A 57,671-nucleotide genomic window follows, 5' to 3' on the forward strand; every position below is an offset into this window, starting at 1 on the left:
CCATCGTCGTCTCCTTCTGAATACTCAGAACGAAACTCGCCGTTGGCTCAGTGCAACGGAACCGCAGAAATCAATGGGACGGGGACGGCGCATACGTTGCAGCAGCTCGAAGCCCCTTAGCTCGAGGCAAGAGCGGGTGTTCAGGCGCGCAGACTAATCTGACAGCCAAGCCGCATATGCTTGAATGTCGATCATCGGGACGGTGCCGCTAAACTGAAGTTGCGAAAGCAGCTTGAACAGAAAGGCGGTTGCCGGTTTTCCACCTGATTGAAAGCTATAATTTCCTGCTGCGTTCTCTGCGTGAAAATACCCGTGACCTGCGACGCAACCGAAGTCGAGCTTACCTTCGTCCTGATCCTCGCCCAGTGCGGCAAGTAGGCTATCGCCGAGGGCAGGTTTCCAGTCGCTCTCAAACGTCAAAAGACCACCATAGATGGGAATTGGTGGCTTCGCTGGATAGGTTCCGCCCGCATGGGGAATCGGCAAACTCGTCCGCCGCAATCGCCTTACGCTCCGGACTTTTTCCTGAGCGTATCGCACGTGGTCGAGGTTGGCGGATTGCTTTGCCTCGAAAACGGCGTAAACGCTTTCCGCCGGAATGACGATCTGCCCTTCGTAGTGAAAAATGAAGGGCGAATACTGGCGGTCGTAAATGACAACATCGATTTGTTGGCTAAATGTGCCTTCGCTGTCGACGACATGTGCGTTATCCGCCCGATACCGCTCTGGAAGATACTTGTTGAAGAGCTCGTTCCAAACACCTTCGCTGGCATCACCCTTGGTTCCGGGGTGCGTCATTGTTCGGCGGATGATTTCGAGGCGCTGCTGAATATCGTCGTGCAGACCCGACAGGACGTTTTTCAGGGACCAGTCACTCATTTTTCTTCCTCTTCTTCGTCGAAAGCCACGTCCATCGCATCGTGGTCAGCACCTTCGATTTCAACTCCGCAACTCAGTTTGTGGCCCGATCCCAAATAGGTTTGCGCTCCGACACGGACTTGCCCTTCCTCGTCGAGCCTCACAATAACCAGAAGCAGAAAGTTGACCGCCCCGGCCTGATCGGCAAGTAATTCGTACATGGTGGTTTCATCCCGACAACTTGGTACGGTCGGGGCCATTGGGTGTGAATGCCACTCTCCCAAGTAATTGAACCGTTCCGGATTGCCGCCTGTTCTTTCGTGCAGGCGCAGGATTTCCTTTCGTGCGGCGCCACCGCGGCGTTTGAATGTCGTCACCGTCCCGCCCCAAAAGCGCTGGCGCGTCGCCTCGACGATGCGGAAGTCTCCTTCTGCGATCTGTTCGCCAAAAAGCACGCCCCCGATTTCTCTGAGTCCAGCTCGCTTGAGATCGGAAGCCCATCTTTCAACTATTGCGTTCGGTATCCGCAGTCTCATCGTGCTAACCGGAGAATAGGGATGTGATGAAATCTGCCTCTCCAGCGCTTCCAGCTTCCGTGGACAATGTGCCGCGAACTGGCGCTTCGACGGTTATAGGTCGTGCGTCAAATGGCCCATTGAACAACCACCCTCGTTTAAGTCCCACGAGATAAGCTTGTGCGTCGTAGTTTGACGGTTCTGCGTCGCTCAGCGTGTCGAGAGCGAAAGCGGTAATATGGGCAGCGAACGCGGACACATCCGCATCGGTCGCCTGCATTGGGGTCTCCTCGCCGACCGAGCCATCGTAGCCGCGCCCCGCCGCGACCGGTGGAGTCTCATCGCTGGTTTCGTAATACTGGTTGATCACCGTTCGAACGTCATATGGCGAGGGATCCCTGTTGATCCGCGCCCGGGCCATTTCGCCGCCTACACCGCCAGCATAAACCGCGCCCCAAATCAGTGAGCGATTGTGCCGCAGGCTTAGGCCTGCGACATAATTGAACACGTCTGCATTGGCCGTCGCGTCGATGATGAGATCGCAGGAAGCGAGCGCCTGGCTCACATTGGCTGCTTCCTGGGACGAGACCTGTGCGCCGATTGCGCTCCTCCAGACGCCGATCTCTACGTCGCGTCGAACGAGCTGCAGCCGGTGCGCTGTCAGCTCCGCCTTGTGACGTCCGACATCCCGCCAATCCCCGTCATGGCGCTCCAGATTTCCCGCATGAAGGATGTCGCCATCCACGAGCTCAAAGTGGCATACGCCCGATCTGGCAAGTGACAGAGCGATTTTGGAACCAAGTGAACCGAGGCCGACAATTCCAACCTTCTTCTTGCGGATCTGGAGCGAGGGCAGGCCCGAGCGATCACCATCAAAGGGAGCCAGGACTGTCGTGAAGCTCATGAGGTCGTCATCATTCGCGAAATGGCAAAGCAACCTGAGACTGCCTTCTGATCCACGTAGTATTACCGCCCAGCGTGCGTCCGGCTTCAGGGGAAACCGATCACCCAAGAATTGCTCCAGATCCCCAAATGTCCTGATCTTTTCCAGTGTTTTCGCCGATGCGCCGGTACTCACGACGACACCGTCAATTTCGACGCACGTTCTTCGCAGAGGTTCCGGCGCGACGTGTGTTTTATTATCGTCCCCATCACCGTCCATGGACAGGATGTGCGCCATAAACGTCCGACCACTGCAATAGTCTATCCCGATTTCAATCGGCAGGCCGTCAGCATCATCATCGGCCAAAATGACCCGCGCCAGCGGGCTAACATAGAATCGTGTCACCTCAGATCGTAACGACAAGATTGCGGGAAAATCGTGTGCGGATGGCGCATGGATCGCTGCGCCGTCTTCCCCTGGTGTTTCGGTTTCGAGAAGATGCCTTGCGCTCCCGATCATCATCGCGCCGGTCACATCCGGCGACCAGTTGTCATTACGAATTTCGAGGCACAGATCGCCGCCTGCACCATATTGATGACCAGACATCCGGGACTCACCATCCACCGGGAAGATGCTTGGTGGTGAGGCTGGAAATGTATTGTGATAGATCAGCCGAAGCGTGTGGCGGCTGCGCGCGATGGCGATGTCAAAAGCAAGCGTCAGGCGAAGCTGATCGTCCACGGACCATGAGGGGTTCTGAAACCAGTCCGCATCCAAGGCCTCAATGGCCTCTCTTTCAGTTCGCAACCGCGCCTGATCAGTCACCCACCACATAGGCGGCTCACGCGAATTTAGCCGGCCGAGCCGACGGCGCGGCTTTGGCGGAGGTGAAACTCAATGGCGACATCGCAGCAGCGGCGCTTTTTGTCGATTGACCTGACTGTTTTGCCTTCGGGAAACGGTCACCGAATATTCGCCGCCAATAATCGGTCGCCTTGTCCTGGTCACCTTCTTCCAGCGCCTTGGCCGAATCGTCGCGGTGTTTTTTGATCTTGTCATAGTAGGCGCAGAATTCGTCGCCAGTCACGCCCTCGAGGATATTGCCGCCTGGCACAGCGGGATCTTGCAGGGACGGGCAGATACCGAGCATCCGTTCGAAGCTGTAGGCATTGACGAATGCGTCGCACCAATCATGAAAGAGCTGTCCGTAATGGGTTTCCATTTCACTGATGTGCGGCGCGATCAGCGCTTCAAGCCCGAAACTCTTCGGATGGCGGGATACGGTCTTGTTCTGACGCCGCGCCCATTTCACCATCCGTGTCATTGGATTGAACCGACCGGAACAACGTGCGTTCTGTGCAGCTGACCAATCCGTATGTTCTTCCGGATCCGTCTCGTACCATTCGCCTGTGTTGCGGTTCCCGATGCGAAAGAGATCGTCCTCCTGCCGGTCGAGCAGAACCGACACGTCGAGATCAGCCTTGTTCATTGACAGCGCGATCGAGCAGCGATTGCGCTTGATCTTCGTGACTCCGAGCTCATCTCGCGCCCGGTTCAAAGCCGCAAAAAGTTCATCCATCAACTCCGCTGGGTCTGCAAACCAAGGATGTCCTTCGATCACGACATAGAGGTCAACATCGGGTCGTTCCGTCGTTTCCCCTTTTTTCGTCGGTCGGATCGCAGTGAACCTTTTGTAGGACCCGCCAAGAAAGACCCGCTTTACCCGCCCCTTGAACGTATCATCGTTCAAGAGCGCCATGCGGACAGACGTATGGGCGCGCTGACAATTCGCAACCGTCGTATCGCTCGGAGTGATGTCCTTGATGAATTCGGTAAATCTGGCGTTCGGTGTCATGGATGGCTCGATGTTCAACTAATGTTCTATCGGGTGTAGCATGTTAAGATATCGAGTGCCAAGTCCTACTACCACAGCTTTTAGTGGCCACCTGCACTATTGGGTGCCACATATGGTGCATCTTTGAACGGGAGGGTGGGAGTTCAACCCTCTAAATGAAGCTCAGGAACGTCTGAAAAACATCCCACCTTTGGAGTGATCTGGTAGGCTTGGGCAATCGTCCAAGGAGCCGTTCCGATGCTAAAGCAGCCCGCCTTTCCCGGTCATCGCTAAGCGCAGACGCGTATGACCGACAGTGGTGCCTACTCGTCAGTAAGAGCGGCGAGGCACGGCTCGATCTTGTCATTAAGCAACGCCGCCAGTTCCGTGTCGCCACGCGAATAACCGCCCGATGCGCTTACGTCATCATCGGATGCCGCGCCTGACACGAAGGTCGTGAAAGAACTGGGAGCGAACGGTGCGAATGATGGGATCCAGCTGGACCAGATCCAGAAACGCTTCAGCCGTTTGGTGTTCGATCGGGCCAATGATCCGAATCGTAGATGTGTTTGCAAGGGTGCCGGATGGCGATCGGACGTTAGTTCGCGCGTTTCAGCATAACTCATTGTATTTCCGCTAAGAAAAAATTCTCCGCGACAAAAAACATGTGAACGAGCCGTTCTGGCTAATATCCCGTCTGTCATGATCAAACACGCCTGCTCCTCAAAAAAAACCATAAAAATGCTTCGTCTATGGGGAAAGTGACTAACATCATCTTGTGATAGGCCACAAAATGCTGTGGCTCCAAGGGCGTGACGCCAACGCGCCCTTCTTGACGAAACTGATCGGGTTTCTCCGAGCGAAACGCTCGCACTTCCCGCCATTCCGGAAATCTGTCTGCTCGCTGATGGCTTGCAGGAAGCATTGCGTGATGCCGGGATGGCCCCAGCGGAGGCGCATTGGGAACTATGACGCTCAGCCAGTACCGCCGCCCCCATCAAGCGGCGGTGCTGGATCTTGTCGAGCGGAAATTCCGAACCCAGCGCGCATTTTATCTTCGCGCTCGCGGCTTCAAATACAACGTCTTTCCCCGGCCACAATGCTCGTTCGATGGTCCAACTCAAGGGAGCCTTACAACCGGACAAATATTCTTAACGCATGCAGCAAACCTGACGCCGACTGATCCGGCAAATCCATCAATCCCAGGCATGCAAAGGAGTAGAACATGCTTAAAGCCACCGACCTGACCCTCGACCCAAAGCTCAATGGGGGAATTTCTGCAGCGGGAGAACACCTCCGCGAATATGGGAACAGCCTGTGTCATCTTCTCGACGAACTCGATGAACCACTTGGGCTCGACGCGCTCTGTGATCTGCACGGCGAGTTCGAAAAACCTTTCCCTAAAATGGACGTAATCGAAAGCGCTTTACGTGACATCGAGAGGGTGCTGGCCCGGCAAACCACTTCGTCACTCGATCGTCTCGGGCGAGAACGGAATTTCTACGCCTCCGACGCTACCCGCTGGCATGGCGCTCGGGTGAGTGAACTTCTCGTTCGCTTCTCTACCGAAGACTGAAACTCGAAAATGGTTGCGCCCAGTGCTTGGGCGCAGCTTTTTTTACTTGAGCTGCCAACTCAGAGATACTGAGAGTAAGTCGGGTTGAACTGCTGGATATAGCGTCAAACCCTCGAAATCCTCGTGATGAGCTTTGGTGTTGCCCCAAGATGAGGTGTAGTTCGTTCTCCGGTTGGGTATCGAGGCATTTTTACAGGGCGGTGATTTTCGCCGGGACCATGGTTTTATCCGCACAGATGTCGGCGACGGTTTCCAGTGTCTTGCAGCGGCCTGCGAACTCCCAATCATCGTTGTGCTCTTCCAGAGAACGTCGATGGCCGCCCAGCATTCCGCGCGGGCTTCGCCTGAGCTACGCATGGCTCCACTCAGCCCGCGCTACCGTCGGAATAACATCAGGTCCGGTGGCATCACTTGAGCTTTCTCTAACAGGGAATTGGGATGTCGATTGCGTCCAAGCGGGAAATGCTGGATCGTCCTGAAAACCGCATTTCGGAGGCGGGCAACCCGCGTTGATTCTGAATGTCGATTTTCAAACAAGAAGCGCGCGAAACTATGCTATGCACAAAGAAATCTTTGTCCCGCAGATTTCAGAAAAACAAGAATGTATACTTTTCAATTGCTTACATGTTCTTGCAACTTTGCTTGCACAATGCTCGCAAGTTCTGGAAATGTACAAAGAAGCGCTGGGCATGAACTGATTTTAACATAAGCACATGTTATTAATATACAATCTCGGCATCTTGTGATGCCGGGATCTTGCTTTGTGACGACCTGCCTCAGATTGACGTTAAGGTTGAACAACTCTGTCTGCTGATCGGCAGCGCATCCGCAATGAGCGATTATCCAGTTTCCGGTCGCGTTCGCGCGGGCGGCGCAGAGCGCGGCCGACCCCAGCACGCTGAAAGCTCTCGCTTCAGCGCGCTGCGCCTCTTCGCTGGAGAAGCCTGCTGCGATGCCCTGCCAGAAACGACACAAATTCTCACGTTGCCAGGCTGGCAACTCATGTCGGATCGCATCTGCTGAAAATATGCTGCGGTTCGGTTGCGGGGTTGCTCGGTGAACTGGATGCCGTTGTCCATGGCTCGGCATTTGTTTTCCTCCCGCCAGTCTTCAAGCATTTTTCGAGCGTTGCGCAATGTGGCAAATAGCGTTTCATTAAGGCATTCGTCTCTCGGTTTGCCGCTGAAACTTTTGATGAAACCGCGGCGGAAAAGCAAAGCCATAATGGAACAGGGGCGGAACAGAAACGTGATGACCGGACTGATAACTGGTTGACGGGCAGATTTAAAAAATCTAATGACGCCAGTACACAGGGGTATAGCTCAGCTGGAAGAGCGACGGTCTCCAAAACCGTAGGTCGTGGGTTCGAGCCCCTCTGCCCCTGCCACTGAAATCATTGAAGAATTACGAAAAATCCTAGTTGACGCCGCGAGCCAGTTTTCAGGCCCGCTGTCAAGGTATGACCCGTAATAGGGACGCTTTGGACAGTTCGACCATGAGCCTGTTGGCCGAATCGGTCGACATGGCAACGTATGTTTCGATGGTTTTTGGGTGTGCTGGATCGACCACCCCATCTGCGTGGCGATTTCACTTAAGGTTGCGTGCCGCGCGTGTCAGGCAGGTGCAGGGCGACGCGGTCCTCAGGCGGCTAATATCGCACATCCTTTTCGACGGCATAGAGTCTGGCGATGCGTTCTATGGCTACCTTGGTGATGGTCGATCCATCGCGTTCGAAGACATAGCAATTGTCACGTGTGTCATTCCATGTGTTACATCACGCCGGAGAGAACAGCCATCAACCTACTGAAAATATCTGACTTTCATGTCAATGATTGGTGCCGAGGAGCGGATGAAGTGGCAGATAAAACCCCTTGTTTTTCAGGGCGTTGGTTAGCACGATCGGGGTCGTTTATGTAGTGAATGTGTAGTGGTCTTCGACCGTTGTCGGGAGGGGAGCGTGCTTCAAGGCAATAGGCGTTTGCATCACAGGCTATTCCTACGCTTCCGGGCCGAAACCAGCCCAGAGCGGACCCATATCATGTGACCAGCCAGCCGAGGGCGCACATGAAGGGGGCAGTGCGAAGCCGTCATTCGCCGCAACTGCAAGCCGAGCATACCTCGAACGTTGAAGCCGACATTCAGTCTGCCGCCAAAGTTCTCATCCCGCTGCGACGCCGCAGGTCGGCTTCGGCGCTCCCCATTTCGTCATTCAGTCGTTTTTCATGGTGCCGGGGTGAATGCGGCCGCGACGTTCCATCGACAAAATTTCCAGTTCTCCAGAAACCAGAGAGTTGTATGTGAAGACGCTTTTCGGCTTCTGGGGGCAGGGCGGATTTTAAGGTAGAGAATTGGCCATATCCTCAAATCAGCACACTGTGTGAAAGATATCATCGGTTTCCTGAGGTTCTGAAAAACCAAAGCCGCCACGAAAAGGTGCGCCTCTTTAGCATTGCCGTCCTGGCCAATACACACGCTTGATCTGCACGTCCTTGAAGGCCGATTTTGATGTAATGATCCGTATCGATCGAACCATCCGGGCGGCGTTTGATTTCGGGCGTTTCATATTGTTGCATGGCGTGAACTCCTCAATTGTCCTGACACCAATGGACTGCAAACGCCTCGTCATCGCTTGAAGGCGCTCTTTAGAATTCCTTGTCATTTCAATATTTCTGCTTGTCAGAGCCCAAAGTTCTTGAGTGTCACCGCCGTATGGCCGTTGAATGGTCTATGGCGTATGAATTTTCAAATTGCTTGATCGACCCTGATAAGCACCTGTTCGTGTGCGGTGGGCTGCCAGTTCACCTCGAACCGCAGGTCTTCGACCTGTTATTGCTACTAGTAGATCGGAAGGGTCGGTTAGTGACCAAGGACGACCTTGTAGAAATCGTTTGGCACGGGCTAAGTGTGTCTGACGCCACGATCAGCGCACGGATCAACGCCGCCCGAAGGGCCGTTGGTGACACTGGTCGGGCGCAGGCTATTATCAAGACGGTCCACGGCAGAGGCTTTCAACTGAATGTCGACGTGAGGGTAGTCGCAGCCCCCGCGCAAACGCCTAACCTTGCGCGCTCTGATACGCAGAACATTCAATTCGCCTGTTCCTCGCACGGTACAAGAATTGCGTTCTCCAAAAGCGGGAATGGCCCGCCGCTGGTCCGGGTCGCCCATTGGCTTTCGCACTTGGAACTTGATTGGCAAAGCCCCGTCTGGAGGCCATTGATCGAAACGCTTGATGGCAAAAATACGCTTTACCGCTACGATCAAAGGGGCACTGGACTGTCCTCACGCGACCTTGAAGGCGCGGATATTGATGCCTTTGCCGACGACCTAAAGGCTGTTGCCGACGCCAACAATTTGGAGCGATTCCCGATCTTTGCAGCATCGCAAGCCGTCCCGGTCGCTATCCGCTTTGCTCAAAGATATCCCAGACGGGTCAGCGGATTGGTCTTGTATGGCGGGTATGCGAAGGGACGCGCATTGCGCGAAGCGACACAGAGCGACATTGATGAAGTAACTGTTTTGGGCCTCATCAGGGCGGGTTGGGGAAAGGAGGACAGCCCATTCGTGAATGCGTTCTCGACCCTGTTCATGCCGGGTGCCACACCGACGCAATTGGCCAGCTTTGTGAAGATGCAAACCGAAACGATATCGCCAGAAAATGCAGCCCGTTTGAGACAAATAGTTGACCGGTTTGATGTCTCGGAGGTATTGGCGTCCATTCGCACGCCGACGCTGGTCATTCATGCGATCTCAGACGCGGTGCAGCCTGTCGAGCAGGGGCGAATACTTGCAAGTGAAATCGAGGGCGCAAGATACGTTTCGCTTGAGAGCAGGAACCATGTCCCACTCCCTCAGGAGGAAACCTGGACCAAGATGATGCATGAAGTTCAGTTGTTTCTGGACTGCTTGCAGCGTTGATCATGCCGGTCTTATGTCATCAAGAAACTCACAGAATAACTGTAAGCAGACCTTCGGACCTGCGGCCCGTTCAGCAGCTTTGTCCCGCGTTTCTGCCGTTCGATAGCCTGAGATAATGCAAGATAAATCAACGTCCGCTTCGGGAAAGCTGCACCGCAGCGTTGTCGATCTTTGAGGGCGGCAGCTTCTCTAATTGGGCGTTTGGGTCAAGCTCGTCTTCCTTCTTTCTCATGGATCATTGTCACTCCTCCGGGTCACGCTTCTCTTCGCAGTCTAAGTGATGACCTGATGTCATCGCTGCAAGCATGTGTCGGATTGGCGATGGAGAGCCTCGCTCTGGGACGCGCTTCTCGTTGCGCAGCAGCCATATTCAGCTTCTTCCACAGACCTCGTCCGGTGAGGGACGACCCCGTTCAGGTTGGGTGTCGGGTGCTTACATCATGCCGCACCCTCCACCTTCTATGGACGGAATTCAGTGCCATCAGTCCACATGCGATGCAGGAGAACAGCAAGCTTTCGTGCGACGGCGACGACCGCACGGCGTCTGAGAGAGGTATTTCACCGCCACCATCCACATAGCCTTGACCGCCTTTGTGTAGGCAAGCGCGTATGCAGATACAACGCCAGTGACCTAATTACTATTACTTATCAGCAACTTAGGGTTGGATTTTTGGTGCCCAGGAGAGGACTCGAACCTCCACGGCCTTGCGGCCACTGGCACCTGAAGCCAGCGCGTCTACCATTCCGCCACCTGGGCAGGTGTCGTGGAGCAGGCGTTTAAGCCTGAGAGCGGGCCGTGTCAACGAGGTTTCTGAAGATATTTGCACGCGGTGCCTTGGCACCTTGTCTGCGACCTTGTGCATCGCTATTCAGGCAAGAGAATTGCTGTGCAAGGAGCCTACAGATATGACCAAGCTCGTGACCATCTATGGCGGATCCGGCTTTGTTGGCCGCTACATTGCTCTGCGCATGGCCAAGCTGGGCTGGCGCGTCCGGGTCGCGGTGCGGCGTCCGAACGACGCGATCTTCGTAAAGCCTTTCGGTGTGGTCGGACAGGTTGAGCCAGTTCTTTGCAACATCCGCGACGATGCGAGCGTTGCGGCGGTCATGCAGGGGGCTGATGCGGTGGTCAATTGCGTCGGGGTTCTGGCCGAGCGCGGCAAGAACAGCTTTGATGCGGTGCAGCATGAGGGCGCTGCGCGCGTTGCCCGGCTTGCGGCTCAGAACAGCGTGAAGTCACTGGTGCAGATCTCCGCCATTGGTGCGGATTCGGAAGCCAGCAGCGCGTATGGGCGTACGAAAGCCTTGGGCGAAGCGGCCGTGCTGGAGCATTTTCCAAATGCCGTGATCCTGCGCCCGTCTATCATTTTCGGACGCGAGGACGAGTTCTTCAACCGTTTCGCAGCCATGTCGCGCTTTGGTCCGGTGTTGCCGGTGATCGGCGGCGACACGAAATTTCAGCCGGTCTATGTCGATGACGTTGCTCGGGCCGCGGTGATGGGTGTGCAGGGCGAGGCGGCACCGGGCATCTACGAACTGGGAGGTCCCGATGTGATGAGCTTTCGGGCGCTGATGCAGGAGATGCTGAGTGTGATCCGCAAGCGTCGCCTAGTCCTGAATATCCCGTTTTTCTTCGCTAAAATCATCGCATGGGCTTTTGATCTGCTGGAAAGGGTGACTTTGGGCTTGATCCCCAACCCGGTTGCCACACGCGATCAGGTCAGAAATCTTGCACATGACAATGTTGTTGCCGAGGGTGCCAAAGGGTTTGCCGAACTTGGGATAGAACCCATCGATATGGAGGCTGTGTTGCCCGACTACCTGTGGCGGTTCCGTCCATCCGGCCAGTATGACGCGATCAAGGAATCTGCGCGCAATCTTAAGGTTTGATCCACCGCGCCGCGCTACGGTTGTTCAGCATGAGTTCTGACATTGGTGCAGCAGATCGGCTTTATGTGCGACCATGGCCTTGGTCGCGGTGACGGGCTTCTGGAATGTCGCGCCGGTGGCCGCTTGCAGCGACCCATTCGGATATGGCATTTGCTGTCGCTATCAATGCGGGAAAGCCGCTTATTCTAGCAATAGCGTTCCGGCCCGATCCATTGTGCCTCTGTGTAGCGATCGCCATGCGCCCATCCGACCGGCAATGCGGCTTCGATACGCGCAAGTTCGGTGTCGGACAGTTCCATGCACGCTCCTGCGGCCAGTTCGCGCAAATGTGCCGGGTTGCGGGTGCCGGGTATCGGGATGACAGTCGGCGACTTTGCGATCAGCCAGGCGATGGCCAATGCGGCCGCACTGGTGCCACTTTCGGCGGCCAGGCTGCGCAAGGGCGCGCTTGCCGCGATGTTTGCGGAGAAATGCGGCTCGGTAAAGCGTGGGTTGCCGGCCAGAAAGGCCGAGGCCGCGACGCGATCAGCCGTGGGCGGCCGGTCGGTCAGCAACGCCCGGCCCACGGGAGAGAACGCCACCAACGCCGTGCCTTGACGTTCGCATTCCTGCACCAGGCCAAGTTCCGGCGCGCGTGTCGACAGCGAATATTCCGACTGCACCGCCGCAATTGGATGCACTGCCGCAGCGCGGCGCAGCGTGGCGGGGGCGACTTCGGACAGGCCGATGGCGCGGGTTTTGCCCTTGCGGACCAGTGCTGCCATCGTGTCCGTCACTTCCTCGATCGGACGGGCGGCTTCGCGGCGATGGACATAGAAAAGGTCCACGCAGTCCACACCCAGACGTGTCAGGCTTTTGTCCAGTTCGGCTTCGAGATGTTCGGCGGAATTATCGAAATATCGCGCGCCAGAGCCCGGATCACGCGTGATTCCGGCTTTTGTCGCGATCAGAAAGGGGTTGCGGCCGCGACTGGCGATATAGCTGCCGATTATGGATTCTGATTTGCCCATCCCATAGATGTTGGACGTATCAAGATGGGTGACGCCAAGCTCGACCGCGGTATCCAGCAACGCGTGTGCCTCGGCCTCGGTGGTATCGCCGTAAAAGCCCGCGAAGGACATCGCGCCGATGCCGATGGCTGAAACCTGGGGCCCATGGCGTCCCAATCGTCGTGTCTGCATAAAGATCCCTCATGTTTCATGGGCACGGATGTTTCTGGCGCAGCGGCAAGCCAAATCGGCACCGAGCTATGGACAGTCTGGCTTGCTGATATATTACTATGTCAACAATAGCATGGCGGCAACCGAGCCCTGCAAGCACGGTGTGGCTCGGGCCATGTCGCCGTTTGGCCAAAACGGTCAGGGACAGGACGCGCCGGGTCTGGGTGTTGCCATGAACAGAAAGCACGAACATGTGTTCAGCATATTTTTCCTGCACGCAGGTCAGCAATGCTCGGCTGTTTAGAGGTGGCGTATGAGCCAGTCGCGCAGTCTGCTTTCTGCGGCCATCGTCGCCATCATGGCGTTCGAGATCTGCGCGCGGCTCACAGGGCTGGATCCGCTGCGCTGGACGGCCTGGGCCGCTATGGGGGGCGTGATTGTCTTGTCGTTCCGGCACCTGAGCGGACGGGAATATTACCTGCTGGGCGCGAGCGTCTTGGCGACGGTCGTGGCGTTTTGGACCCCGTTCAACAAGCCGGGTGTGATAGAGGGCGCGCTGGATCAGGCGAGCTTTCTGATGGCCTTCATCCTGCTGCTGGGCTTGTTGCACGAAGCGGCTGCAACGTCGCCGTCGGTCAGCGAATTGGGCGGCTATCTGACGCGCCAGCCGCCGCGACGGCGCTACTATGCGTTGAACGGTGGCACGGCAATCATGTCGATCCTGTTCAACGTGGGGGTCGTCAGCTTTCTGGTGCCGTTGATCCAGCGCGGCATCCATCATGCGTCGCCCGGCGATTCGCTGAACCCGATCCGCGAGCGGCGTCAGCTAAGCGCCTTGCTGCGCGGTTTCGCCTGGAGCGTGATCTGGTCGCCTACCGCGATCGCGCCGCTGGTGTTGATGGAATTGATGCACGGCGTTGATCGCGGACGCTGGATTTTGTTGGGGCTTGGGACATTCTTTTGCGTGATGGCCTTGGGCGGCATCGAGGATCAGCTACGCTACAGGCGAAGGCATGCGGCCCGACCGATGGTGCCACCCCCGTTCCCACGGCATGCCGCGGTGATGTTTCTGGCTGCCTGCTGCTGGTTGTTGGGCATGTCCGGAACGATAGCGTGGCTGACCGGCGATACCATCGTTTTTGGTCTGGTCGTGTCCTGTCCGGTGATGCTGGTGGGCTGGTTATGGGCGCAAAACCGGGGCGACGAAGGTTGGCCGTTCGTACGATCGCGACTGGGCGGGATCTACCGCGACAGCTTGCCCAAGGCCGCGCCGGTTGCCGTGACGCTGGCCTGTTCGGGTTATATTGGCCGGATGCTGGCCGGGCTGATACCAGCACAAGAATTGGGGCAGGCGCTGGGGATCGACGCGGTGCCGGATTACGTCCTGTTGGGGCTGTTGCCGTCAGTCATTGCTTTGCTCAGCCTCTCCGCCCTCAGCCCGATCATGATGGCGATCTTTTTCGGCAGCCTGTTCGGTGCTCTGCCCGTGATGCCTGCCGATCCCACCCTGATTGCATTGTCGATTTCCTGCGGATGGGCGCTGGCAATGACGTTTTCGCCGTTTTCAACGGTTGTGCTTCTGACCGGCCGGGTCAGCGGGCTTGCGCCAGTGACATTGACTTGGCGCTGGAACTTGACCTTCAGCCTGCTGGCCGCGGTGTTTCTGATTGGGGTGTTCCGCGTCCTGACGTTTCTCTGACTTTGTCGGCCGCCACTTGCGGCCTTGCAAATCCTACAACTGTTCAGCGGTGAAATAATCAGGGAATTCTTCTTGCAGCACGGAAATCCGCAGGATCGTCCCGGTCAGGTGGTTGCGCATCTGCTGCGCCGCGCCGTCGGCGTCACCCGCCTCTATCGCGTCCAGCACCGCCGTATGGCCGCCCAATATGCCGACCATTCTGCCCGCCTTGGGCAGTTCCAGACGCTGGCAACGCGCGAGATGGCCCAGCCTGCCTTCTAGATAATGGTGCAAGCCGATCATGCCGACGCCTGCGAACAGCGTCCGGTGAAATGCCTTGTCGAGATCGCTGAACATGTCGACCTGTTCCGGCCTGTCGCGCAACGCTTCCTGCATGTCCAAAAGCACTCGGGCGCGGTGCAAGGTCGGCGCATCCGGGTCAGTTGCAAGGCGTCGGACTACCTCGATTTCGACGGCGACGCGAAGGAACTGGGTTTCGTGCAACTGTTTGACGTCGATGCGGGCGACAACCGTGCCGGACTGCGGAAAAATTCGCACAAGCCCGTCTTGTTCAAGCTTTTGCATGGCCTCGCGAATCGGAGTCTGGCTGACGTTGTAATGCTTCGCCAATGCGTTGCGCGATAGGGTGCTGTCGGGTTTCAGCTCCAGGTTCACGATGCGCTGACGCAGGTTTGCGTAGACACGCTGGGCCGCAGACGCGCCGGGGCGCGCGCCATCCGCAGCGGCAAAGAGGCCTTGTTCAGTTGTGCTGTGTGTCAGTTTCATGCGCGCCTCTCTACATCTCTGTGTCGCGCTTGTCCCGTGACCTAGGGCGAATGAGTCGTTGCCTAGCCTATCTCACTGATATATTAGTTGCCTAGTCGTTTCTGAAGAAAAGCCTGGAACGGATTGCAGGTGCGACGAGACTTTAGGGAGGAAACCAATGAAATCGTCTATGATTGTTTCGGTCGCTAAGGCCGTTACCCTGATTGCGGGCTTTACGCTTGCGGCCAATGCGGCAATGGCGGCGGATCGCACATTGAAGATCCAGACAAGTTCCAACGCCAGCCACGCATCGCTCGCCTATCTGAACGAGGAATGGGTGCCAAAGCTCGAAGCGATGACCGGCGGGTCCTTGTCGGTCGAATTGCTGCCGGTCGATGCCGTCGTGCCACGCCGCGAAACGGCAGAGGCGATCGGGGTAGGGATCCTCGATGGTGATCTGACCTCGATCAATTATTTTGCCGGGATCGACCCTGCCTTTGCACTGATGGGCGACCTGATCGCGGGCTACGACTCTGCCGACCAGATCCAGGCGTTCTGCGCGCAGGGCGGCGGCAAGGAAATGCTGCAAAAGCTCTACGATGCCCACTTCCCCGGCGTGCATGTCGTGGGCTGCGGTGCCTATGCGAGAGAGGCTTTTGTCTCGAAAGTGCCGGTCAATGGCGTGGCTGACCTGAAGGGTTTGAAAATCCGCTCGCCCGAAGGCCTTGCCGCGGACGTGTTCAAACGCGCGGGCGCCGCTCCCGTGTCGATGTCCGGGTCGGAGACCTACGGCGCGCTTGAAAAAGGCGTGATCGATGCTGCGGATAACTCTGCCTATGCCAACAACGACTCCAACGGGATGCACAAGATCGCAAAGTTCCCGATCTTTCCGGGCATCCACTCCACCCCGATCCTGCAATTCACCGTGTCCGAGATGGTCTGGGAAGAGTTGACGGATGCAGAGAAGGCAGCGCTGGAGACGTGGTATCTGGCGGCCTATAACGGGCTGAGGCAGTATTTCGATCGTCTCGATCGCCAACTGGTCGCGCGCGATAAGGCGGCAGGTGAACTGACGGTCATCGATTGGCCCCAGGCCGAGCGCGACAAGTTTCGCGTGATCGCTCAGGAAGCGTGGAGCGACTTTGCCGCGCAGACCGAACTGGCGCAGGAAGTCTATGATACGCATATCAAATTCATGAAAGATGCCGGGCTGCTATAATCTGACGTTGATGCAGGAAAACACCCGTCCCGGACTTGATCCGGGACCTCCTGTCAGCGAACACCGCCAGCGCGGAGGTCCCGGATCAAGTCCGGGACGGGTGACACGACGGATCGACTCGCCGGAACAGGTGGGCAACGGAGGCATCCGGCATGAGCCGTGAATATGACGAACATCTGGAGACGGCACCGCTGGAGGTGGCAGGAGATGACCCTCTGCACAGCGACGGAGATCTGAACCGCGACAACTACAATGTTGTCGACCATTTCAGTCACACATTGGGCATCGGCATTTCGGTTTTCTATCTGGTGGCAGCTGCCGCCACACTTTATGAGGTGTTCTCCCGCTACGCGCTGAACGCGCCCACCTACTGGGCCTTTGAGACGGTGATGATGCTGTGCGCTAGCGCCTGGATGCTGTCCTCGGGCTATATCACGCTGAAGCGGCGCCATATCGGCATCACCGTTTTTCATGTCATGGCGAGTGACCGGCAGCGCTGGTGGCTGGACCTGTTTGCGATGTTGGTTGGTATCGTGGCGCTTTACATGCTGCTCGCCGATGCGTCGATCCGGGCCTATGTCAGCATTGAGCGCGTCGAAAAGTCCGGTTCGGCCTTCAATTCCCCGCTGCCGATGGTGTTGAAGACGGTGATGGTCGTTGGCGCCTTCCTGTATCTCACCCAGTTGACGGTGAACCTGTATCGGCATGTGACATCCGGTGGGGCGCGACTGGCGGTCAAGCTGCTGGCTGCCTTTATGCTGATCTATTTCGTCTCAGCCTTGCTGGGGCATGTCTTTGATATTTCCTGGGCCGCAGCGATTTCCGACGGTTTCTCCAGCATCGGCAAGGCGCTGGACCCGTCCAAGGCGCTGAACATGCGGTCGATGGATCTGGGCACCGTCTCGATCATCATGGTGGTGCTGTTGGTAGCACTGATGATGACTGGCATGCCGCTGGGCATCGTCACGCTGATCGTCTCTGTCATCATGGCGATCACCTTTTTCGGCCCGCGTGGGTTGTTTCTGGTCAGTTCCAACGCCGCGGGTCTGCTGGAACACTACACGCTGGTCGCGGTGCCGTTTTTCGTGCTGATGGCGTCAATCCTGGAACGCGCAGGGATCGCCGAAGACCTGTTTGACGCGATGTCGATCTTTGCGGGCAACCTGCGTGGCGGTGTCGCGGTGCAGACCACCGTTGTGGCGGTCATTCTTGCGGCCATGTCCGGTGTGATGGGCGGCGAGATCGTGATGCTGGGGCTGGTGGCCCTGCCGCAGATGTTCCGGCTGGGATATGACCGCAAGCTGACCATTGGCCTGATTTGCGCCGCGGGTGCGCTGGCGACTCTGATCCCGCCCTCGATTATCATGATTGTCTACGGGTTGTCGGCAGAGGTGGGCATCGGCGATCTGTTCATGGCAGGCGCGGCACCGGGCATCATGCTGGCGGTGTTCTATGCCGGTTATGTGCTGATCCGGGTCAACCTCAATCATTCGCTGGCACCCACCGCCGCCGAGGTTGCCGCCAAGACCGGCGGCGAGGAGAAACGCCTGTCCAAGGACCGGTTGACCGCGGTGATCCTGTGCATCCTGCTGATCGGCGCGGTGATGGGCTCGATTTATGGGGGCGTTGCATCGGTGACAGAGGCGGCTGCCGTGGGCTGCATCGGGTCGCTTGTCGTTGCGGCTGTTCGCAACCGCTTTAACTGGGAGGTGCTGTCGGCGGCGATGCTGGGCACAATGACCACGGTGGGCACGATCATCTGGCTGGTGCTGGGCGCGGTCAGCTTTGTCGGCATCTTCAATCTTGTCGGCGGGGCGGATTTCATGCGCTCGATGTTCCTTGGCCTCGGGCTTTCGGCGATGGGCACGATCATCGTGATGATGCTGATCCTGATGGTGCTGGGAACATTCATGGAATGGATCGCCATCGTCTTCATCACGGTCCCGGTTTTTGCGCCGGTGGTGATGACACTGGCACCCGAACTTGGTCTGACAGAGGATCAGGCAAAGATCTGGTTCGGCATCCTGTTCGTGATGAACATCCAGATCTATTTCCTGTCGCCGCCCTTCGGACCGGCCTGTTTCTGGCTGAAATCGGTGGCCCCCAAGGATGTCACACTGCAAGAGATCTTCCTGGCCGTTCTGCCATTCATCGCCCTTCAGATCGTCGGTCTGGTGTTGGTGATGAGCTTCCCGCAAATTGCGCTCTGGCTGCCAGAAGCGCTGAACTGAGATGTGAATCAAGAAGGACGTTACACATGATTGGACGCGACTCTCGCGATGATATGGATGGTTATGGCAAGTGGCCGTGGATCGCCGGTGTCGTGCTGGCGGCGGTACTGATCTGGGTGATGTTCACCTTTGCGACACCGATTTCCTGAGGTGATGAAATGACCAAGACCAAAAAACCCGAAGAACTTCGGTCAGCGCGCTGGTTTGCGCCGGATGATCTGCGCTCCATGGGGCATCGCAGCCGTGCAATGCAGATGGGGTGGAACGCCGACGACTGGGAAGGCAAGCCGGTCATTGCCGTGATCAATACATGGTCGGACCTGTCGCCCTGCCATCACCACCTGCGCGATCGCGCCGAATGGGTGAAGCGCGGCATCCTTCAGGCCGGTGGCACGCCGGTCGAAATGCCGGTGCATTCGTTCAGCGAACAGTTCCTGAAACCCACGTCTATGTTATATCGTAACATGGGTGCGTTGGAAGTCGAGGAAACGCTGCGCAGCCATCCGATTGACGGCGTGGTGTTGATGGGCGGCTGTGACAAGTCCACGCCGGCGCTGGTGATGGGGGCGGTCAGCATGGGGCTGCCGTTCATCTTCATGCCCGCAGGGGCTATGCTGCGTGGTAATTATGCGGGCGAAAAGCTGGGTTCCGGCACGGACGTGTGGAAATACTGGGATGAACGCCGCGCCGGCACCATCAACAAGGAACAATGGGACGGTGTGCAGGGCGGCATTGCACGCAGCTACGGCACCTGCATGACCATGGGCACCGCGAGCACGATGATGTCGATTGCCGAAGGCTTTGGCCTGACATTGCCCGGCGCGTCCTCGATCCCTGCGCCGGATGCAGGACATAAACGCATGGCCGCCGCCTGCGGGCGCCGCGCGGTGGACATGGTCTGGGAGGATCTGACACCTGACAAGATCGTCACATGGGAAAGCACGCGCAATGCGGTGACCGTGGCGATGGCGACGGGGTGTTCCACCAATGCGATCATCCACCTGATCGCGATGGCGCGCCGCGCAGGCATCCCCCTGACGCTGGAGCATCTGGACGAGATCGGCCACACCACGCCGGTGCTCGCCAATATCCGTCCGACCGGCAAGGAATACCTGATGGAGGATTTCTTCTATGCCGGGGGGCTCCCTGCGCTGATGAAAGAACTGGGCGACAAGCTGGATCTGGGCGTGACCACAGTCACGGGCAAGACGCTGGGAGAGACCATCGCGGACGCGCAGAACTACAATGATGATGTGATCCGGCCGCTGTCGAACCCGGTCTATCACGAGGGCAGCCTTGCGGTGCTGAAGGGCAATCTTGCGCCTGACGGCGCGGTGATCAAGCCTGCCGCGATGGATCCCAAGTTCCAGACGCATAAAGGTCCGGCCATCGTCGCCGACAGCTATGCCGAGCTCAAGAAGATCATCAATGACGAAGACTACCCGATGACCCCCGATCATGTCATGGTGCTGCGCAATGCAGGTCCGCAGGGCGGGCCAGGGATGCCGGAATGGGGCATGATCCCGATGCCCAAGGCGCTGCTGAAGGACGGGCACCGCGACATGGTCCGCCTGTCTGATGCGCGTATGTCGGGCACGTCCTACGGTGCCTGCGTGTTGCATGTCGCGCCAGAGTCCTATGTCGGCGGGCCGCTGGCCCTGATCGAAACCGGCGACATCATCGAGATGGACATTCCCAACCGCACCCTGAACGTCGTACTCAGCGAAACAGAACTTGCCGAACGTCGTGCGCGGTGGCAGGCACCCGCGCCGCGCTACGAACGTGGCTATGGCAAGATGTTTTCTTCCCATGTCGAACAGGCGGACAAGGGCTGCGATTTCGACTTCCTCCGGACCGACTTTGGCGGCCCTGTGCCAGAGCCAGAGATCAACTGATGGCGGCTGCCCCGGACACGGCGTCTCGCCGTTTTCATGGGACACCGAAAGAGATCGCGGGCGGATGCGCGTCCCTGATGGGCTTGGGTGGCGTTTAGTGTCGTTGACGCAGGCCTCCGACTGGGCAGTAAGCCGCCGGGACAAGGTGCGGCTGTAAGATAATAACGGATGGTAGGACAATGAACACCGACACAATCGAACGGCTGCGCCAGGTTTCCGTCGCGACGTTGGCGACGGCACTGTACAAACGCGGACTTCGCAATCAGGTCATTCAGGACGTGCGCCCCGTGGCGCGCAAGGGCCGCAACATGGTCGGACCGGCGTTCACTCTGCGTTACATGCCCGCGCGTGAGGATCGCAACACTCTGGCAGAGTTCCGCAACCCCGAGCATCCCCAGCGGTTGGCGATCGAACAATGCCCCAAGGGGCATGTCCTGGTGATGGACAGCCGCAAGGATGCACGCGCGGCCAGTGCGGGTGACATTCTCATCACCCGGCTGATGGTGCGCGGCGGCGAGGGCGTCGTGACGGATGGCGGGTTTCGCGACTCCATGGCGATTGGAGAACTGGAGATGCCGGCCTATCACAGCCGCGCGTCCAGCCCCACCAACCTGACCCTCAACGAGGCGATTGACATCAATGTGCCCATCGGTTGTGGCGATGCGGCAGTCTTTCCCGGCGACATCGTGGTGGGCGATGATGACAGCGTCATCATAATTCCGGCTGGTATTGCCGATGAGGTCGCCGTCGAGGCGACAGAGATGACCGCATACGAGGATTTCGTGGTCGAGCGTGTGCGTGACGGTCAGACGATAATCGGTCTCTACCCGGCAACCGACGAGGCCAACCTGGAACTGTTCGACGAATGGCGCAAGGCCAACGGCCGTTAAGTGCTGCTGATCTGAACCCGCAGGGAAACCGGGTTGACTCCGGCAGGTCGGTGGCACAGGTCTTGGGCAGGAAACCGTCACTGCCGCACTCTATCGAAGTATAATAGCCTTGCTCGACCAGTGCGGCGCGGGCATTCGACATGATATGAAAAGGAAGCGACCATGCTGGACAAATCGACATTCACGCCTCACGGCAAACATCTGATCGCAGGTGAGTGGGTTGCGGGCGATGCCACATTCTCTTCGGAACCGGCGCATGGCCCGGCGCATGACTACAGCGTCGGCACGCCTGCTTTGGTCGATGCCGCGTGCATCGCCGCAGAAGAGGCCTTCTGGAGCTATGGTTATTCGACCCGCGAAGAACGCGCAAAGTTCCTGAACGCCATCGCCGACGAGATCGACGCGCGCGGCGATGCCATCACCGAGATAGGCACGCAGGAAACCGGGCTGCCAGAGGCGCGGCTTCAGGGGGAACGTGGCCGGACCGTCGGCCAGTTGCGCCTGTTCGCTGATCACATCGTAAAGGGCGACTATCTCGACCGACGCCATGACAAGGCGCTGCCCGACCGCGAACCTCTGCCACGCCCCGACCTGCAACTGGTGCAGCGTCCGATCGGTCCTATAGCGGTGTTCGGCGCGTCGAACTTTCCGCTCGCGTTTTCGACCGCCGGCGGCGACACGGCCTCGGCGCTGGCGGCGGGCTGCCCGGTGGTGGTCAAGGGCCACTCCGCGCATCCCGGCACCGGCGAGATCGTGGCCGAAGCCATTCACGCCGCCATCCAAAGCTGCGGCATGCATCCTGGTGTCTTCAGCCTCATTCAGGGCGGCAAGCGTGACGTCGGCACAGCTCTTGTGCAGCATCCGCTGATCAAGGCGGTGGGCTTCACCGGGTCGCTGGGCGGTGGACGTGCGCTGTTTGACCTGTGTGCGCAGCGCGACGAGCCGATCCCGTTCTTCGGCGAATTGGGCAGCGTCAACCCGATGTTCCTGTTGCCCGAGGCGCTGAAGGCGCGCGGTGCGGCACTGGCGGAAGGCTGGGCCGGATCACTGACAATGGGCGCGGGCCAGTTCTGCACCAATCCCGGCATTGCCGTGGTGATTGACGGGCCGGACGCCGATGCCTTCATCGAAGCCGCAACCAAGGCGCTGGAGCCGATGGGTGCCCAGACAATGCTGACCGACGGGATTGCGTCTGCCTACCGTCAGGGGCGCGACCGGGTTGCCGGTGTTACGGGTGTGCAGGAGCTTCTGACCTCGACCTGTGACAACCGCAATGCGACGCCCTATCTGTTTGCCACGACCGGCAAGGAGTGGATGGACAATGAGGCACTTGGCGAAGAGGTCTTCGGCCCGCTGGGTCTGGTCGTGCGCGCCGCCGATGTGGACGAGATGGTCACGATTGCCAAGTCTCTGAAAGGTCAGTTGACCTGCACGCTGCATCTTGAGGATGGCGATACCGAGGACGGCAAGAAGCTGATGCCGGTGCTGGAGCGCAAGGCGGGCCGTTTGCTCGCCAACGGCTTCCCCACGGGCGTCGAGGTGTCCGATACGATGGTGCATGGCGGGCCTTATCCTGCGTCCACGAACTTTGGCGCGACCAGCGTCGGCACGATGGCGATCCGGCGGTTCCTGCGTCCGGTCTGTTATCAGAACATGCCTGCCGCGCTGCTGCCCGGCGATCTGGCCTGACCCTTAACGACAATGCGGCCCGGAAATCCGGGCCGCATTCCAACGCACTCCCCGGAGACAGTGCCATGACTGACCTGCCGCGCAATCCTTTCAAACAGGCGTTGAAAGAGGGCCGGGTGCAGCTTGGCCTGTGGTCGATGATGCCCGATCCGTTCATTGCCGAGATGCTGGCCGAAACCGGCTATGACTGGGTCTTGCTGGATACAGAGCATTCGCCCTCGGATCTGCGTCTGGTGGCCAGCCAGTTGCAAGCGGCCCGTGGTGGATCTGCGCATATGGTTGTGCGTCCGCCGGTAAATGACCCGATAGTTATCAAACAATTTTTGGACATTGGGGCACAATCTTTGTTGCTGCCAATGGTCAATACCGCTGAAGAGGCGCGCGCTGCCGTCGCGGCGACGCGTTATCCGCCTGAAGGCATGCGCGGTGTTGCCGGTGTGACGCGTGCGTCGCGCTATGGCAAAGTCAAGGATTACGCCCTCCATGCCGCCGAAGAGATCTGTGTCTTGGTGCAGGCAGAAACCCGTCAGGCGCTGGAACAATTAGAGGATATCGCTGCGGTTGAAGGAGTTGATGGCATCTTCATTGGCCCCGCCGATCTGGCCGCAAGCCTTGGATTCCCCGGCCAGCCAACCCATCCCGAAGTGATGGACGTGATCGAGGACGCCACCGCACGCATCGCTGCTGCGGGCCTGCCTGCGGGCATCCTGACTTTTGATGCCGGTTTAATCCGGCGCGTGACCGCGCGTGGTGCTCGTTTCGTTGCGGTAGGTGTGGATATTTCGCTGTTGCAAGCATCGGCAGAGCAATTGGCGCAGAGTTTTTCTGATTTGAAAACGTGAGCGCATATATTTTGTAGCTCCGCTCCTGCCCGTTTCGGAGGCAAGATACAGAACTTGGCAAAAATCGGGCCAAGCTTGCGGAAATATTATTCCGCGGGTCAAAAATGACGGCTTTGTGCGCTCGCCTTAATGGAGTATTATTGTTTTGAGTTAATTTATTGCGGTTGTATGGGTTATTGACACGTTCACTCCGCATCTGGACGATGATGGTTCGGGTGTATTGCCCGGAAAAATAAGGAATACCTGACATGACCACGCTCTCTGCGGGTGATATTGCATTCATTGGATACACTGGGGAAAGCGTTTTAAGTTCGCTGGATGACAGTTTCGCCTTCGTGCTGTTGCGTGATGTAGATGCATCGACCGTCATCAATATCACCGATAGTGAGTATCAGGCCGGCGTCTTGCGCGGTGACGAAGGCAATATCCGCTGGGTGTCCGGGACTGCGCTGACGGCGGGTACCGTGGTCTCGATTGCTGCAAATGCAAATGCCAACACAATCTCCGCCAGCGTCGGAAGTGCTTCTTTTGATAGCAATGGCGGCTTCTTTCTCAACAGTTTCTCCTCGTCCACTGCGGGTGACCAACTCATTGCCTTCCAGGGCAACGCAGGCGCGGGCGAGACGCCGATCGCGGCGCTCAACACCCGCCCGTCTGGCTGGGATCTGGCCGCGACTGGATCGGATTCGCAGCTTCCTCCGGGTCTGACCGATGGCGTGGATGCGCTGCATTTTATTGATACCGGCGTGGTCGATGAATTCGACAACGGCTATTACAACGGGCCAACCAGCGGCACTGCCGAATTTCTGCTGGCCGCGATCAACACGGCGAGCAACTGGGTCGGTCAGAACACGGCTTACCCGACATCGCCGTTTGTCACGGCATTCTCGATCTCGGCCGATCTGCCGCCGCAGGAAATTGCCATTCTGGGCGGCGCGAACGAGATTGTCGACGGCGATTCCACACCCACCATCGTTGATGGCACAGTCTTTGGCGCGGTAGAGGTGACCGGCGGGAACACAAGCCGCAGCTACTCTGTCGCGAACCAGGGGGGGGATCCGCTGAACGTGTCCTCGATCCAGATTACCGGGGCGCATGCCAGTGACTTCTCGGTCACAACGTCGCCGGTGGGGGCTATCGCGGGGTCTTCCAGCGCGCTGCTGACAGTGCAGTTCAACCCATCGGCCGGCGGCGCACGCACCGCCACGATCACCGTCAGCAGTGATGACGCGGACGAGCCGAGCTACAGCTTCGATGTGTACGCATCCGGTGCCAATCCCGGCTCTGCCACCACGCTTGCTGCGGGCGATATTGCCTTTGTCGGGTATAACGCGGATCAGCCTGACGCATTCGCATTTGTTCTGATGACCGATGTGACGGCGGGTACCACGATCAAGTTCACCGATGGCGGCTGGACCGGAACGACGTTCCGTTCAACGGAAGGGGCGGTGCAATGGACCGCGCCGTCGGATCTGAGTGCAGGCACCGTGATTACCTATGATGATGCTTCCGAAAATGGCGGGTTGGATTTCTCCGAGGCGGATACCGGGTTTTTTACGGGTAGCTTCGATATTGGCACCTCGGGCGACCAGATCATTGCATATCAGGGAACGGCGAATGTGGCGGGCAATGCCAGCACGAACATCGCCGCGATCCACTTCGATTCGGACACGTTCGACAACGTCTATGTAGACGGGACCGGTGCCTCGCTTCTGCCGACCGGATTGGTTGACGGCGATACTGCGATCTCTTTCGGCAATGGTGCGTCAGAGTTTGACAGCGGCGTCTGGACACCCTCTGCCCAGGCGACCGAGGATCTGCTGCGCCAGTCGATCAACAACGACAGCAACTGGACCGGTTCGGATACGCCACAAACGTTGCCTGCGGGGCCTTATGTGCCGACTGGCGGGCCGGTCGCACCGGAGATTGATGTGCTTGGAAATGCCGTTCCGATCGCTTTGGGCGACAGCACGCCGTCATGGGACGATGCCACGATATTTTCTCCCGTCGGCGTCGATGACGGCGGGGTCACGGCGACCTACACGATCCGCAACACCGGTAGCGGAACGCTGAACATCGCCTCCGTTGCTGTAAGCGGTGCCGATGCCGCACAATTTTCCATTACAAGTGCCCCGGCCTCCAGCGTGGCTGCCGGGGCCTCTACCACTGTGACGGTCACCTTCGATCCGTCAGCCGCCGGACGGCAGGATGCAACAATCACGGTCAACTCTGACGACGCCGACGAAAGCGCCTACAGCTTCGACATCAGTGGAACCGGAATCGCCGCAGGTGGTGGAACGGCATTGTCGGCTGGCGGCGCCGCGATCATTGGCTATAACTCTACAGGGGCTGACAATTTCGCCTTTGTTCTGCTGAATGACGTGATTGCGGGGACCGAATTGCGGTTTACCGATGGTGGCTGGACCGGGACGACCTTCCGTTCCGGCGAAGGTGCGGGGCGCTGGATCGCGCCCACGGATCTGTCTGCGGGCACTGTTATCACCTATGACGATCTGCTGACCAATGGCGGCGAGGATTTCTTTCCGGTCCTCAACGCATATTTCTCGGGATCGTTCGGCCCGTCGAGTGCTGGCGACCAGATCATGCTGTATCAAGGTGTCGCAGATATCAGCGGGGCAGCTGTTAGCAATGTATTCGCGCTGCATTTCGATGCCTCCAATTTTGATACAATCTACGCTGATACAACTGGAAATTCCCTTGTGCCGACGGGGCTGATCGACGGGGTCAACGCAATCTCTCTGGGCGAGAATCCAGTCGTCTCGATTCCCGAATATGAAAACGGCGTTTATACAGGTCCCACCAACTTGTCATTTCCTGCATTACTGCTTGCGATCAGTGACGAGACCAACTGGACGCTCTCGCACACTGTTGCACAGACTTTGCCATTAGGCCCACTTGGCGACACCGCGCCGACGGTAGATGTAAACACCGGGCTGGCCGTTTCTGAAGAGGCGAGCGTCACACTGACGACTGCCATGTTGCTGGCCACCGATGCCGAAGGCGACACGCTGACCTATACCGTCACCAGCCTGCCCGCCGCCGGTACGTTGACGCTGTCGGGAACGCCGCTGGCAGCGAATGACACGTTCACGCAACAGGATATCATTGACGGCAACGTGGCTTGGGCCGATGGCGGTGCCGGGATTCTGTCGACCTATGACATTGTGCTGTCCCTGTCGGACGGGAGCAACGTGCAGGCTGTGACGGTGAATGTTGCTGTAACGCTTACAGATGATGCGCCACAACTGGCCGGATTGACCCCGGATCTGAGCGTTGCCGAAGATACCGTCGTAGATCTGGACCTTAGTCAGCTTGACTATTCCGACGAAGAAGATGCGATCAACACCCTGACGATTGACGCCGCGACCGGCACGTTCCAAAGCGTCGCGGACGGGGCCGGGCTGGGCGTTACCGAGGTTCTGGTGGATGCAAATACCGTCACGCTGAGTGGCACGCAGGCCGCGATAAATGACTATCTGAACGTCGCGGGCAACATCCAATATCTTGGTCAGTCTGACTTGTCGGGCGACGATGCCGACGCGCTGAGTTTTGCCGGTTTTGACGGCGTCAACACGACACCGCTGGGAAGCGTCGCGATTGACATCGTGAACGATCCCGAGCTTACGCTTACGATTGATCAATCCTCCATTTCCGAAAATGGCGGCACGGCCACCGGAACGGTGACTCGCGATGGTGCGACCACCGATGCGTTGATTGTCACGCTCGGGACAGATGATCCTAGCGAAACCTCTGTTCCGGCTACAGTGACGATCCTTGCGGGAAACAGTTCTGCAACATTCTCTGTTCAGGGCGTTGATGACGCGGTGTTGGACGGCACGCAGACCGCAACGCTAAGCGTGTCCGCCACTGGCTATACGGGCGACAGCGAAACGCTGGATGTGACCGATGACGACGTTCTGACGGCTGTTGATGACCTGTTCACCTTTGCCGATACGGTGACAGGGGTCGTCGCGGGGCTTGATGTCTTTGCCGCCAATCCCACGCTGATCGACGTGTTCGCGCCGCTTGGCGGGGTGGTGACGCAGGTCAATGGCAGTGCCCTTGGCGTCGGGGCGGATGTTTCGCTGGGTTCGGGGAACACCGTCAATCTGGGGTCCGGCGGACAGCTGACCTACACGATCAATGCGGATAATGAATGGCTGCCCGTCGGCGATGTCCTGACCGAGACCTTTACCTATCAGCTTGGCGGACTCAGCACCGCGACCGTGACATTGCGCATCGAAGGTGTAGACAACGACGACCTGTTCACGCCGACGTCCGGTGCCGATACGTTCGATGGGGGCATCGGCACGAACAGCATTAGCTACGCGGCCGCGACGGCCGGAGTTGTTGTGGACCTTGCCAACTCTGCCAACAATGGCGGCGCAGCGCTGGGTGACGTGCTGGCAAATTTCCAGATCATCACTGGCAGTACCTATGACGACGTGCTTAGCGGTTCGGGCGGTGCGGAAGTGATCAACGCACTGAGTGGAAATGATGTGCTGCAAGGGCGCGGCGCGGGGGATACTCTGAATGGCGGCGATGGGCTTGACTGGCTGTCCTATGCGGATTCCGCCGTCGGCGTAACAGTCGACCTGGGCGCCGGGACCGCCACCGGCGGAGATGCCGCTGGTGACAGTTTCACTGGCATCGAGCGCGTTCTGGGCAGCGCCCAAAGCGACACCCTGACCGGTTCTGCCGAGGGCGATACCTTGCGTGGTGGTGGCGCAGGCGACAGCATCGTCGGCGGTGACGGTCGCGACTGGGCCGATTATCGCGGCGCGGGCGGTGCCGTGCAGATCGATCTCAACGCCGGGACGGCTGCTGGTGCGGCGGGCAACGATACGCTTGCAACCATTGAAAACCTGATCGGTACCGGTTTTGCTGACGATCTGACCGGCAATAGCGACGCGAATGTCTTGCGCGGCGGGCTGGGCGCAGACAGGCTTTTCGGTATGGCAGGTGCCGACTGGGCAGACTATCGCGACTCCGGTGTTGCCGTCTCAGTGAACCTGGCCACCGGCGTGGCGACCGGTGGCACAGCTGCCGGCGACGTGTTTAACAGCATCGAGAACCTTCTGGGTTCTGATGGCGATGACACGCTGACCGGGGACACCCTGGTTAATGTCCTGCGCGGCGGGGCAGGGGCCGATGTCCTGACGGGCACGGGCGAGGATTGGCTGGATTATCGCGGCTCAGATGCCGTGACCGTCAACCTGCTGACTGCGACTTTCCTGGGCGGCGACGCTGTCGGAGATACGGTTTCCGGACTTCCGAACCTGTTGGGAACCGCCGAAGCGGACAGCCTGACAGGCGATTCGAATGACAACATCATTCGCGGCGGCGGCGGCCATGATACGATGGACGGCGGCGCGGGGTTCGATTGGCTTGATTACCGCGATGCATCCGCAGCCGTCATGATCGACACGGGTACGTCGGTCGCAGCGGGTTGGGCGACTGGCGACAGCTTTACCGGTTTCGAGGGCGTCATTGGGTCAGACTTTGCCGATAATTTGACCGGGTCCAACTCTGCCGCCGTCGACGAGGTCTTTCGTGGCGGTTTGGGGGCCGACACGCTGGACGGCGGGCTTGGAATCGATTGGCTGGATTATCGTGGCGGCGCAGGGCCGGTAAGCGTTTCGCTGGATGCCGGGGCCGGCACGGACGGCGATGCCGCCGGAGACGTGGTGTCAGGTTTTGAAAACCTCATCGGCACCGGCTTCGGTGATATGCTTGAAGGCGATGGGAACGCGAACCTTATCCGAGGGGGCGACGGGGCGGACGAGATCAACGGTCTTGGTGGTGATGATACGCTCATGGGCCAAGATGGCGACGACACATTTATCTTCGGGGCAGGCAGTGACGATATTTATGGTGGGGCCGGCACGGACATATTAGATGTGTCGGGCCGTAATTCTGCGGACTTCACGATTGTCACCAACAGCGCTACCCATGTCACGATGACCGACCTTACGTTCGGAGATGTGGACGAGCTTTACTACGTTGAAAGCATCGTATTCGCCGATACCACCCTGCTGATCTGACGAGATGACATTGCGCTTGGAGCATATACCAAAGCGCCAGGCGCAATGTGTCAGTGCGTGTTTCGGAAATCGCCGCTGTCCAACACCGGTGCCACATCCAGTTCTGCCGCATCCAGCATCGCCGCGATACGTTCCAAAGACGAGATCAACTGCGCCTGCTCCCATTCCTGCAATGCCTCGAACTGCCGCACGTAGCGTTGTTGCAGGGCGTCCGGCGCAGTATCCACGGTTTCTACTCCGCGCGGTGTCAGCGTGATATTGATCTGTCGCCGATCCGCTTCGGATTTGGTGCGACACACCATGCCCTGCTTTTCCAGCTTGTCGATCAATGATGTGATGGTCGCTTGCGACACGCCCATCTGCTTGGAAATGTCCTTTGGCGTCATCATGGCATTTTCGGACACGATCTGAAGCACGCGGAACTGCACGGCGGTCAGCCCTGCGGCCGAGGCCAGTTTCCGCCCATAAAGCTCTGTCGCGCGCAAAATCTTGCGCAGCGCGATCAGGCTGATGTCAGTCCGGTTCATCTTCGCCAACTCTCTGCTAACCTGCTCTATCGTGGCAGAAGCAGTAGAATGTTTCAATTCAGCGAAGTGATTTGACAGTCGTTTGTGTTCGTTTTGTTGCATCATGGCCTAAAGCTAAGGAGTTTTGCGATAATTTCAAATAGTTTAAGCATTAAACGCAAAATATACTTTGCTTCTTGAAATTTCAGACCTCACACTATATTTAGCTAATCGAAGGAAATAATGAGAGCGTGAACTTATGACCAAGCAGCTAGAATTCCGTAAGCCGACAGCCAAGGACGGGTCCGACATCTGTGACCTCATTGAGGCGTGCAAGCCGCTCGACGAGAATTCAATGTACTGCAATCTGATCCAGTGCGACCACTTCGCCGACACTTGCATTGTCGCGGAGCAAGACGGTCAAATCTTGGGTTGGATCTCGGGGCATATTCCACCTTCGCAAGAGGACACGCTCTTTGTCTGGCAGGTTGCCGTTCATCCGGATGCGCGCGGGATCGGTCTTGCTGGCCGTATGCTGGCAGATCTGATCGAACGTGACGAATTGGATGATGTAAAGCAAATCCAGACGACGATCACCGGGGACAATGATGCGTCCTGGGGCCTGTTCAAGGGCTTTGCAAAGCGCATCGGTGCGGACGTTTCGGACGAACCGCATTTCACACGCAAGGATCACTTTGACGGACGGCACGCGACCGAGCACATGGTCACCATCGCCTTCCGCGAGGCTCTGCGCAAAGCAGCCTGATCCACCTCTCACCCCCAGTCTTTTCACTCGATTGCACAATCGAAGGATACCCCATGTCTACTGAAAACATCGCCGACACCACAATTTATACCCGCCGCGAATCTGAAGCGCGCAGCTACTGCCGCAGCTTCGATACGGTGTTCACCTCTGCCTCTGGTTCGGAAATGACCGATTCCAAGGGCGAAACCTATATCGATTTTCTCGCCGGCTGCTCGTCGTTGAACTACGGGCATAACGACCCAGATATGAAGGCTGCGCTGATCGACCATATCAGCCGTGACGGGATGAGCCACGCGCTCGACCTGCACACCGATGCCAAATCGCAGTTTCTGGAGGCGTTCGAGCGCCTTATTCTGAAACCGCGCGATATGGACTACAAGGTTATGATGACCGGTCCGACCGGCACCAATGCCGTTGAGGCCGCGATGAAGCTGGCCCGCAAGGTCACTGGTCGCCGGAACATCATCGCCTTCACCAATGCGTTCCACGGCATGACCATGGGCGCGCTTAGCCTGACCGGTAACTCGTCCAAGCGCGGTGGCGCTGGCGGTGGTCTTTTGGCTGACGTTACGCACATGCCCTATGATGGCGCTTTCGGTGAGGGCGTGGATACGCTGGCACAGATCGAAATGATGCTGTCCAACGGATCGAGTGGTATTGATGCCCCGGCCGCGTTTATTGTGGAGCCTGTCCAGGGCGAGGGTGGTCTGAACGCCGCATCGACCGAGTGGATGCAGGGCATCGCGCGTCTCGCCAAGGAACATGGCGCATTGCTGATTGTCGACGACATTCAGGCGGGTTGTGGCCGTACCGGCACGTTCTTCAGCTTCGAGAAAATGGGGATTGAGCCCGATCTTATCCCGATGGCCAAATCCTTTTCCGGAATGGGCCTGCCATTCGCGGCACTGCTGATCAAACCAAAGCATGACATCTGGAAGCCGGCTGAACACAACGGCACCTTCCGTGGCAACACCCATGCCTTCGTGACGGCACGCGTCGCGATCGAGAAATTCTGGGCCGATGACACTTTCCAGCAAATGCTGGGCGAAAAGGCGATGATGCTGACCAGCGGACTGCAGGCCATTGCCGAGGAAGTTCCGGGCGCGTCACTCAAAGGACGCGGTCTGATGCAGGGCATCGACGTCGGCTCTGGCGAGCTGGCCTCTGAAATCTGCGCCCGTGCCTTCGAAATGGGCCTCATCATCGAAACATCGGGTGCCGAAGACGAAGTCGTCAAGGTTCTCGCCCCGCTGACCACGCCGAACCAACTGTTCCGCAAGGGGCTGGATATTCTGCTCGACGCCACCCGCGCCACCGTGGCGGGCCACCGTCTGGCAGCACAGTAAGAAGGAAAGCCGACAATGATTGTTCGTGACTTCAATAAGATTGTAAAAGACGAAAAGACCCGTGTGGTTTCTGATGCTGACTGGACATCCGTGCGGATGTTGCTGGCAGATGATGGCATGGGGTTTTCGTTCCATATCACGTTTCTCGACGCAGGCTCGGAGCACACGTTCGAGTACAAGAACCATTTTGAGAGCGTGTATTGCATGAAGGGCGAAGGTTCGATCACCGATCTCGCGACCGGCGAGACGCATGAAATCCGCCCCGGCGTGATGTATGCTCTCGACAAGCACGACCGTCACGTTCTGCGCGCCGAGAAAGAGCTGGTCATGGCCTGCTGTTTCAACCCGCCTGTGACCGGCAAGGAAGTGCACCGTGAAGACGGGTCTTACGAGCTCGTCGACTCTTGAACGCCAGAAAAGGCCCCATCGGGGCCGGGATGGATCAACTGATGACCAAAACATCGCATACTGTCGAGAAAATCGGCGGCACATCTATGAGTCGCGTGAAAGAACTGCGCGACACACTGATCGCCGGACCGCATCGACAGAACAACCTGTATAACCGAATTTTTGTGGTCTCTGCCTTTGGCGGGATCACCGATCTGCTGTTGGAACATAAGAAGTCCGGCAAGCCGGGTGTCTACGCATTGTTTTCCAATGCTGATGACGATCACGGTTGGCTGGATGCGCTGACAGAAGTTGGTCGCGAAATGTCCAAGGCGCATATGGATGTGCTGGATCACGCGGCGGATCGGCAATCGGCCGATGAATTTGTGCGCGACAGGATCGAAGGTGCCCGTAGCTGCCTGTTCGATCTTCAGCGGTTGTGCTCTTACGGGCACTTTCGTTTGTCGCACCACATGATGGTGATCCGCGAGCTTCTGTCCGGTCTGGGCGAAGCGCATTCGGCGTTTGTGACCTCGCTGCTGTTGCAGCGGCATGGCGTGAACGCGCGGTTTGTCGATCTGTCAGGCTGGCGCGACAGTGCCGAGGTTGATCTGGAAACCCGGATCAAGCAGGGTCTGGCGGATGTTGACCTAACGACTGAATTGCCGATCGTCACCGGGTACGCCCAGTGTTCCGAAGGTTTGATGAAGGAATTTGACCGCGGCTATTCCGAGGTTACATTCTCGAATCTTGCGGCACTGACCGACGCGAAAGAGGCGATCATCCATAAGGAGTTTCACCTCTGTTCCGCCGATCCGCGTCTTGTGGGCGAGGAAAACGCCCGCAAGATCGGTCGCACGAATTATGATGTGGCGGATCAGTTGTCGAATATGGGGATGGAAGCGATCCATCCGAAAGCTGCCAAGATCCTGCGCCGGGCTGAAGTACCGCTGCGGGTCACCAACGCGTTTGAACCCGAAGATCCCGGCACGCTGATTGACGAAGCCCCCGCAGATGTGCCGTCGGTCGAGATTGTGACAGGTCTGGACGTGGTTGCGCTGGAACTGTTCGAGCCGGATATGGTCGGGGTCAAAGGCTATGACACTGCGGTGCTGGAAGCGCTGCGCCGTCACAATGTCCGGATCGTTTCAAAGACGTCGAATGCCAACACGATCACGCATTATGTCGAGGCGTCGCTGAAAACCGTGCGCCGCGTGTCTGCCGATCTGGAAAAGCTCTACCCGTCAGCCGAGCTGCAGGTGCGTGCGCTTGCCATTGCTTCGGTCATCGGGCGCGATCTCTCCGGATTGAAGGTTCTGTTGCGTGGTCTGACCGCGATGGACCGCGAAGATATCGAGGTTCTGGGTGCCCATCAGGGGCCACGCCGTGTGGACGTTCAGTTCGTCATCGGCCGCGACCATCTGGGGGCTGCGATCAAGACCCTGAATGCCGAATATATCGGCCAGGCCGAGCTGCATGATGCAGAGGCGAACCTGGTCAAAAAGCGCGCCGCCTGACACGCGCGCCTTGCGGACAAAGGAAAAGAAGACCGCGCCGGATTATCCCGGCGCGGTCTTTTTTCGTTACGCTACAGCGCAGACCGGCGTGGTCGCTTGCCTAGCTGCGGATGCCCGAGAACTGCTCTTGCCAGCCTTCGCGCTCTTCATCCGAGATTTTTCGGAAAGTCACGTCGGGGACGGTGAAGGCGTGGCCGGGTGTCAGCAGTTGCAGGGCCGCGGGCACATCGTCGGGCCAGCTGTCATCCTCGGTCTGCATCGCCTCCATCATCTGCGCTGACGCGTCGGGGATGAAGGGCGCTGACAGCACCGCATAAAGCCGGATCAGGTTCAGCGCGAGGCGGATCTGCATCGCAGCGGCCTCGGGGTCTGTCTTGAAGGTCGTCCAAGGCGCGGCGTCTTGCAGATATTCATTCCCTGCTACCCAGATTGCCCGCAATTCGCCAGCCGACTTGCGGACATCCATCGCCTCCATATGGGCCTCATAGGCGCGAATGCGGGTGCTCAGAGTCTCGATCAGCGCCTCTTCACGCGGGCCGTAAGCGCCGCCTTCGGGCACGGCTTCGGAGAATTTCGAGCGACAGAACTTGGTCACGCGGCTGACGAAATTGCCCAGCACATCCGCCAGATCCTTGTTCACCGAGGTCTGGAAATTCTCCCATGTAAACTCGCTGTCGCTGCTTTCGGGCGCGTGGCTCAGCAGCCACCAGCGCCAATAATCCGCAGGCAGGATTTCCAGCGCCTGATCCATGAAGACACCGCGGCCCTGCGAGGTGCTGAACTGACCACCGTCATAATTCAGGTAGTTGAAGCTCTTGATGTAATCCACTAGCTTCCACGGCTCGCCCGATCCCAGAATGGTCGCGGGAAAGCTGAGCGTGTGGAACGGCACGTTATCCTTGCCCATGAACTGGGTATAGCGCACGTCGTCAGCGCCCTTGTCGGTCCGCCACCAGCGCTCCCAATCGGTGCCTTTGCCCGCATCCACCCATTCCTGCGCGGCGGCGATATATTCAATCGGCGCATCGAACCAGACGTAGAAGACCTTGCCCTCCATGCCCGGCCAGTCCTCGGTGCCTTTCTTGACCGGTACGCCCCATGCCAGATCGCGGGTGATGCCCCGGTCCTGAAGCCCGTCGCCATCGGTCAGCCATTTCTTCGCGATCGAGGTGGTCAGGATCGGCCAGCCCTCGCGCGTGTCGATCCACTCTTCCAGCTGGTCCTTCATCTGCGACTGACACAGATACAGATGCTTGGTCTCGCGGACTTCCAGATCGGTTGATCCGGAAATCGCGCTGCGCGGGTCAATCAGATCCGTGGGATCAAGCTGCTTGGTGCAATTCTCACACTGGTCGCCGCGCGCCTTGTCGTAGCCGCAGTTCGGGCAGGTGCCCTCGATATAGCGGTCGGGCAGGAAGCGCCCGTCGGTGTTGGAATAGACCTGTTTTTCGCTGACTTCGCGGATCAGCCCCGCATCGGCGAGACGCCCGGCGAAATGCTGGGTCAGCGCCTTGTTCTGCTCGCTGGAGGATCGCCCGAAATGGTCAAAAGACAGCCGGAAGCCGTCGGCGATGCCTGATTGGACCGCGTGCATCTCTGCGCAATATTCAGCCACCGGCTTGCCGGCCTTCGCGGCGGCCAGTTCGGCAGGGGTTCCGTGTTCGTCCGTAGCGCACAGAAACAGCACCTCGTTGCCGCGCGCGCGTTGAAACCGGGCGTAAAGGTCTGCGGGCAACTGGCTGCCCACGAGGTTGCCGAGGTGCTTGATCCCGTTGATATAGGGGATCGCCGAAGTGATAAGATGGCGTGCCATGAAAGTCCTTGTCTTCAGTCCGCCTTCCTCTAACGTCTAACGCGGCCAAGGACCAGAGGGCAGGGCGGGCAACCGTCCCGCCCTTTCGCGGAAACCGCCATCAGTCGTTCGATGACAACGCTGGCGCGCGGCGCATAGACAGCGCGGGTGGGGCCGTCCGATGCAGGTCACGGGCATTGGTGCCAGAGCGAAGCAGGGGTGTGACAGCGATCAACGGCGTCAGGGTGCTACTTGTGCAATTGCGCCGCCCAGGTCTTGCCCGACCCTGACAGTGTGATCCGGGGCGGGTGATTTCTTGGCAATCGCGACCAAAGCGGCCTTGCCAAGCTGAAGCTGTCCGGCACATCCTTCAGGGAAGCGTCATTTTATTGCAAGGAGTCCCGTCGTCGATGGAAAACCTGCCGCCTCTTTGCCTTACGCGTTCGGCGAGGTAGACCCGCGGCATGGCATTTCTTGGTCCAGATGAATGGCAGGCGGTAGCGCTGTCGCTGAAGGTGGCCTGTCTGGCGGTCGCGGCCAGCCTGCCATTCGGGCTGGGCGTGGCGTTGCTATTAGCGCGTGGGCGGTTTCCGGGGCGTCATCTGCTGAACGGGATCGTGCATCTGCCGCTGATATTGCCGCCTGTGGTGACCGGCTATGTGCTGCTTCTGGGCTTGGGCAGGCGCGGGCCAATCGGTGGCTTTCTGGAAAGCGCCTTTGGCATTGTATTGGCGTTCCGCTGGACGGGTGCTGCACTCGCCGCGGCGATCATGGCGTTTCCGCTGATGGTGCGCGCCATGCGACTGGCGATTGAAAGCGTCGATCCAGGGCTGGAAGAAGCTGCCGCGACGCTGGGTGCGTCGCGCCTGCGCGTGTTTTTCACGGTGACGCTGCCGTTGATCCTGCCCGGCGTGATCGCGGGTGCGATCCTCGCTTTTGCCAAGGCAATGGGAGAGTTCGGCGCCACGATCACCTTCGTGTCCAACATCCCCGGCGAGACGCGCACGGTGCCCTCGGCCATCTACGCCTTCCTGCAAGTGCCGGGCGGCGAGGCTTCTGCATTGCGGCTGGTCGTCGTGTCGGTCGTCGTGGCGATGGCGGCGCTGGTGGTATCAGAAGTAATGGCGCGCAGGGTCACGGCACGGGTCGCGGGAAGATGAGCCTGTCCGTCGCGATACGCCACAGCTTTGCGGGTTTCGCGCTGGATGTCGGCTTTGCCGCGCCTGCCGGTGTCACGGTGCTGTTCGGTCATTCGGGATCGGGCAAATCGACCGTGGTGAAGGCCGTCGCGGGGCTGCTCCGGCCAGATGCCGGACGGATCAGCGTCAATGGTCGTGTGTTGCTGGACACCGCGTCGCGCGTCTCTGTCCCGGTGCATCGGCGCGGGCTGGGGTATGTTTTTCAGGACGGTCGGCTGTTTCCGCACATGACCGTGCAGGGCAACCTGACATATGCGCGTCGTGCGACGGGTGACAGGTTTGACAGCGTTGTCGATATTCTGGGGCTGGGCCGTCTGCTGGATCGGCGTCCCGGCGCATTGTCTGGCGGCGAGGCACAGCGGGTGGCCATTGGCCGCGCGCTTCTGTCCGACCCCGCGATGCTGTTGATGGATGAACCGCTGGCCGCGCTGGACGCCCCGCGCAAAGCCGAGATCCTGCCCTTTCTGGACAGGCTTTGTTCCGAGTCCGGCGTGCCGATCCTATATGTCACCCACGCCGTGGCAGAGGTCGCGCGCCTGGCAAATCACATCGTCCTGCTGGAAAACGGCCGGGTGCTGCGGTCCGGTCCGGCGGCGCAACTACTGGCCGATCCCGCGCTGGTGCCGCATATGGGCGTGCGCGATGCGGGCGCGCTGCTGAATGCGCGTGTGGTCGCACATCATCCCGACGGGCTGACCGAGCTGGCCGGCCCCGGAGGACCGCTGTTCCTGCCCGGTGTCAGTCGCGCGCCGGGCGACCGCATACGCGTGCGCATTCTTGCGCAGGACGTCATCCTGACGAGGACCCGGCCGAAAGGTCTGTCGGCGCTGAATATCCTGGAAGGCACGATCCGCACCATGCATCACGGGGACGGTCCCGGCGTGGTGGTTCAGCTTGCCGTAGATGACGAACATCTGCTGGCGCGGATCACCCGCCGCAGTGCCGAGACGTTGGAACTGGCCACAGGACAGACGTGCTTTGCCGTGTTGAAATCGGTCGCCGTGTCGCAGGTCGATATAGCCGAGCCCGCACCAAACCCGTAACACGACCGCTGTCGCCAGAGCCACTCAGGCCAATGGTATGGGGCGGCGCATTCGCAATTCAAACCCGGCGCGGCTCACCTTATGGTCTGCCGGGTTCGCAACAGGAGAATGACAGAATGAAGATGAAGCCGCTCGGCCGCACCGGTCTTAGCGTGTCAGAGTTTTGCCTCGGAACCATGACCTTTGGCGTTCAGACGCCGCAGGACGAGGCGCATGCGCAGATCGACCGGGCGCTGGCCGCAGGTATCAACTTCATCGACACCGCAGAAATGTATCCGGTGAATCCGGTCAAGGCCGAAACCATCGGCCTGACCGAAGAGATCATCGGCACCTGGTTTGCCCGCACGGGCCGCCGACAAGAGGTGATCCTGGCCACCAAACATTCCGGCGAAGGGCAAAAGAAGGTCCGGGATGGCGCGCCGATTTCCGCAAAGACGATCCGCGAGACAGTTGAGGGGTCGCTGAAACGGCTGAAGACCGATTATGTCGACCTTTATCAATTCCACTGGCCCAACCGTGGCAGTTATATGTTCCGGAAAAACTGGCACTACGATCCGTCCGGGCAAAACAAGACCGATACCGTGGCGGACATGGAAGAATGTATCGACGCGCTGCAAAAAGAGGTCGCGCGCGGCACGGTCCGGCATTTCGGCATGTCCAACGAAAGCGTCTGGGGCACGATGATGTGGAACGCCATCGCCGACCGGATGGGCGGCCCGCGCATTCAGACGGTTCAGAACGAATATTCACTGCTTTGCCGGTTGGCCGACACCGATCTGGCAGAGATGTGCGTCAATGAAGATGTGGGACTTTTGCCGTTTTCGCCCTTGGGATGCGGCTATCTGACCGGCAAGTATCAGGGTGGCAAGATCCCCGAAAAGTCGCGTATGTCGCTGAACCCGGACATGGGCGGACGCCGGAATGATCGTGTATTGACCGCAGTCGAGGCCTATCTGGACGTCGCGCGCAACTTTGGGTTGGATCCGGTGCATATGTCGCTGGCCTGGTCGGCGCGGCGTCCGTTTGTGGTTTCCTCAATATTTGGAGCAACGACACTTGCACAGTTGGATCACCTGTTGGGGGCGGCTGATGTGACGCTTTCGTCCGAGCTGCTCGACGCGTTGGATGTTGCGCATCGCGCGCATCCAATGCCTTACTGAGATTTGCCCCGGAATTGTGCAAGTTACGCCGAGACGGCGCGAGAGCTGCGACCGGTCTCGTGTTCTGAACACGATGTCTGGATTGCTCTGGCCAAGCCTCTGAAATCAAGGCAATAGAACCGGATGGAACCTTGGATAATCCTGGCGGTCGCGGCGGCGGCCTTTCAGACATTGCGCTTCATGCTGCAAAAGCATCTCAGCACCGGCACGCTGTCTTCGGGCGGGGCGACGCTGGCGCGGTTTGCCTATTCGTTGCCATTCATTTCTGCACTGACCCTGGGCTATATCGCCTGGACCGGTGCGGACCTGCCGCAGTTGACGGGCACGTTCTGGGCCTATGCGTTGACCGGCGGTCTGGCGCAGATCCTGGCGACATGGTGCGTGGTGGCGCTGTTTGCACAGCGCAACTTTGCCGTCGGGATCACCTTCAAGAAAACCGAAGTGATCCAGACCGTTCTGGTCGGGCTGCTGGTACTGGGCGACCGGGTCAGCTTGCCAGCCTTCGGTGCCATCGTGCTGGGGCTGGTCGGCGTTCTGGTGCTGTCCGACAGCGCGGCAATGGCCGGGGGCTGGACGCGGCGGTTGTGGAACCGGGCGGCGGGGCTTGGGTTGGCGTCCGGGGCGTTCTTTGCGATCTCTGCCGTGGGCTATCGCGGTGCGACGCTGGAGGTTGCCAGCGACGATCCGCTGTTGCGCGCCGGGGTGGCGCTGGCTGTCGTGACCGTGGCGCAGACCTTGGCGCTGGGGCTGTGGCTGCGCTGGCGCGAACCGGGACAGTTGGCGGCGTTGTGGCAGGCGCGGCGCACCGCCGTCTGGATGGGGGTCACCGGCATGGCAGGCAGCCTGTGCTGGTTCACCGCATTCACGCAGCAAAACGCGGCCTATGTCTTTGCCGTTGGCCAGATCGAGGTGATCTTCTCGCTCGCGGCCTCTGTTCTGGTGTTCCGCGAAACGATCAGCCGTCGCGAGGGGATTGGCATCGGTCTGCTGACCGCCAGCATTCTGGGCCTTATTCTGCTGAACTAGGGGGGCGGCCACGCAGGCGCAAAAACAGGCTTTCCTCGTTATCGTCCCGGAAAAACGGCACGGAACTTGGCGGATTGCTGTCGTGAAGGCGCGCGGCAACCTCTGCCAGCACCACTTCCGTGATGAAGGGCAGGTCGAAATTCCGCACGTCGTTGAGCGAGATCCACTGAAGATGGCTTAGCTCGTCGCAGGCCCCGTCAAAAGAGTCCGGATCAGAGGCAAGCGCTTCGGCCCGCAACAGGAAGAAACGCGCATCGAAACGGCGCGGGCGTCCCGGCGGCGTTATCGCACGGAACACGAATTGCAGCGCCTGCGCGTCGGGCACATGGCCGGTGGCGGCGAAGCCCTGCCAATCGGCGGGCGGAGGGAAGGGCCAGTCACCGGGCAGGCCCAGAATCTGACCTGTTTCTTCCCATAATTCGCGGATCGCAGCCGCGGCCAGGCCAGCGGCGGTGCCCGGCGCGGCATCTTCTTCCAGCCGGTTGCGACAAACGGCGCTGAGCGTTGCCGCCAGCGGCACTTGCGCGTCACCAGCATCAACCGCGCCGCCCGGAAACACGAACTTGTTGGGCATGAAGGCGGCCTTGGCACCGCGTTGTCCCATCAACACGCGCGGCCCGTCTGTGCCGTCGCGCACCACAATCACCGTGGCCGCGTCGCGCAGGGCCGTCTTGTCCGCCATCTCGTTCACGTTGTCGCCTTCCCATGCCAAGCAGGTTCAGACGCGGGAGAATCCGTGCATGTACCGCGCCCATTGAAAGCCCACGATCATGCCCTTGAGCCTGGGCAAAAGATAGAGCGATAGCCCAACGCAGCCAACCGCCAATATCGTGAACAGTATCAGGGGTTCGGGCCGGAACCTGACAAAGGCGACATGCATGACCGGAGCCATCAGATGGGCAACGATCAGGATCGTCAGATAGGCCGGGCCATCATCGGCACGGTGATGATACAGCTCTTCGCGGCAGACGGGGCAGGTGTCACGCACCTTCAAGTAGCCGCTTAGCAAGGGGCCATTGCCGCATTTCGGGCAACGCCTGCGCCAACCCTTCATAAGGGCGGGCATGGTGGGGCGCTCTGCCGCCACATTTACATCATCGAATGCCATTGCAAATCCTTGTGACTCAAGCGCCAAAAATGGTCAAAGCGCACCGCAAATAAAAGTGGACATCCTGTCCTTGCGTCCGGATGTCGCAAATCACGGTCACGTCATCGGTCGTGATGAAGAAAGCTGCGGATTGCCGACGGAATGCCGCGGCCACGGCGTATCAGTTTCCAGTAAGCCGATCGGAAGGCCGGTTTCGAAGCCGTAAGACAAAGGAAAATGACGATGAAACGCACCACAATCTTCACGACACTCACCGCCGTTGCAATTGCAGTCGGCACCGCCGCTGTTGCCCATGGCGACGGACATCGCGGTGGCAACGGCCCGATGATGCACCGGCCTGATTTTTCCGAACTGGACACCAATTCGGACGGCGTACTTAGTCCGGAAGAGCTGGCCGCGCCGCATGCCGCCCGTTTTGCGCAAGCGGACGGCAATGGTGACGGGATGCTGAGTGCTGAAGAAATGGCTGCCCATGCCGAAACGATGCGCCAGCAGCGCGCTATTCGCGGTGCTGAACGGATGATCGAACGAATGGATGCCAATGACGACGGGCAGCTCAGCGTCGAAGAAATGACCGCGCGTGCGGATGGCAAAAGCATGTTCGACCGTCTGGACAAGGACGGGGACGGCGCGATCTCGGAAGAGGAATTCGCTGACGCCGGCAAAGGTGGCAAGCGGATGCGCGGCCATGACGGCGGACACCGTGGCGATCATGGAGGCAAGAAGCGTCACGGTCACGGCGACGACTGAGCCCACCGGGTCGGGCCGCAAATGGTCCGGCCCGCATTGCACCAACGCCCAACACAGGCTAGCCCTTGACGGACAATGGACATGCCCTTTGACGCCATGAGTGAGGTTTCTGACGATGCGCTGCTGGTGCTTTACGCCAATGGCGATGCTGCCGCGGCGCGCGCGCTGACCACACGTCTGACGCCGAAGGTTCTGGGCCACGCTTACCGGATGCTGGGCGACCGGGCCGAGGCCGAAGACGTCGCCCAAGAGGCGATGCTGCGTCTTTGGCGGATCGCAGCAGAGTGGCGGCAGGGAGAGGCAAAGGTCACGACCTGGCTTTACCGCGTCGTGGCGAATCTCTGTACGGACCGGCTGCGAAAGCGGCGCTCTGTCGATATCGATTCTGTGCCGGAACCCGAAGATCCGGCGATCGGTGCCGAACAGGGCTTGCAGCAGGTGGCGCGCGCCGAAGCGCTCCAGACCGCGCTGGACAGCCTGCCAGAGCGGCAGCGCGAGGCAGTGGTGTTGCGACATATCGAAGGTCTGGGCAATCCCGAGATTGCCGAGATCATGGACATCAGCCCCCGCGCGGTCGAAAGCCTGACCGCGCGGGGCAAACGGGCACTGGCCGAGGTCTTGGCCGGGCGACGGGAAGAACTGGGGTATCAAGATGACTGACAAACAGCAGGATAGCGACGGGTTGGAAGCGTTCTTCGACGCGGCCCGCAATACCGCGCCCGACCCCGATGCAGCCTTCATGGCGCGCATTCTGGACGATGCGTTGTCGGTCCAGGGCGAGGCCGTGGCACCCCCCCGGCCAGCCACGAAACGCGACGGTTTTTTCAGCCAGATCCTGCGCGGCATCGGTGGCTGGCCTGCCCTGACCGGATTGGCCGCGGCGACAGTCGCCGGAGTGTGGATCGGGCTAAACCCGCCTGCGGCCGTGTCGGATCAACTGGCCTCGCTGATCGGAACCAGTAGCGCCACCACCGATGCTACCGACAGCGATTGGTTGCTGGATCCGCTGACCGAATATGACATTGCGATGACGGGGGGCTGAACCATGAGCGACATCAAAGAACCTTCGGACGGAAGTGGACAACGCAGGATTTGGCTGCGGGTTTTGCTGTTTGTTTCGCTGGCGATCAACCTGCTGATCGTCGGCATTGTGTGCGGCGCGATGCTGCTGAAACCGGATCACGGTCGGCGCGGCGGCCCGCGCGACATGGTTGCCCCCTATACGCGGGCGCTGAGCGACGCCGATCGTAGCGCGCTTGGCAAGCGTTTGCGCGAAGGTCTGGCCTCTCGCCATGAAGAGCGGGGGCTTCTGGCTGAAGATTACCGCGCGGCGTTGGAAATACTGCGGACAGAACCGCTTGATCAAACGGCCTTGGACGAAGTGCTGTCGCGTCAGTCCGAACGCGCGCACCAGCGCAAGCTGATGGGGCAGCGCGCCTTGTCCGAAAGGCTTGCCGCAATGTCCCCCGATGAGCGCGCCGGCTTTGCGGACCGGCTGGAGGATGCGCTTGATCGGCTGGCGAAAGGCGGCGATCGGTCTTGGCGCCCTCACGATCGCTGACCCGCTTGCCGGCGCGGTATGGCGTCGGGGCTGCATGAAATCAGTTCGCTTTGATCCGCGCGAATGGCATTGGGCTGCGGAGGAACGTCAGACGATCGGCCTATCGCACACCAAGCGCTCAGGCGGCATCCCGGCTCAGCGTGACCTTGTTACGTCCGTCCGCCTTGGACGCATAAAGCGCACGATCGGCGAGTGTCAGCAGGTCGCTGTCATCGCAACCGCGCCCGGCGGTGAAAAGTGGTCCCATCGCCATGCCGATGCTGGCTGTCGCGCGGATCGGGACATCGTGACCGGGCGCAAGAAACGGCGTATGGCGGATCACTTGACACAGTCTTTGTGCCGTGCGGCGGGCGCGATGGCTGCCGGTGTCGGGCAGCACGATCAGGAATTCCTCGCCGCCGATGCGCGCGACCAGATCCACGGCACGCAGGTTCTCTTTCAGCTGACGTGCCACGCCGGTCAGAACGGCATCGCCCGCAGCATGGCCATGCAGATCGTTGATCTGTTTGAAGTGATCAAGATCAGCGATCAGAACGGCAAAACGGCGGCCCGAACGATGCGCCTCTTCCGAAATGCGCGCCAGATGCGGCAGGGCATAACGACGATTATACAGTCCGGTGAGCGGGTCCGTCACCGCCGCGTGTAATCCATCGCGCATGGTGGCGCGCAGCCTGTCGGCGGTACGTTTGCGGGAGATCTGGTTTTCCAGCCGCAGGGCCAGCTCGTCGGGGTCGAAGTCCCCGGCCAGCAGGTCATTGCCGCCCAGATCCAGCGCGCTTGCGGCTGCCTGTCGTGTCTCGCGGTCGCATAGAACCAGCATCGCGCAGTGTCGCGTCGCGCTGCGGGAGCGCAATTCCGACAGCGTGCCCAGCCCGGTTTCGGGGATCAAACGAGGCAGGGTGACGATACAAACATCCGGAGCCTTGGTGCCGCCTGTATCTTGCGCCAGCATCTCTCGGGGACTGCGGATCTCTATGCGGTGGGACACGCGTGCCTTCAGTTGCTCCAGCCACAGCTCGACCTCGGAAGGCTGGTCGGTTACCACAGTCACCCACGCGGGCATTTCGAACCCGGCGCGCGGTTCGGCAAAACCGAGCGCGCGTTGTGTTCCGTCGCGCAGACGCAATTCGCGTTCGGCATCCCGGTCGCGCAGCAGGTTGCGGATCCGGGCCAGCAACATCATTTCGCTGACCGGGTGGGACAGGACGTCATCCGCCCCGGCTTGCAGTGCCTCAACGCGGGCGCGCATGTCATCGGGCGGCGTGAGAAAGATCAGCGGCACCGTTTCGGTTCTGGGGTCGGCGCGCAGCCGCCGCGCGAAGTCGCTGGCCTGCATGCTGCCGACCTGGCCCAGAAGGATGACATCGGGGACTTTTTTCGCACAGGCCGCAAGCGCATCGGTCCCTGACGTGACCTGTTTCACAGAGTAATATGCCGCCGCCAGCTTGACGCGCAATACGATCCTGTTGGTAGCAACTTCATCCACTATCAGGACCGTCTGAGGCATTTCGAGTTCCATCCGTGCTTGCATCCAGGCTTGGGTAAGTTTTTATTCGAATTGGTTAAGAATACCTTTCCGAAGGATGAACTAATGGCACTCTCGAAAGACCGGGCAGAGATCGTCGGCGTGCAGGCGCTTGGCTGGCTGGCGGGCAATGAAGAGCTTCTTCCGATCTTCCTGGGATCGACGGGGGCAAGCACAGAGGATCTGCGCGCCAACGTGCAGGAGCCAGAGTTTCTGGGCTCGGTGCTGGATTTCGTGCTTATGGATGATGCATGGGTTGTCGCGTTTTGTGACGCAGCAGATATAGATTACAATGACATAGCCAATGCCCGTGCCGCCCTTCCGGGTGGAGAGCAGGTCCATTGGACATGACTTTGCGCGCTGATGCGATCCTGTTTGACAAGGATGGCACGCTGTTTGATTTCCGCGCTACCTGGGATGTGTGGGCGGGTGGGGTGCTGGAACGGCTTGCAAAGGGCGACGCGGAACGGCTGGAATGGTTAACCGCTGCCATCGGATACGATCCCGTGATCGGCGGATTCTTGCCGGAAAGTCCGGTGATCGCAGGCACCAACCGGCAGGTGGCAGCACTGATGTTGCCCGGACTTGACGGATGGAGCCTCCGCGGGCTGGAACGATTCCTTTCCGAGGCTGCTGAAACAGCGCCTTTGGTCGAGACGGTGCCGCTGTCGCCGTTGCTGGCGCGATTAAGGCAGGCCGGCCTGTCGCTTGGCGTGATGACCAATGACAGCCAGCGAACGGCGCACGCGCATCTGGTCGCCGCCAATATCGGAGATGCGTTTGACTTCGTCGCGGGTGCAGATAGCGGGTTCGGCGCAAAACCGTCGCCGGACCCTTTGCTGTCTTTTGCATATGCGGTGGAAAAGGCACCGGAGCGGGTGGTGATGGTCGGTGACAGCGCCCATGACCTAATGGCAGGGCGAGCGGCCGGGATGCAGACGGTGGCCGTTCTTACTGGCCCGGCCACGCGGGCAGAGCTTTCGCCGCTTGCGGATGTTGTGCTTCCGAACGTCGGAGCGTTGCCGGACTGGCTGGGGCTGGCACATGCCAACGCATCTTAGCTGTCCGTAACCGAACTTTATTGCTTGTGCGGGCGGAAATGGCTGACCCTGCTGTGTGATAGTGCGTACACGGGCTCGGGCCTCGAAGATGCTTGCCGGTTGGTGAATGGGAGCACATGTCCCTTACCGTCCGCTCAGGCAGGCATACGCGAAACGGATCATACTTTTGTCAACTCCGCTTCGAGCAATTGCACGAAGCTTTCGCAAACCGGGGTCATCGGGCGATCCCGTTTGCGGATGAGTTGATATGGCGACAGGATCAGGCTTTCCTTCATGTCGAGTACGGCCCAGTTGCTGGTGTTGTTTGGAACCAGAAGCTCATAGACCTCCTGCGTGATCGCGGCGATTGCATCGGTGTCCTTGAGATAGGCAAGGGCCACCATCAGGGAGGACGTATCTATCGTATCTCCCGGTATGGGCAGACCACGATTGGTGAACGCCTGATCGACGGCTTCGCGGACCGGCATTCCACTGGCCTGAATAACCCAGCGCAATCCGGCGAGTTCATCAAGTGCCAACCCGGACAGCCCGACAAGCGGGTGCCTGGCCCGAACCAGAAATCTTATTTGTTCAACACGGCCGGCGCGGATCAGGAACGGGCGTGCGTCGGCATGGCGCGGCAGGCGGCACAAGGCAATGTCCAGATCGCCGCGCAGCAGATGTTCGATCAGATCGACACTTGGCGCAATATCGACGCTGACCGTGGCCAGACGGGCCATGGCTTTCAGCTTTTGCACCGCTGGCACGACAAAGCCAACCGCCGCGCCGGTGACGGCACCTATGCGCACCACACCCGCCGTGCCTCGGCGAAACGCATCGACCTCGATGGCAATCCTGTCAATATCTCCCACCAGTGTCGTGGCATGGCGCATGATGACCTCTCCGATCAGGGTCGGGCGCATACCTTTCGCGTGGCGTTCGAACAGCGGCTCGCCGATGATGCGCTCGATCTCGGCAAGGGTTCGCGACGCGGCGGGCTGGCTGACCGCAAGTTGCGTGGCGGCGGTGGAAATCTGGCCGGTCTCGGCGATGGCCTGCACCAAGCGAAAATGTCTGAGCCGAAGCTGGGAGGTCAAAGTCATCATATGCACGATATACCTGAATTGGTATGAAAGTCGCCAAATCTTTCATTTGAATGTTATGTCGAAACCTCATTAGGATTTCGATGTCCGACAGCACGTCGGATCAAATCAATAAAGTCAGGTGCCCTGGCAGTGACATGCGTGGCGCCATGGGAGGACATGATGAAGAAAATTTCAGCAGGGCTCGCCGCCCTCGCGCTTGGCGTTGGCCTTGCGGCCGCGCCGGCCATCGCACAGGATAAGGGCACCATCGGAATTGCCATGCCGACAAAGTCGTCGGCGCGCTGGATTTCGGACGGCGAATCCATGGTCGAGCAGTTCGAAGCGGCCGGTTACACCGCTGATCTGCAATATGCCGAAGACGATATTCCGAACCAGTTGAACCAGATCGAGAACATGATCACCAAGGGCGTGGACGTTCTGGTGATCGCGGCGATCGACGGCACCACGCTGTCCAACGCGCTGGAGAACGCGCATTTCGCGGGCATCAAGACAATCGCCTATGACCGCCTGATCCGCGACAGCGAATATGTGGACTATTACGCCACCTTCGACAACTTCAAGGTGGGCGTGCTGCAGGCGACCAGCCTTGTGGACGGCATGAAAGAGCGTTTTCCGGACGTGAAACCCTGGAATGTCGAACTGTTCGGCGGATCGCCCGACGATAACAACGCCTATTTCTTCTATAATGGCGGCATGTCGGTTCTTCAGCCACTGATCGACGATGGCACGATCAACATCGTGTCGGGCCAGATGGGCATGGACACCGTAGGCACATTGCGCTGGGATGGAGCGGTCGCGCAGTCCCGCATGGATAACCTGCTGTCGGCGCATTACACCGATGCTGTCGTGCACGGCGTTCTCAGCCCCTATGACGGCCTGTCCATCGGGATCCTGTCGTCGCTGAAAGGCGTGGGCTATGGCTCTGGCGATCTGGCAATGCCCATCGTGTCCGGTCAGGATGCCGAATTGCAGTCGATCAAGTCGATCATTGCGGGCGAGCAATATTCGACCGTGTTCAAGGACACCCGTGAACTGGCCCGCGTGACCGTCGGTATGGTCGATGCGTTGTTGCAGGGTGGCGAGCCCGAGATCAACGACACCACCACCTATGACAACGGTGTCAAGGTCGTGCCCTCCTACCTGCTGGAGCCGGTCTCGGTCGATGGGTCGAACTACGAAGCCATCGTGATCGATTCCGGGTATCACAGCAAAGACGATCTCTGATCCTTGCCAACACCCGCCCGCACGTCTGTGCGGGCGGGACGTGACGCATTGATCAGGCGATACCTTGGGAGGGGGAATTTTCGTGCAGACGCTGCTGGAAATGCGCAATATCACCAAGACCTTTCCGGGGGTCAAGGCGCTGGACGACGTCAATCTGAAAGTCACCGAGGGCGAGATTCACGCCTTGGTGGGCGAGAATGGCGCGGGCAAGTCCACGCTGATGAAAGTGCTGTCGGGCGTCTATCCCAAAGGCACCTATGACGGTGAAATTCACTATGATGGCCAGTTGGCCGGGTTCGCCGGTATCTCGGACAGCGAAAAGCTGGGCATCATCATCATCCACCAGGAACTGGCGCTGGTGCCGTTGCTGTCGATTGCCGAGAACCTGTTCATCGGCAACGAATGCGCGAAGGCAGGTGTCGTCAACTGGCACGAGACATTCCGGCGAACCGAAGGGTTGTTGAAAAAGGTCGGACTTAACGAACCTCCTGCGGCGCAGGTCGACAGTCTTGGCGTCGGCAAACAGCAATTGGTGGAGATTGCCAAGGCCCTGTCCAAGGACGTGCGGCTGCTGATCCTCGACGAGCCCACGGCGGCGCTGTCGGAATCCGACAGTCAGGCCCTGCTGGATTTGCTGCTGGAACTGAAAGCCCAGGGCGTCACCTCGATCGTGATCAGTCACAAGCTGAACGAGGTGCGGCGCATCGCCGACACGATCACGGTGATCCGCGACGGCGCGACAGTCTCGACGCTGGACGCGCGCAAGGAGCCGATCACAGAAGACCGCATCGTGCGCGATATGGTCGGTCGGGATATGTCGCAGCGCTATCCCGAACGGCCCCGCCGCGCCGGGGATATGCTGCTGGAGGTACGGGACTGGAACGTCTGGCATCCCGAGCATGCCGCGCGGCAGGTGATCCGGGACATCAACTTTCACGTCCGCGCGGGCGAGGTCGTCGGCATAGCAGGGCTGATGGGGGCCGGACGCACCGAACTGGCAATGAGCCTGTTTGGCAAAAGCTACGGTCGCAACATCTCGGGCAGCGTCGAGCTGCGCGGCAAGGCAATCGACACGTCAACGGTTGCGGCGGCCATCCGCAGCGGGCTGGCCTATGTGACCGAGGACCGCAAGGAACTGGGCTTGATCCTCGAAGAAAGCATCCAGCGCAATGTGACGCTGGCCAATCTGATCGACGTTTCCAAGTCCGGCGTGATCAACGAGGCCGAAGAGACCAAGGTCGCTGAACGCTACCGCGCCGCCATGAACATCCGCACACCCAGCGTGTTTCAGAAGGTCGTCAACCTGTCGGGGGGCAACCAGCAGAAGGTGGTTCTGTCCAAATGGCTGTTTGCCGGGCCGGAAGTGCTGATCCTGGATGAACCCACCCGCGGCATCGACGTTGGTGCCAAGTTCGAGATTTACGGCATCATCAACGAACTGTCGGCCGAAGGAAAAGGCGTGCTGATGATCAGTTCCGAAATGCCGGAACTTCTGGGCATGTGCGACCGCATCTATGTCATGAACCAGGGCAGTTTTGTCGGCGAGCTAAGCGCCGTCGAAGCCAGCCAAGAGCGCATCATGTCGCTTATCGTTACCGAATAGGAAGGCCCGCGAAATGACTGACACAGCCTCGCAAGCCCGGAATGCCGACAAGGCCAAAAGCATCTCCGGCTATCTTGCCAGCCACCTGCGCGATTACGGCCTGCTCTTTGCGCTGATCGCGATCATGGTGTTCTTCCAGATCGTGACTGATGGCACGCTGCTGCGGCCCGTCAACATCACCAACCTGTTCCTTCAGAACAGCTATATCATCATCATGGCCCTGGGCATGCTGATTGTTATCGTGGGCGGCCATATTGACCTGAGCGTCGGATCGGTGATGGGGTTCGTCGGCGCGCTGGCGGCGGTGATGATCGTCAACTGGAACGTGCCGGTGGCCTTGACCATCCCGGCCTGTCTTGTGGTGGGCATCCTGATCGGCGCGGCGCAGGGTTACTGGGTGGCCTATTGGAAGATCCCCAGCTTCATCGTGACGCTCGCGGGGATGCTGGTGTTTCGCGGCCTGTCGCTGTGGCTGCTGGAGGGGCAATCCGTCGGTCCGTTCCCTAGGTCCTTCCAACTGCTGTCGACGGGGTTCATCCCTGACGTCTTTGGCGTCGGGCGTCCCAATATCACGGCCCTTGCGGTCGGGATTGTTGCTGCCGCCGCGATTGTCTGGATGGGTCTGCGCAAGCGGGCGCGCAACAAGGCCTACGGGATCGAAGACGAACCCACCGCGTTTTTCCTGATACGCAATGCGATTGTCGCAGGCGCGCTGTTGTTCGTGATGTACAAGCTGTCAACCTTTCGCGGGCTGCCCAACGTGCTGGTCACCATGGGCATTCTGACGATCATCTACGCCTTCCTGACTGAACAGACCACGATCGGCCGCCGGATCTATGCGCTTGGCGGCAACGTGAAAGCCGCGAAGCTGTCGGGCATTCCGACCGAGAGGCTGACATTTCTGACCTTCGTGAACATGGGGCTACTGGCGGCGCTGGCCGGGCTGATCTTTGCGGCACGGTTGAACACCGCAACGCCAAAGGCGGGTTTCGCGGTGGAACTGGACGTGATCGCGGCGGTGTTCATTGGCGGTGCGTCAATGTCGGGCGGCGTGGGCAAGATTGTCGGTGCGGTGGTCGGCGCGTTTATCATGGGTGTGATGAACAACGGCATGTCGATCATGGGGATCGGCATTGATTACCAGCAGGTGATCAAGGGGCTGGTGCTGCTGGCTGCCGTTATTTTCGACGTCTACAACAAGCAGAAACAGGGCTGAGAGCGACGGCAGGTTTGCGCTGTCCCCACGCCGGGACCCGGTTGGTGCCGTGAGATAAATTCAGGAGAGTAAGATGACCTTCAAGCCAGCCCAGTGGCCCCGCAAGATGCGCTCGCAAGAGTGGTATGGCGGCACCAGCCGCGACAATATCTACCATCGAGGCTGGTTGAAAAATCAGGGCTATCCCGACGATCTGTTCGACGGGCGGCCGGTGATCGGCATTCTCAATACATGGTCCGAACTGACGCCCTGCAACGGTCATCTGCGTGAATTGGCCGAAAAGGTGAAGGCTGGCATCTGGGAGGCCGGGGGCTTTCCGCTGGAGGTGCCGGTCTTTTCGGCGTCCGAGAACACGTTCCGCCCCACCGCGATGATGTACCGAAACCTTGCCGCCCTGGCGGTCGAGGAGACCATGCGCGCGCAGCCCATCGACGGGGCGGTGCTGTTGGTGGGTTGCGACAAGACCACGCCATCGCTGATCATGGGCGCGGCCTCCACCGACCTGCCGTCGATTGTCGTCACCGGCGGGCCGATGCTGAACGGCTGGTTCCGGGGCGAACGTGTCGGCAGCGGCACAGCACTCTGGCAGATGTCCGAGGACATCAAGGCCGGCAAGATGAGCAAGGAAGATTTCCTTGAAGCCGAGCAGGCGATGAGCCGGTCTTCGGGCACCTGCAACACGATGGGCACGGCCAGCACCATGGCGTCGATGGCCGAAGCCCTGGGCATGGCACTGTCGGGAAACGCCGCAATCCCCGGTGTCGATGCACGCCGCCGGGTGATGGCGCAGCATTCCGGGCGGCGCATCGTGCAGATGGTCAAGGACGATCTCAAACCATCCGATGTGATGACGCGCGACGCTTTCGAAAACGCGATCCGGGTCAATGGCGCGATTGGCGGGTCGACCAATGCGGTCATTCACCTGATGGCAATTGCCGGCCGCGTCGGGATTGATCTGACCCTGGAAGACTGGGACTGTCTGGGCCGTGACATTCCCACCATCGTCAACCTGATGCCGTCGGGCAAATACCTGATGGAGGAGTTTTTCTATGCGGGCGGTCTGCCGGTCGTGATCAAACGTCTGGGCGAGGCCGGGATGCTGCACAAAGAGGCGCTTACCGTGTCCGGGCTGGCCGTCTGGGACGAGGTCAAGGACGCCAGGAACTGGAATGAGGACGTGATCTTGCCCGCCGACAAGGCGCTTGCCCAACAAGGCGGCATCGCGGTGCTGCGCGGCAATCTGGCACCGCAAGGCGCGGTGCTGAAACCCTCGGCCGCCAGCCCATCGCTGATGAGCCACCGGGGTCGCGCCGTCGTGTTTGAGGATATTGACGACTACAAGGCCAAGATTGTGCGCGACGATCTGGATATCGACGAGACCTGCGTGATGGTGCTGAAAAACTGCGGTCCGCGCGGCTATCCCGGTATGGCGGAGGTCGGCAATATGGGCCTGCCCGCCAAGGTTCTGAAGAAGGGGATCACCGATATGGTGCGCATCTCGGACGCGCGGATGTCTGGCACGGCCTATGGCACCGTGGTGCTGCACACCAGCCCCGAGGCGGCGCGCGGCGGCCCGCTTGCCATCGTGCGCGATGGCGACATGATCGAGTTGGACGTGGCAAACCGACGGCTGCATCTGGATATCCCCGAGGCCGAGTTGCAGGCCCGGCTGGACGCGTGGCAGCCAGAAGATACAAGGCCCGCCAGCGGGTATGCACAGATGTTCCACGACCATGTGCAAGGCGCCGAAACCGGGGCCGATTTTGATTTTCTTGTCGGCAATCGTGGTTCCGCCGTGCCAAAGGATTCGCATTGATGCCCCATCAGATTGCCATTGTCGGCGTCGGCAAGATCGCCCGAGATCAGCATTTGCCTGCGATTTCTGCCAGCCCGGATTTCGACCTTGCCGCGACGGCCAGCCGCAACGCTCAGGTCGGGGGCGTGCCCGCGTATAATGATCTGGCCAGTCTGCTAGAGGCGCAGGACCACGTCAGCTGTGTGTCGCTCTGCACACCGCCGCAGGTCCGCTACGGGGATGCGCGTCTGGCACTGGAGGCGGGGCGACATGTGATGCTGGAGAAACCGCCCGGTGCCACGCTGAGCGAGGTTCAGGATCTGATTGATCTTGCCGCAGCCAAGGGGCTTACGCTTTATGCGACATGGCATTCCCGGCACGCGGCGGCGGTTGCAGAAGCGAAGGCATGGCTTGCGGACAAAGCCATTCACAAACTGGATATTCAGTGGAAAGAGGACGTGCGTTATTGGCATCCGGGGCAGGACTGGATCTGGCAAGCGGGCGGTCTGGGCGTGTTCGATCCCGGCATCAATGCACTGTCCGTCCTGACCGAGATCTACCCGCGCGCGCTACATCTGTCGCGGGCAGAGCTTCGGTTCCCGGAAAACCGCGACACGCCTGTCGCCGCCGATCTGACGTTCTATGATGCGGGGGGCGCGCAGGTCACTGCCGCGTTCGACTGGCTGCATGCCGGGCCGCCCTGCTGGGACATTCATATCGAGACCGATGCAGGGACCGCTCTTCTGTCAGAGGGCGGGGCCACGTTTGCCATTGGCGGCAATCCGACACAGATCGGGGCAGAGATGCCGGGCGAATACCCGTCGCTTTATGCGCGATTTGCCGATCTCATCGCCACAGGCCAAAGCGAGACTGACCTTTCGCCGATGCGCCACGTGGCCGATGCCTTTACCGTCGGGCGACGGACGGTTGTGGCGCCATTCGAGTGGTAAGACGCGCCCCCCGGCTGAGAAGCCTTCTTGCCAAGCGTAGGCCCTAGATCAGCCTGCGCAGGGACGCTCGCGCGCTGCGGGCCGGACCCAAGGTTCCGCGCCTTGGGCGTTGATGAAGACCCGGTAGACCGATGTGGTGGCCGTGATGAACATCCGGTGGCCATCATGGCCGCCAAAGCACAGGTTGGCAACGGTTTCGGGCACAAGGATCTTGCCCAGCAGGGAACCGTCCGGCGCAAAGCAATGCACGCCATCCTTGGCCGATGACCACAGGTTGCCGGTCGTGTCCACGCGGAACCCGTCCGGCAGGCCGCAATCCAACGTGGCGAACACACCGCGATCGACAAGGGACGCGCCCTCCACATCGAATTGCCGGATCACGGCCGGAACGCTGTCATCGTGGCTCGACCCGCTTTCGGCGATATAAAGCCGGGTTTCGTCACAGGAAAAAGCAAGGCCGTTGGGCTGCGTGAAATCTGACACCACCGGGCTTACCGCGCCGCTGACCGGATCACGGCGAAAAACGTGGCGGGCTGTCTGCTCGGGCTTTGCCTCATAGCCTTCGAAATTCGACATAATACCGTAGGTCGGATCGGTGAACCACACGGCGCCGTCAAATGAGACCACCACATCATTCGGCGAATTCAGCGGCTTGCCCTCAAACCTGTCGGCCAGAACGGTCAGCGATCCGTCAATTTCCGTGCGCACCACATCGCGCGCGCCGTGACGGCATCCGATCAGGCGGCCTTGCCTATCACGGGTGTTGCCATTGTTGAACTCCGAGTTCGCGCGAAAGACAGTGGTGCCCTCTGTTTCGCTCCACCGCATCAGCCTTTGCGATGGAATGTCCGAGAATAGAAGGCAGTTGTGATCGCCGAACCAGACCGGCCCCTCGGTCCAGGTGAACCCGGTCGCGATCTGCTCCAGCTGCGACACCGGATGGACAAGATGTGCAAAGCGGTCGTCATACGCTTCGAGATGCGGGGGCAGGGGTATCATGTGCGGATCCTCCGGGTGCTGGCGGCAACGACAATGCCGATGATAATAAGGCCGGTCAGCATCATGCGCACACCGGCACCCAGCCCGTATGAGTTGAGCATCGAGACCACCAAGAACATGAATAGCGACGCGCCCCAGACGCCGGGGACGTTTGAAAACCCGCCGGCAATCGAGGTGCCACCGATGACGACAACCGCGATGGAGGTCAGCAGGTATTCTTGCCCCATATTAAGCGCGGCACCGCCCGAAAAGCTGGCCAGAAGGTAGCCCGCGATGGAGGCAAGGACGGCCACGGTGACATAGGTCGTGGCGCGCACCAACTCGACCGGAATACCGGCAAGGCGTGCCGCGCGCAGGTTCTGCCCCGAGGCCAGAAGCCAACGGCCAAAGGTGGCGCGCTCCAGCACCAGCCAGACGATGATCGACAGGACAATGCCCACCAGGGCCACGTTTGGAATGCCGACCGTGCGTCCTGTTGCGAAATCGGCCAGCCCCGCTGGCGGTTTGATCCGCAGGCCCCGGTTGGACCAGATCGCGATGGATTGAAACACCAGCGATGCCGACAAGGTCGCGATGATAGGGGGCAGACGCAGCAAGTAGATCAGTGCAAAGTTTGCCAGCCCCGCCCCGACGCCTGCCGCGATTGCGATCAGCAAGCCAAGCGCGGCGGTGTTCGGGTCCGATCCCATCGCCTTGAGGGACAGCGTGCCGGCCAGCGTCATGACTGCCGGGATAGACAGGTCCACATTGCCGGGGCCAAGCGTGATCACAAGCATCTGGCCAAGTCCTACAATCGCGGCGAATGCGCCAAAGGACAGCGCGGCATAGGCCAGCTCACTCGCGCCGCGCCCCTGCGTCAGTGCCATGACCATGACAAAGGCAGCTGCGGCGGCGACCCATGACCAGATCCACGGGCGTGAAATAACAGTGCTCAACATCCGGGTCATCCTTCCTGTCCGTCGCGGCGGGTAAAGATCAGCCGTGCTGTCAGCACGAGGATCAGAATGGCACCCTGCGCGCCGATCTGCCAATCCGGGCTAAGCCGCAGAAACGACAGAAACGATGCCGCCAGCGCCAGAGTCAGCGCGCCGATCACGGCACCCACCGGGCTGACCTTGCCGCCGATGAATTCGCCACCGCCGAGGATCACTCCGGCGATCGACAACAGCGTATAGCGCAGCGCGATATTGGCATCCGCCGAGGTTGTCAGCCCAACCAGCGCCATGCCCGCAAGCACGCCGAACAAGCCGGCCAACGCGTAGGCCAACGCCTTGAGGCGCAGCACTGGCCAGCCGGCCCGTGCCACGGACGCAGCATTGCCGCCGACGCCGCGCAGCACCGTGCCGATCCCCGTCCGGATGATCAGGAAATGTGTGACAGCGGCAATCAGAACGGCCGCCACAACCGCCATTGGCACAAGCGACGGTTTGACCGTCATCAGGCTGCGGATCCAGGGCGGGGCGGTGCCGCCGGGCGAGGGCAGGATGCTGAGCGCAATGCCGCCCCATACAAACGACATGCCCAGCGTCACCACGATGGCGGGCAGTTCGAACCTGTGGATCAGGACGCCAAGCCCGGCATAGGCGGCGATCAAACCCGCCAGTATCAACACGCCCAAGACCGGCGTGTCATGCAGGAAGGTTGCCGTCACGCAGGCAACAAGGCTGACAAACGCGCCCAGTGACAGATCAATATCATTGACCATGATGATCATCATCTGCGCGACGGTCGCCAGCGCAATCGGAACGGCGAGATTGAACAGCAGGTTGACGCCGAAATAGCTCATGGCGCGGGGCTGCATGTAAAAGGTCGCAGCAAGCAGAACCGCCAGCGACAGGATTGGCAGCAGGATGCGGTGGCGCGCGAACAGACGGGTCATGCGTCCACCCCTTGCATTTCAAACGAGGCTTCAAGGATGCGGTCTTCGGTAATGTCCGCGCCTGTCAACTCGGCCGAGATGGCCTCATCGCGGAAAACGAACACCCGGTCACATTGGCAAACCTCGTCCGTCTCGGTGGAATACCACAGGAACGTGCGGCCCTTGGCGGCCTCGGATCGGATCATGGCGTAGACATCCTGTTTGGTTCCCACATCCACGCCGCGCATCGGATCGTCCATGACGACCACCGGCGCTTTCGAGGCCA

General features: G+C 59.7%; 50 protein-coding genes, 2 tRNA genes and 1 pseudogene (1 of these 53 running past the window's edge). 33 read left to right on the forward strand and 20 right to left on the reverse strand.

Annotated features, from left to right (window positions below):
- Positions 1–153: 153 nt before the first annotated feature.
- The 5 genes from B8991_RS15885 to B8991_RS21735 form a co-directional block, all read right to left on the reverse strand.
- Positions 154–879 carry a DUF6602 domain-containing protein gene (locus B8991_RS15885; protein WP_084353930.1) on the reverse strand — a complete coding sequence of 242 codons (726 nt, stop codon included), beginning with the start codon at positions 877–879 and terminating at the stop codon, positions 154–156.
- Positions 876–1,394 carry a Mov34/MPN/PAD-1 family protein gene (locus tag B8991_RS15890; RefSeq protein WP_084353931.1) on the reverse strand — a complete coding sequence of 173 codons (519 nt, stop codon included), beginning with the start codon at positions 1,392–1,394 and terminating at the stop codon, positions 876–878. Before B8991_RS15890 ends, B8991_RS15885 begins: the two co-directional genes overlap by 4 nt.
- A gap of 4 nt (positions 1,395–1,398) precedes the next feature.
- Positions 1,399–2,997 carry a ThiF family adenylyltransferase gene (locus B8991_RS15895; RefSeq protein ID WP_218673233.1) on the reverse strand — a complete coding sequence of 533 codons (1,599 nt, stop codon included), beginning with the start codon at positions 2,995–2,997 and terminating at the stop codon, positions 1,399–1,401.
- 100 nt (positions 2,998–3,097) lie between these two features.
- Positions 3,098–4,111, reverse strand: coding sequence for an SMODS domain-containing nucleotidyltransferase (locus B8991_RS15900; protein ID WP_084353933.1), 1,014 nt, complete (start codon positions 4,109–4,111; stop codon positions 3,098–3,100).
- A 302-nt stretch (positions 4,112–4,413) separates the two neighbouring features.
- Positions 4,414–4,716, reverse strand: a complete 303-nt coding sequence (locus B8991_RS21735; RefSeq protein ID WP_084353934.1) for a hypothetical protein — start codon at positions 4,714–4,716, stop codon at positions 4,414–4,416.
- 599 nt (positions 4,717–5,315) lie between these two features.
- Here B8991_RS21735 and B8991_RS15910 point away from each other — a divergent pair.
- Together B8991_RS15910 and B8991_RS21970 are read left to right on the forward strand one after the other, a co-directional pair.
- The gene (locus tag B8991_RS15910; RefSeq protein ID WP_084353935.1) at positions 5,316–5,666 is read left to right on the forward strand and encodes a hypothetical protein; all 351 of its coding nucleotides are present in this window, start codon (positions 5,316–5,318) and stop codon (positions 5,664–5,666) included.
- A gap of 831 nt (positions 5,667–6,497) precedes the next feature.
- Complete coding sequence (locus B8991_RS21970; protein ID WP_235866658.1) at positions 6,498–6,689, forward strand: hypothetical protein; 192 nt, start codon at positions 6,498–6,500, stop codon at positions 6,687–6,689.
- Between the two features lie 83 nt (positions 6,690–6,772).
- Here the strand turns inward: B8991_RS21970 and B8991_RS22340 are convergent.
- A pseudogene (locus tag B8991_RS22340) lies at positions 6,773–6,889 on the reverse strand (integrase core domain-containing protein); the annotation flags it as partial.
- A gap of 88 nt (positions 6,890–6,977) precedes the next feature.
- Here B8991_RS22340 and B8991_RS15925 point away from each other — a divergent pair.
- A tRNA-Trp gene (locus B8991_RS15925) sits at positions 6,978–7,053 on the forward strand.
- Positions 7,054–8,053: 1,000 nt separating this feature from the next.
- Here B8991_RS15925 and B8991_RS21545 read toward each other — a convergent pair.
- Positions 8,054–8,239: a hypothetical protein gene (locus B8991_RS21545; protein WP_179141516.1), complete on the reverse strand. Its 186-nt coding sequence runs from the start codon at positions 8,237–8,239 to the stop codon at positions 8,054–8,056.
- Between the two features lie 154 nt (positions 8,240–8,393).
- On the opposite strand from B8991_RS21545, the gene B8991_RS15930 reads away from it, so the two are divergent.
- Positions 8,394–9,584, forward strand: coding sequence for an alpha/beta hydrolase (locus B8991_RS15930; protein WP_179141517.1), 1,191 nt, complete (start codon positions 8,394–8,396; stop codon positions 9,582–9,584).
- Positions 9,585–10,255: 671 nt separating this feature from the next.
- Here the strand turns inward: B8991_RS15930 and B8991_RS15935 are convergent.
- Positions 10,256–10,341: transfer RNA gene (locus tag B8991_RS15935), tRNA-Leu, on the reverse strand.
- A 149-nt stretch (positions 10,342–10,490) separates the two neighbouring features.
- On the opposite strand from B8991_RS15935, the gene B8991_RS15940 reads away from it, so the two are divergent.
- Positions 10,491–11,474 (forward strand): complex I NDUFA9 subunit family protein, encoded by a 984-nt coding sequence (locus tag B8991_RS15940; protein ID WP_084353939.1) that lies wholly within the window; start codon positions 10,491–10,493, stop codon positions 11,472–11,474.
- Between the two features lie 185 nt (positions 11,475–11,659).
- On the opposite strand, the gene B8991_RS15945 is transcribed toward B8991_RS15940, so the two are convergent.
- Positions 11,660–12,655: an aldo/keto reductase gene (locus B8991_RS15945; RefSeq protein ID WP_084353940.1), complete on the reverse strand. Its 996-nt coding sequence runs from the start codon at positions 12,653–12,655 to the stop codon at positions 11,660–11,662.
- A 292-nt stretch (positions 12,656–12,947) separates the two neighbouring features.
- Between B8991_RS15945 and B8991_RS15955 the strand changes: the two genes are divergently transcribed.
- Positions 12,948–14,333, forward strand: a complete 1,386-nt coding sequence (locus B8991_RS15955) for a hypothetical protein (RefSeq protein WP_084353942.1) — start codon at positions 12,948–12,950, stop codon at positions 14,331–14,333.
- Positions 14,334–14,366: 33 nt separating this feature from the next.
- Here B8991_RS15955 and B8991_RS15960 read toward each other — a convergent pair whose 3' ends face one another.
- A complete protein-coding gene (locus tag B8991_RS15960) occupies positions 14,367–15,098 on the reverse strand; it encodes a GntR family transcriptional regulator (protein WP_084353943.1) in 732 nt (243 codons plus the stop codon).
- Positions 15,099–15,255: 157 nt separating this feature from the next.
- Here B8991_RS15960 and B8991_RS15965 point away from each other — a divergent pair, with 157 nt between their 5' ends.
- The 8 genes from B8991_RS15965 (at position 15,256) to B8991_RS16000 (ending at position 29,908) form a co-directional block, all read left to right on the forward strand.
- Entirely contained in the window at positions 15,256–16,296 is a 1,041-nt protein-coding gene (locus B8991_RS15965) for a TRAP transporter substrate-binding protein (RefSeq protein ID WP_084353944.1), read from the forward strand.
- 152 nt (positions 16,297–16,448) lie between these two features.
- Positions 16,449–18,527: a TRAP transporter large permease subunit gene (locus B8991_RS15970; protein ID WP_084353945.1), complete on the forward strand. Its 2,079-nt coding sequence runs from the start codon at positions 16,449–16,451 to the stop codon at positions 18,525–18,527.
- 26 nt (positions 18,528–18,553) lie between these two features.
- A complete protein-coding gene (locus B8991_RS15975; protein WP_084353946.1) occupies positions 18,554–18,676 on the forward strand; it encodes a dihydroxy-acid dehydratase in 123 nt (40 codons plus the stop codon).
- Between the two features lie 9 nt (positions 18,677–18,685).
- Positions 18,686–20,422: an L-arabinonate dehydratase gene (gene araD / locus B8991_RS15980; RefSeq protein WP_084353947.1), complete on the forward strand. Its 1,737-nt coding sequence runs from the start codon at positions 18,686–18,688 to the stop codon at positions 20,420–20,422.
- Positions 20,423–20,601: 179 nt separating this feature from the next.
- Positions 20,602–21,312, forward strand: coding sequence for a ribonuclease activity regulator RraA (locus B8991_RS15985; RefSeq protein ID WP_084353948.1), 711 nt, complete (start codon positions 20,602–20,604; stop codon positions 21,310–21,312).
- Between the two features lie 162 nt (positions 21,313–21,474).
- Positions 21,475–23,001 carry an aldehyde dehydrogenase (NADP(+)) gene (locus tag B8991_RS15990; RefSeq protein ID WP_084353949.1) on the forward strand — a complete coding sequence of 509 codons (1,527 nt, stop codon included), beginning with the start codon at positions 21,475–21,477 and terminating at the stop codon, positions 22,999–23,001.
- A gap of 65 nt (positions 23,002–23,066) precedes the next feature.
- Complete coding sequence (locus B8991_RS15995; RefSeq protein WP_084353950.1) at positions 23,067–23,843, forward strand: HpcH/HpaI aldolase family protein; 777 nt, start codon at positions 23,067–23,069, stop codon at positions 23,841–23,843.
- Between the two features lie 248 nt (positions 23,844–24,091).
- A complete protein-coding gene (locus B8991_RS16000; RefSeq protein ID WP_084353951.1) occupies positions 24,092–29,908 on the forward strand; it encodes a choice-of-anchor D domain-containing protein in 5,817 nt (1,938 codons plus the stop codon).
- A 50-nt stretch (positions 29,909–29,958) separates the two neighbouring features.
- Here the strand turns inward: B8991_RS16000 and B8991_RS16005 are convergent, their stop codons facing one another.
- Positions 29,959–30,435 carry a MarR family winged helix-turn-helix transcriptional regulator gene (locus B8991_RS16005; RefSeq protein ID WP_084353952.1) on the reverse strand — a complete coding sequence of 159 codons (477 nt, stop codon included), beginning with the start codon at positions 30,433–30,435 and terminating at the stop codon, positions 29,959–29,961.
- Positions 30,436–30,673: 238 nt separating this feature from the next.
- Here B8991_RS16005 and ectA point away from each other — a divergent pair, with 238 nt between their 5' ends.
- The 4 genes from ectA to B8991_RS16025 are packed head-to-tail and all read left to right on the forward strand — an operon-like array spanning position 30,674 to position 34,430.
- Positions 30,674–31,180: a diaminobutyrate acetyltransferase gene (gene ectA, locus B8991_RS16010; RefSeq protein ID WP_084353953.1), complete on the forward strand. Its 507-nt coding sequence runs from the start codon at positions 30,674–30,676 to the stop codon at positions 31,178–31,180.
- 53 nt (positions 31,181–31,233) lie between these two features.
- Positions 31,234–32,526 (forward strand): diaminobutyrate--2-oxoglutarate transaminase, encoded by a 1,293-nt coding sequence (gene ectB, locus B8991_RS16015; protein WP_084353954.1) that lies wholly within the window; start codon positions 31,234–31,236, stop codon positions 32,524–32,526.
- A gap of 15 nt (positions 32,527–32,541) precedes the next feature.
- The gene (locus B8991_RS16020) at positions 32,542–32,934 is read left to right on the forward strand and encodes an ectoine synthase (RefSeq protein WP_084353955.1); all 393 of its coding nucleotides are present in this window, start codon (positions 32,542–32,544) and stop codon (positions 32,932–32,934) included.
- 41 nt (positions 32,935–32,975) lie between these two features.
- Positions 32,976–34,430, forward strand: a complete 1,455-nt coding sequence (locus B8991_RS16025) for an aspartate kinase (protein WP_084353988.1) — start codon at positions 32,976–32,978, stop codon at positions 34,428–34,430.
- A 100-nt stretch (positions 34,431–34,530) separates the two neighbouring features.
- Here the strand turns inward: B8991_RS16025 and metG are convergent, their stop codons facing one another.
- Positions 34,531–36,243 (reverse strand): methionine--tRNA ligase, encoded by a 1,713-nt coding sequence (metG, locus tag B8991_RS16030; RefSeq protein WP_084353956.1) that lies wholly within the window; start codon positions 36,241–36,243, stop codon positions 34,531–34,533.
- A 443-nt stretch (positions 36,244–36,686) separates the two neighbouring features.
- Here metG and modB point away from each other — a divergent pair, with 443 nt between their 5' ends.
- The 4 genes from modB to B8991_RS16050 all read left to right on the forward strand — a co-directional run bounded on the left by modB (position 36,687) and on the right by B8991_RS16050 (position 40,650).
- On the forward strand, positions 36,687–37,382 hold the full coding sequence (modB, locus tag B8991_RS16035; protein WP_084353957.1) for a molybdate ABC transporter permease subunit: 696 nt from the start codon (positions 36,687–36,689) through the stop codon (positions 37,380–37,382).
- On the forward strand, positions 37,379–38,464 hold the full coding sequence (modC, locus tag B8991_RS16040; protein WP_084353958.1) for a molybdenum ABC transporter ATP-binding protein: 1,086 nt from the start codon (positions 37,379–37,381) through the stop codon (positions 38,462–38,464). The genes modB and modC overlap by 4 nt, the downstream gene beginning before the upstream one ends.
- 116 nt (positions 38,465–38,580) lie before the next feature.
- A complete protein-coding gene (locus B8991_RS16045; RefSeq protein ID WP_084353959.1) occupies positions 38,581–39,624 on the forward strand; it encodes an aldo/keto reductase in 1,044 nt (347 codons plus the stop codon).
- Between the two features lie 123 nt (positions 39,625–39,747).
- On the forward strand, positions 39,748–40,650 hold the full coding sequence (locus tag B8991_RS16050; RefSeq protein WP_084353960.1) for an EamA family transporter: 903 nt from the start codon (positions 39,748–39,750) through the stop codon (positions 40,648–40,650).
- On the opposite strand, the gene B8991_RS16055 is transcribed toward B8991_RS16050, so the two are convergent.
- Together B8991_RS16055 and B8991_RS16060 are read right to left on the reverse strand one after the other, a co-directional pair.
- Positions 40,634–41,332, reverse strand: coding sequence for an NUDIX hydrolase (locus tag B8991_RS16055; protein WP_084353989.1), 699 nt, complete (start codon positions 41,330–41,332; stop codon positions 40,634–40,636). The genes B8991_RS16050 and B8991_RS16055 overlap by 17 nt on opposite strands.
- A 36-nt stretch (positions 41,333–41,368) precedes the next feature.
- Positions 41,369–41,758 (reverse strand): DUF983 domain-containing protein, encoded by a 390-nt coding sequence (locus B8991_RS16060; RefSeq protein ID WP_084353961.1) that lies wholly within the window; start codon positions 41,756–41,758, stop codon positions 41,369–41,371.
- Between the two features lie 222 nt (positions 41,759–41,980).
- Here B8991_RS16060 and B8991_RS16065 point away from each other — a divergent pair, with 222 nt between their 5' ends.
- The 4 genes from B8991_RS16065 to B8991_RS16080 all read left to right on the forward strand — a co-directional run bounded on the left by B8991_RS16065 (position 41,981) and on the right by B8991_RS16080 (position 44,069).
- On the forward strand, positions 41,981–42,508 hold the full coding sequence (locus tag B8991_RS16065) for an EF-hand domain-containing protein (protein WP_143514626.1): 528 nt from the start codon (positions 41,981–41,983) through the stop codon (positions 42,506–42,508).
- Positions 42,509–42,583: 75 nt separating this feature from the next.
- Positions 42,584–43,168: an RNA polymerase sigma factor gene (locus B8991_RS16070; RefSeq protein WP_084353962.1), complete on the forward strand. Its 585-nt coding sequence runs from the start codon at positions 42,584–42,586 to the stop codon at positions 43,166–43,168.
- Complete coding sequence (locus B8991_RS16075) at positions 43,161–43,550, forward strand: hypothetical protein (RefSeq protein WP_084353963.1); 390 nt, start codon at positions 43,161–43,163, stop codon at positions 43,548–43,550. The genes B8991_RS16070 and B8991_RS16075 overlap by 8 nt, the downstream gene beginning before the upstream one ends.
- 3 nt (positions 43,551–43,553) lie before the next feature.
- Positions 43,554–44,069, forward strand: coding sequence for a periplasmic heavy metal sensor (locus B8991_RS16080; RefSeq protein ID WP_084353964.1), 516 nt, complete (start codon positions 43,554–43,556; stop codon positions 44,067–44,069).
- A gap of 118 nt (positions 44,070–44,187) precedes the next feature.
- Here B8991_RS16080 and B8991_RS16085 read toward each other — a convergent pair whose 3' ends face one another.
- Positions 44,188–45,588 carry a diguanylate cyclase gene (locus B8991_RS16085; protein ID WP_179141518.1) on the reverse strand — a complete coding sequence of 467 codons (1,401 nt, stop codon included), beginning with the start codon at positions 45,586–45,588 and terminating at the stop codon, positions 44,188–44,190.
- 72 nt (positions 45,589–45,660) lie between these two features.
- Between B8991_RS16085 and B8991_RS16090 the strand changes: the two genes are divergently transcribed.
- Positions 45,661–45,945: a DUF3572 domain-containing protein gene (locus B8991_RS16090; RefSeq protein WP_084353966.1), complete on the forward strand. Its 285-nt coding sequence runs from the start codon at positions 45,661–45,663 to the stop codon at positions 45,943–45,945.
- Complete coding sequence (locus tag B8991_RS16095) at positions 45,942–46,655, forward strand: HAD family hydrolase (RefSeq protein WP_084353967.1); 714 nt, start codon at positions 45,942–45,944, stop codon at positions 46,653–46,655. The genes B8991_RS16090 and B8991_RS16095 overlap by 4 nt, the downstream gene beginning before the upstream one ends.
- Positions 46,656–46,813: 158 nt before the next feature.
- Here B8991_RS16095 and B8991_RS16100 read toward each other — a convergent pair whose 3' ends face one another.
- Positions 46,814–47,740 (reverse strand): LysR substrate-binding domain-containing protein, encoded by a 927-nt coding sequence (locus tag B8991_RS16100; RefSeq protein WP_143514627.1) that lies wholly within the window; start codon positions 47,738–47,740, stop codon positions 46,814–46,816.
- A 159-nt stretch (positions 47,741–47,899) separates the two neighbouring features.
- Between B8991_RS16100 and chvE the strand changes: the two genes are divergently transcribed.
- From chvE to B8991_RS16125, 5 genes are all read left to right on the forward strand, one after another.
- Positions 47,900–48,964: a multiple monosaccharide ABC transporter substrate-binding protein gene (chvE, locus tag B8991_RS16105; RefSeq protein WP_084353969.1), complete on the forward strand. Its 1,065-nt coding sequence runs from the start codon at positions 47,900–47,902 to the stop codon at positions 48,962–48,964.
- A gap of 82 nt (positions 48,965–49,046) precedes the next feature.
- A complete protein-coding gene (mmsA, locus tag B8991_RS16110) occupies positions 49,047–50,567 on the forward strand; it encodes a multiple monosaccharide ABC transporter ATP-binding protein (RefSeq protein WP_143514628.1) in 1,521 nt (506 codons plus the stop codon).
- A 13-nt stretch (positions 50,568–50,580) separates the two neighbouring features.
- Positions 50,581–51,783, forward strand: a complete 1,203-nt coding sequence (gene mmsB, locus B8991_RS16115; RefSeq protein WP_084353970.1) for a multiple monosaccharide ABC transporter permease — start codon at positions 50,581–50,583, stop codon at positions 51,781–51,783.
- 73 nt (positions 51,784–51,856) lie between these two features.
- Positions 51,857–53,599 (forward strand): L-arabinonate dehydratase, encoded by a 1,743-nt coding sequence (araD, locus tag B8991_RS16120; protein WP_084353971.1) that lies wholly within the window; start codon positions 51,857–51,859, stop codon positions 53,597–53,599.
- Positions 53,599–54,528 (forward strand): Gfo/Idh/MocA family protein, encoded by a 930-nt coding sequence (locus B8991_RS16125; protein WP_084353972.1) that lies wholly within the window; start codon positions 53,599–53,601, stop codon positions 54,526–54,528. Before araD (B8991_RS16120) ends, B8991_RS16125 begins: the two co-directional genes overlap by 1 nt.
- Before the next feature lie 48 nt (positions 54,529–54,576).
- Here B8991_RS16125 and B8991_RS16130 read toward each other — a convergent pair whose 3' ends face one another.
- The 4 genes in view from B8991_RS16130 to B8991_RS16145 are tightly spaced (at most 5 nt apart) and all read right to left on the reverse strand, a layout consistent with a single transcriptional unit that may run on beyond the window.
- Complete coding sequence (locus B8991_RS16130; protein WP_084353973.1) at positions 54,577–55,527, reverse strand: SMP-30/gluconolactonase/LRE family protein; 951 nt, start codon at positions 55,525–55,527, stop codon at positions 54,577–54,579.
- Positions 55,524–56,465 (reverse strand): ABC transporter permease, encoded by a 942-nt coding sequence (locus tag B8991_RS16135; protein ID WP_084353992.1) that lies wholly within the window; start codon positions 56,463–56,465, stop codon positions 55,524–55,526. The genes B8991_RS16130 and B8991_RS16135 overlap by 4 nt, the downstream gene beginning before the upstream one ends.
- Before the next feature lie 5 nt (positions 56,466–56,470).
- On the reverse strand, positions 56,471–57,406 hold the full coding sequence (locus B8991_RS16140) for an ABC transporter permease (protein ID WP_084353974.1): 936 nt from the start codon (positions 57,404–57,406) through the stop codon (positions 56,471–56,473).
- Positions 57,403–57,671: the final stretch of a sugar ABC transporter ATP-binding protein gene (locus tag B8991_RS16145; protein ID WP_084353975.1), read on the reverse strand. Its footprint extends 1,174 nt past the window's final position; only the last 269 of its 1,443 coding nucleotides appear in the window; its start codon lies off the right edge, out of view — the gene reads right to left on this strand; the stop codon is at positions 57,403–57,405. The genes B8991_RS16140 and B8991_RS16145 overlap by 4 nt, the downstream gene beginning before the upstream one ends.

The sequence above is a fragment of the Primorskyibacter flagellatus genome, assembly GCF_900176485.1.
GTDB classification, from domain to species: domain Bacteria; phylum Pseudomonadota; class Alphaproteobacteria; order Rhodobacterales; family Rhodobacteraceae; genus Primorskyibacter; species Primorskyibacter flagellatus.

Bases quoted from the DNA above. Each gene is read 5' to 3' on its own strand.
- B8991_RS15885 (WP_084353930.1), bottom strand. From the start codon at position 879: ATGAGTGACTGGTCCCTGAAAAACGTCCTGTCGGGTCTGCACGACGAT.
- B8991_RS15890 (WP_084353931.1), bottom strand. From the start codon at position 1,394: ATGAGACTGCGGATACCGAACGCAATAGTTGAAAGATGGGCTTCCGAT.
- B8991_RS15900 (WP_084353933.1), bottom strand. From the start codon at position 4,111: ATGACACCGAACGCCAGATTTACCGAATTCATCAAGGACATCACTCCG.
- B8991_RS21735 (WP_084353934.1), bottom strand. From the start codon at position 4,716: ATGAGTTATGCTGAAACGCGCGAACTAACGTCCGATCGCCATCCGGCA.
- B8991_RS15910 (WP_084353935.1), top strand. From the start codon at position 5,316: ATGCTTAAAGCCACCGACCTGACCCTCGACCCAAAGCTCAATGGGGGA.
- B8991_RS21970 (WP_235866658.1), top strand. From the start codon at position 6,498: ATGAGCGATTATCCAGTTTCCGGTCGCGTTCGCGCGGGCGGCGCAGAG.
- B8991_RS21545 (WP_179141516.1), bottom strand. From the start codon at position 8,239: ATGCAACAATATGAAACGCCCGAAATCAAACGCCGCCCGGATGGTTCG.
- B8991_RS15930 (WP_179141517.1), top strand. From the start codon at position 8,394: ATGGCGTATGAATTTTCAAATTGCTTGATCGACCCTGATAAGCACCTG.
- B8991_RS15940 (WP_084353939.1), top strand. From the start codon at position 10,491: ATGACCAAGCTCGTGACCATCTATGGCGGATCCGGCTTTGTTGGCCGC.
- B8991_RS15945 (WP_084353940.1), bottom strand. From the start codon at position 12,655: ATGCAGACACGACGATTGGGACGCCATGGGCCCCAGGTTTCAGCCATC.
- B8991_RS15955 (WP_084353942.1), top strand. From the start codon at position 12,948: ATGAGCCAGTCGCGCAGTCTGCTTTCTGCGGCCATCGTCGCCATCATG.
- B8991_RS15960 (WP_084353943.1), bottom strand. From the start codon at position 15,098: ATGAAACTGACACACAGCACAACTGAACAAGGCCTCTTTGCCGCTGCG.
- B8991_RS15965 (WP_084353944.1), top strand. From the start codon at position 15,256: ATGAAATCGTCTATGATTGTTTCGGTCGCTAAGGCCGTTACCCTGATT.
- B8991_RS15970 (WP_084353945.1), top strand. From the start codon at position 16,449: ATGAGCCGTGAATATGACGAACATCTGGAGACGGCACCGCTGGAGGTG.
- B8991_RS15975 (WP_084353946.1), top strand. From the start codon at position 18,554: ATGATTGGACGCGACTCTCGCGATGATATGGATGGTTATGGCAAGTGG.
- araD (WP_084353947.1), top strand. From the start codon at position 18,686: ATGACCAAGACCAAAAAACCCGAAGAACTTCGGTCAGCGCGCTGGTTT.
- B8991_RS15985 (WP_084353948.1), top strand. From the start codon at position 20,602: ATGAACACCGACACAATCGAACGGCTGCGCCAGGTTTCCGTCGCGACG.
- B8991_RS15990 (WP_084353949.1), top strand. From the start codon at position 21,475: ATGCTGGACAAATCGACATTCACGCCTCACGGCAAACATCTGATCGCA.
- B8991_RS15995 (WP_084353950.1), top strand. From the start codon at position 23,067: ATGACTGACCTGCCGCGCAATCCTTTCAAACAGGCGTTGAAAGAGGGC.
- B8991_RS16000 (WP_084353951.1), top strand. From the start codon at position 24,092: ATGACCACGCTCTCTGCGGGTGATATTGCATTCATTGGATACACTGGG.
- B8991_RS16005 (WP_084353952.1), bottom strand. From the start codon at position 30,435: ATGAACCGGACTGACATCAGCCTGATCGCGCTGCGCAAGATTTTGCGC.
- ectA (WP_084353953.1), top strand. From the start codon at position 30,674: ATGACCAAGCAGCTAGAATTCCGTAAGCCGACAGCCAAGGACGGGTCC.
- ectB (WP_084353954.1), top strand. From the start codon at position 31,234: ATGTCTACTGAAAACATCGCCGACACCACAATTTATACCCGCCGCGAA.
- B8991_RS16020 (WP_084353955.1), top strand. From the start codon at position 32,542: ATGATTGTTCGTGACTTCAATAAGATTGTAAAAGACGAAAAGACCCGT.
- B8991_RS16025 (WP_084353988.1), top strand. From the start codon at position 32,976: ATGACCAAAACATCGCATACTGTCGAGAAAATCGGCGGCACATCTATG.
- metG (WP_084353956.1), bottom strand. From the start codon at position 36,243: ATGGCACGCCATCTTATCACTTCGGCGATCCCCTATATCAACGGGATC.
- modB (WP_084353957.1), top strand. From the start codon at position 36,687: ATGGCATTTCTTGGTCCAGATGAATGGCAGGCGGTAGCGCTGTCGCTG.
- modC (WP_084353958.1), top strand. From the start codon at position 37,379: ATGAGCCTGTCCGTCGCGATACGCCACAGCTTTGCGGGTTTCGCGCTG.
- B8991_RS16045 (WP_084353959.1), top strand. From the start codon at position 38,581: ATGAAGATGAAGCCGCTCGGCCGCACCGGTCTTAGCGTGTCAGAGTTT.
- B8991_RS16050 (WP_084353960.1), top strand. From the start codon at position 39,748: ATGGAACCTTGGATAATCCTGGCGGTCGCGGCGGCGGCCTTTCAGACA.
- B8991_RS16055 (WP_084353989.1), bottom strand. From the start codon at position 41,332: ATGGCGGACAAGACGGCCCTGCGCGACGCGGCCACGGTGATTGTGGTG.
- B8991_RS16060 (WP_084353961.1), bottom strand. From the start codon at position 41,758: ATGGCATTCGATGATGTAAATGTGGCGGCAGAGCGCCCCACCATGCCC.
- B8991_RS16065 (WP_143514626.1), top strand. From the start codon at position 41,981: ATGAAACGCACCACAATCTTCACGACACTCACCGCCGTTGCAATTGCA.
- B8991_RS16070 (WP_084353962.1), top strand. From the start codon at position 42,584: ATGGACATGCCCTTTGACGCCATGAGTGAGGTTTCTGACGATGCGCTG.
- B8991_RS16075 (WP_084353963.1), top strand. From the start codon at position 43,161: ATGACTGACAAACAGCAGGATAGCGACGGGTTGGAAGCGTTCTTCGAC.
- B8991_RS16080 (WP_084353964.1), top strand. From the start codon at position 43,554: ATGAGCGACATCAAAGAACCTTCGGACGGAAGTGGACAACGCAGGATT.
- B8991_RS16085 (WP_179141518.1), bottom strand. From the start codon at position 45,588: ATGGAACTCGAAATGCCTCAGACGGTCCTGATAGTGGATGAAGTTGCT.
- B8991_RS16090 (WP_084353966.1), top strand. From the start codon at position 45,661: ATGGCACTCTCGAAAGACCGGGCAGAGATCGTCGGCGTGCAGGCGCTT.
- B8991_RS16095 (WP_084353967.1), top strand. From the start codon at position 45,942: ATGACTTTGCGCGCTGATGCGATCCTGTTTGACAAGGATGGCACGCTG.
- B8991_RS16100 (WP_143514627.1), bottom strand. From the start codon at position 47,740: ATGATGACTTTGACCTCCCAGCTTCGGCTCAGACATTTTCGCTTGGTG.
- chvE (WP_084353969.1), top strand. From the start codon at position 47,900: ATGAAGAAAATTTCAGCAGGGCTCGCCGCCCTCGCGCTTGGCGTTGGC.
- mmsB (WP_084353970.1), top strand. From the start codon at position 50,581: ATGACTGACACAGCCTCGCAAGCCCGGAATGCCGACAAGGCCAAAAGC.
- araD (WP_084353971.1), top strand. From the start codon at position 51,857: ATGACCTTCAAGCCAGCCCAGTGGCCCCGCAAGATGCGCTCGCAAGAG.
- B8991_RS16125 (WP_084353972.1), top strand. From the start codon at position 53,599: ATGCCCCATCAGATTGCCATTGTCGGCGTCGGCAAGATCGCCCGAGAT.
- B8991_RS16130 (WP_084353973.1), bottom strand. From the start codon at position 55,527: ATGATACCCCTGCCCCCGCATCTCGAAGCGTATGACGACCGCTTTGCA.
- B8991_RS16135 (WP_084353992.1), bottom strand. From the start codon at position 56,465: ATGTTGAGCACTGTTATTTCACGCCCGTGGATCTGGTCATGGGTCGCC.
- B8991_RS16140 (WP_084353974.1), bottom strand. From the start codon at position 57,406: ATGACCCGTCTGTTCGCGCGCCACCGCATCCTGCTGCCAATCCTGTCG.